Source organism: Xenorhabdus sp. SGI246, from assembly GCF_040838225.1.
GTDB lineage: Bacteria > Pseudomonadota > Gammaproteobacteria > Enterobacterales > Enterobacteriaceae > Xenorhabdus > Xenorhabdus indica.
Map to the genome: position 1 here is coordinate 1 of NZ_JBFPEZ010000015.1, position 46,530 is coordinate 46,530.

42 protein-coding genes and 1 other annotated feature are annotated in these 46,530 nt (G+C 41.4%); of the genes, 28 read left to right on the forward strand and 14 right to left on the reverse strand.

All coding sequences use genetic code 11. From position 1 onward, the window contains the following. Positions 1-528 precede the first annotated feature (528 nt). A complete protein-coding gene (locus ABLA85_RS03865) occupies positions 529-1,359 on the forward strand; it encodes a BPSS1780 family membrane protein (protein ID WP_367961543.1) in 831 nt (276 codons plus the stop codon). Between the two features lie 442 nt (positions 1,360-1,801). On the opposite strand, the gene serS is transcribed toward ABLA85_RS03865, so the two are convergent. The 5 genes from serS to lrp all read right to left on the reverse strand — a co-directional run bounded on the left by serS (position 1,802) and on the right by lrp (position 9,389). Then, on the reverse strand, positions 1,802-3,091 hold the full coding sequence (serS, locus tag ABLA85_RS03870; RefSeq protein ID WP_367961544.1) for a serine--tRNA ligase: 1,290 nt from the start codon (positions 3,089-3,091) through the stop codon (positions 1,802-1,804). 158 nt (positions 3,092-3,249) lie between these two features. Then, positions 3,250-4,593 (reverse strand): replication-associated recombination protein A, encoded by a 1,344-nt coding sequence (locus tag ABLA85_RS03875; RefSeq protein WP_367961546.1) that lies wholly within the window; start codon positions 4,591-4,593, stop codon positions 3,250-3,252. A 7-nt stretch (positions 4,594-4,600) separates the two neighbouring features. Next, complete coding sequence (lolA, locus tag ABLA85_RS03880) at positions 4,601-5,212, reverse strand: outer membrane lipoprotein chaperone LolA (RefSeq protein WP_367961549.1); 612 nt, start codon at positions 5,210-5,212, stop codon at positions 4,601-4,603. Positions 5,213-5,278: 66 nt separating this feature from the next. Beyond that, positions 5,279-8,755, reverse strand: coding sequence for a DNA translocase FtsK 4TM domain-containing protein (locus ABLA85_RS03885; protein ID WP_367961551.1), 3,477 nt, complete (start codon positions 8,753-8,755; stop codon positions 5,279-5,281). Between the two features lie 139 nt (positions 8,756-8,894). Next, positions 8,895-9,389 (reverse strand): leucine-responsive transcriptional regulator Lrp, encoded by a 495-nt coding sequence (gene lrp / locus ABLA85_RS03890; protein ID WP_004256338.1) that lies wholly within the window; start codon positions 9,387-9,389, stop codon positions 8,895-8,897. Positions 9,390-10,024: 635 nt separating this feature from the next. On the opposite strand from lrp, the gene trxB reads away from it, so the two are divergent. The 5 genes from trxB (at position 10,025) to infA (ending at position 15,721) form a co-directional block, all read left to right on the forward strand. Further along, positions 10,025-10,984 carry a thioredoxin-disulfide reductase gene (gene trxB, locus ABLA85_RS03895; protein WP_367961555.1) on the forward strand — a complete coding sequence of 320 codons (960 nt, stop codon included), beginning with the start codon at positions 10,025-10,027 and terminating at the stop codon, positions 10,982-10,984. A 151-nt stretch (positions 10,985-11,135) separates the two neighbouring features. Further along, entirely contained in the window at positions 11,136-12,905 is a 1,770-nt protein-coding gene (gene cydD, locus ABLA85_RS03900) for a cysteine/glutathione ABC transporter permease/ATP-binding protein CydD (protein WP_367961557.1), read from the forward strand. A 2-nt stretch (positions 12,906-12,907) separates the two neighbouring features. Then, complete coding sequence (gene cydC / locus ABLA85_RS03905) at positions 12,908-14,650, forward strand: cysteine/glutathione ABC transporter ATP-binding protein/permease CydC (RefSeq protein ID WP_367961560.1); 1,743 nt, start codon at positions 12,908-12,910, stop codon at positions 14,648-14,650. An 8-nt stretch (positions 14,651-14,658) separates the two neighbouring features. Then, complete coding sequence (gene aat, locus ABLA85_RS03910) at positions 14,659-15,348, forward strand: leucyl/phenylalanyl-tRNA--protein transferase (protein ID WP_367961562.1); 690 nt, start codon at positions 14,659-14,661, stop codon at positions 15,346-15,348. 154 nt (positions 15,349-15,502) lie between these two features. Further along, on the forward strand, positions 15,503-15,721 hold the full coding sequence (gene infA, locus ABLA85_RS03915) for a translation initiation factor IF-1 (protein WP_002211347.1): 219 nt from the start codon (positions 15,503-15,505) through the stop codon (positions 15,719-15,721). Between the two features lie 137 nt (positions 15,722-15,858). Here the strand turns inward: infA and clpA are convergent, their stop codons facing one another. Continuing rightward, positions 15,859-18,144 carry an ATP-dependent Clp protease ATP-binding subunit ClpA gene (clpA, locus tag ABLA85_RS03920; protein WP_367961566.1) on the reverse strand — a complete coding sequence of 762 codons (2,286 nt, stop codon included), beginning with the start codon at positions 18,142-18,144 and terminating at the stop codon, positions 15,859-15,861. A 31-nt stretch (positions 18,145-18,175) separates the two neighbouring features. Continuing rightward, the gene (clpS, locus tag ABLA85_RS03925; protein ID WP_367961568.1) at positions 18,176-18,496 is read right to left on the reverse strand and encodes an ATP-dependent Clp protease adapter ClpS; all 321 of its coding nucleotides are present in this window, start codon (positions 18,494-18,496) and stop codon (positions 18,176-18,178) included. A 324-nt stretch (positions 18,497-18,820) separates the two neighbouring features. On the opposite strand from clpS, the gene cspD reads away from it, so the two are divergent. The 6 genes from cspD to artM all read left to right on the forward strand — a co-directional run bounded on the left by cspD (position 18,821) and on the right by artM (position 23,742). After that, on the forward strand, positions 18,821-19,051 hold the full coding sequence (gene cspD, locus ABLA85_RS03930; protein ID WP_367961570.1) for a cold shock-like protein CspD: 231 nt from the start codon (positions 18,821-18,823) through the stop codon (positions 19,049-19,051). Positions 19,052-19,653: 602 nt separating this feature from the next. Then, complete coding sequence (locus tag ABLA85_RS03935; protein WP_367961571.1) at positions 19,654-20,556, forward strand: lysine exporter LysO family protein; 903 nt, start codon at positions 19,654-19,656, stop codon at positions 20,554-20,556. Between the two features lie 223 nt (positions 20,557-20,779). After that, on the forward strand, positions 20,780-21,508 hold the full coding sequence (artP, locus tag ABLA85_RS03940; RefSeq protein ID WP_367961573.1) for an arginine ABC transporter ATP-binding protein ArtP: 729 nt from the start codon (positions 20,780-20,782) through the stop codon (positions 21,506-21,508). Between the two features lie 98 nt (positions 21,509-21,606). After that, positions 21,607-22,344 (forward strand): arginine ABC transporter substrate-binding protein, encoded by a 738-nt coding sequence (artJ, locus tag ABLA85_RS03945; protein ID WP_367961576.1) that lies wholly within the window; start codon positions 21,607-21,609, stop codon positions 22,342-22,344. 14 nt (positions 22,345-22,358) lie between these two features. Further along, on the forward strand, positions 22,359-23,081 hold the full coding sequence (gene artQ, locus ABLA85_RS03950) for an arginine ABC transporter permease ArtQ (protein ID WP_367961578.1): 723 nt from the start codon (positions 22,359-22,361) through the stop codon (positions 23,079-23,081). Then, positions 23,074-23,742 carry an arginine ABC transporter permease ArtM gene (gene artM, locus ABLA85_RS03955; RefSeq protein WP_367961580.1) on the forward strand — a complete coding sequence of 223 codons (669 nt, stop codon included), beginning with the start codon at positions 23,074-23,076 and terminating at the stop codon, positions 23,740-23,742. The genes artQ and artM overlap by 8 nt, the downstream gene beginning before the upstream one ends. A 99-nt stretch (positions 23,743-23,841) precedes the next feature. On the opposite strand, the gene rlmC is transcribed toward artM, so the two are convergent. From rlmC to ABLA85_RS03970, 3 genes are all read right to left on the reverse strand, one after another. Beyond that, positions 23,842-24,975, reverse strand: coding sequence for a 23S rRNA (uracil(747)-C(5))-methyltransferase RlmC (rlmC, locus tag ABLA85_RS03960; protein WP_367961581.1), 1,134 nt, complete (start codon positions 24,973-24,975; stop codon positions 23,842-23,844). 24 nt (positions 24,976-24,999) lie between these two features. Beyond that, complete coding sequence (locus tag ABLA85_RS03965) at positions 25,000-25,515, reverse strand: YbjN domain-containing protein (protein ID WP_367961583.1); 516 nt, start codon at positions 25,513-25,515, stop codon at positions 25,000-25,002. Between the two features lie 80 nt (positions 25,516-25,595). Further along, positions 25,596-25,961, reverse strand: a complete 366-nt coding sequence (locus tag ABLA85_RS03970) for a YbjC family protein (protein ID WP_367961584.1) — start codon at positions 25,959-25,961, stop codon at positions 25,596-25,598. 212 nt (positions 25,962-26,173) lie between these two features. On the opposite strand from ABLA85_RS03970, the gene ABLA85_RS03975 reads away from it, so the two are divergent. The 3 genes from ABLA85_RS03975 to ABLA85_RS03985 all read left to right on the forward strand — a co-directional run bounded on the left by ABLA85_RS03975 (position 26,174) and on the right by ABLA85_RS03985 (position 29,606). Continuing rightward, on the forward strand, positions 26,174-26,437 hold the full coding sequence (locus tag ABLA85_RS03975) for a GrxA family glutaredoxin (protein WP_038259471.1): 264 nt from the start codon (positions 26,174-26,176) through the stop codon (positions 26,435-26,437). Positions 26,438-26,911: 474 nt separating this feature from the next. Beyond that, complete coding sequence (gene ybjG / locus ABLA85_RS03980) at positions 26,912-27,520, forward strand: undecaprenyl-diphosphate phosphatase (RefSeq protein ID WP_367961586.1); 609 nt, start codon at positions 26,912-26,914, stop codon at positions 27,518-27,520. A gap of 781 nt (positions 27,521-28,301) precedes the next feature. Continuing rightward, the gene (locus ABLA85_RS03985; RefSeq protein WP_367961588.1) at positions 28,302-29,606 is read left to right on the forward strand and encodes an HAAAP family serine/threonine permease; all 1,305 of its coding nucleotides are present in this window, start codon (positions 28,302-28,304) and stop codon (positions 29,604-29,606) included. A gap of 124 nt (positions 29,607-29,730) precedes the next feature. On the opposite strand, the gene ABLA85_RS03990 is transcribed toward ABLA85_RS03985, so the two are convergent. Continuing rightward, positions 29,731-30,939 (reverse strand): serine hydrolase, encoded by a 1,209-nt coding sequence (locus ABLA85_RS03990; RefSeq protein ID WP_367961590.1) that lies wholly within the window; start codon positions 30,937-30,939, stop codon positions 29,731-29,733. Between the two features lie 164 nt (positions 30,940-31,103). On the opposite strand from ABLA85_RS03990, the gene ABLA85_RS03995 reads away from it, so the two are divergent. After that, on the forward strand, positions 31,104-31,724 hold the full coding sequence (locus ABLA85_RS03995) for a glutathione S-transferase family protein (protein WP_367961614.1): 621 nt from the start codon (positions 31,104-31,106) through the stop codon (positions 31,722-31,724). On the opposite strand, the gene ABLA85_RS04000 is transcribed toward ABLA85_RS03995, so the two are convergent. Then, entirely contained in the window at positions 31,725-32,576 is an 852-nt protein-coding gene (locus ABLA85_RS04000) for an SDR family oxidoreductase (protein WP_367961592.1), read from the reverse strand. 383 nt (positions 32,577-32,959) lie between these two features. Between ABLA85_RS04000 and hisL the strand changes: the two genes are divergently transcribed. From hisL to hisIE, 9 genes are all read left to right on the forward strand, one after another. Then, positions 32,960-33,007, forward strand: a complete 48-nt coding sequence (gene hisL / locus ABLA85_RS04005) for a his operon leader peptide (protein WP_113967449.1) — start codon at positions 32,960-32,962, stop codon at positions 33,005-33,007. After that, positions 32,983-33,106: a sequence feature (His leader region), on the forward strand. It overlaps the preceding gene by 25 nt. Positions 33,107-33,168: 62 nt before the next feature. Continuing rightward, on the forward strand, positions 33,169-34,068 hold the full coding sequence (gene hisG, locus ABLA85_RS04010; RefSeq protein WP_367961593.1) for an ATP phosphoribosyltransferase: 900 nt from the start codon (positions 33,169-33,171) through the stop codon (positions 34,066-34,068). A gap of 5 nt (positions 34,069-34,073) precedes the next feature. After that, positions 34,074-35,447, forward strand: coding sequence for a histidinol dehydrogenase (hisD, locus tag ABLA85_RS04015; protein WP_367961595.1), 1,374 nt, complete (start codon positions 34,074-34,076; stop codon positions 35,445-35,447). A gap of 9 nt (positions 35,448-35,456) precedes the next feature. Next, positions 35,457-36,563, forward strand: a complete 1,107-nt coding sequence (hisC, locus tag ABLA85_RS04020; RefSeq protein ID WP_367961597.1) for a histidinol-phosphate transaminase — start codon at positions 35,457-35,459, stop codon at positions 36,561-36,563. Further along, complete coding sequence (hisB, locus tag ABLA85_RS04025; protein WP_367961599.1) at positions 36,560-37,627, forward strand: bifunctional histidinol-phosphatase/imidazoleglycerol-phosphate dehydratase HisB; 1,068 nt, start codon at positions 36,560-36,562, stop codon at positions 37,625-37,627. The genes hisC and hisB overlap by 4 nt, the downstream gene beginning before the upstream one ends. 12 nt (positions 37,628-37,639) lie before the next feature. Continuing rightward, entirely contained in the window at positions 37,640-38,230 is a 591-nt protein-coding gene (hisH, locus tag ABLA85_RS04030; RefSeq protein ID WP_367961615.1) for an imidazole glycerol phosphate synthase subunit HisH, read from the forward strand. A gap of 4 nt (positions 38,231-38,234) precedes the next feature. After that, positions 38,235-38,972, forward strand: coding sequence for a 1-(5-phosphoribosyl)-5-[(5-phosphoribosylamino)methylideneamino]imidazole-4-carboxamide isomerase (gene hisA / locus ABLA85_RS04035; protein WP_367961601.1), 738 nt, complete (start codon positions 38,235-38,237; stop codon positions 38,970-38,972). Then, positions 38,954-39,730 carry an imidazole glycerol phosphate synthase subunit HisF gene (gene hisF / locus ABLA85_RS04040; RefSeq protein WP_367961603.1) on the forward strand — a complete coding sequence of 259 codons (777 nt, stop codon included), beginning with the start codon at positions 38,954-38,956 and terminating at the stop codon, positions 39,728-39,730. The genes hisA and hisF overlap by 19 nt, the downstream gene beginning before the upstream one ends. After that, positions 39,724-40,359 carry a bifunctional phosphoribosyl-AMP cyclohydrolase/phosphoribosyl-ATP diphosphatase HisIE gene (hisIE, locus tag ABLA85_RS04045; RefSeq protein ID WP_367961604.1) on the forward strand — a complete coding sequence of 212 codons (636 nt, stop codon included), beginning with the start codon at positions 39,724-39,726 and terminating at the stop codon, positions 40,357-40,359. Before hisF ends, hisIE begins: the two co-directional genes overlap by 7 nt. 161 nt (positions 40,360-40,520) lie before the next feature. On the opposite strand, the gene yiaY is transcribed toward hisIE, so the two are convergent. Beyond that, complete coding sequence (gene yiaY / locus ABLA85_RS04050) at positions 40,521-41,672, reverse strand: L-threonine dehydrogenase (protein ID WP_367961607.1); 1,152 nt, start codon at positions 41,670-41,672, stop codon at positions 40,521-40,523. Positions 41,673-42,009: 337 nt separating this feature from the next. Between yiaY and ABLA85_RS04055 the strand changes: the two genes are divergently transcribed. Further along, entirely contained in the window at positions 42,010-42,135 is a 126-nt protein-coding gene (locus ABLA85_RS04055; protein WP_367961608.1) for a hypothetical protein, read from the forward strand. Between the two features lie 110 nt (positions 42,136-42,245). On the opposite strand, the gene gndA is transcribed toward ABLA85_RS04055, so the two are convergent. Beyond that, positions 42,246-43,652 (reverse strand): NADP-dependent phosphogluconate dehydrogenase, encoded by a 1,407-nt coding sequence (gndA, locus tag ABLA85_RS04060; RefSeq protein ID WP_367961609.1) that lies wholly within the window; start codon positions 43,650-43,652, stop codon positions 42,246-42,248. A gap of 279 nt (positions 43,653-43,931) precedes the next feature. Here gndA and ABLA85_RS04065 point away from each other — a divergent pair, with 279 nt between their 5' ends. Together ABLA85_RS04065 and ABLA85_RS04070 are read left to right on the forward strand one after the other, a co-directional pair. Next, positions 43,932-45,512, forward strand: coding sequence for a TerC family protein (locus ABLA85_RS04065; RefSeq protein ID WP_367961610.1), 1,581 nt, complete (start codon positions 43,932-43,934; stop codon positions 45,510-45,512). 312 nt (positions 45,513-45,824) lie between these two features. Beyond that, a partial coding sequence (locus ABLA85_RS04070) for a phage tail protein (RefSeq protein ID WP_367961613.1) occupies positions 45,825-46,530 on the forward strand: 706 nt, incomplete at its 3' end.

A 46,530-nucleotide genomic window follows, 5' to 3' on the forward strand; every position in this document is an offset into this window, starting at 1 on the left:
AAATAAACATGTTGCTCGCTTTTTTCTGCACCCCAAAATTAATTATGCTGCATGATGGGAGTATGGGCATTTGCACACCGGGTTAATAAGTTACTATATTATAAATTCAGGTGCACTTTTTACACAATTTGATTTCATTCAATAACTATTGGATTATTAATAAATTACATCCACATCATAAATACATTAACTAAAAAAGTATTAAAATAAACTCATTTAACAATATGATAAAAAATCATTTCTTGATGATATACCATTTAAAGTACAAGGTGATTTTATTGATTGCCTATAAAAGGAAAATTAATTTTAGTTAGTGCAAAAGAAAAGTTTTAAATATAAGCAAAATCATTTGGCGATATAAGAAAGAATTTGTGCATTAATCTCTTAATAAAATTAACAGTTAATCCTTGTTGATTAGAAATTTTCATGGAATAATCCCTTCTGCTTTACCCAAAAACTCTGTTCCGGGATGGATATAGATAAAGTTTAATTTGGCAATTACTATTCAACCAGATAAAGCGGAAAAAAATGAATAATCAAGATATTAATTTCAATTCCGGGGAAAAAAGCATATCCCTAACTAAAGAAAAAGAGGTATTCATTCGTGAAGGGCAGGCTGTTGGAGCAGGAGCAGCAACAGAATGGATCAGTAATGCCTGGCAAATATTCAAAGCAAACCCAATGCAATGGATATTATTGACATTAGTCTATATAGTTATCATGGTAGGCTTGAATTTTATTCCATTCCTAAATTTAGTATCTTTTCTATTTGGTTCAGTATTTGTTGCCGGTTTTATCGCTGCTGCTGAAAAACAGAGAACCACCGGTAATTTTGAAATAGAATTATTATTCTATGGATTTAAAGATAAATTAGGTACACTGGTTGCTGTTGGTGCACTTTACTTAGGCATCTATGCACTTGGGGTCATCGCGGCTGTCCTTGTGGCAGGCTTTGGTATAGTAGAACTGTTTTTGGCCTCTCAATATGGGGATCCAAATCCAGAATTATTAATGGATAGCATCTCTTCTTTCATAGGGGCAATCTTTGTCTTCTGTATTTTTAGCTTAGTCGCCCTTGCATTTATTTGGTTTGCTCCTGCATTGATTATCATTAATGATATGAAATTTGGGGAAGCCGTATCAATGAGCCTGAATGCTGTGAAGAAAAACTTACTCGGAGGTTTTCTGTTTTTCCTGCTAATGGGAATTCTGATAGTGACTTCCATGATACCCTTATTGTTGGGCCTGATTATAACTATCCCTATGAATTTTATTACTTATTATACAACATACCGCAGTATTTTTTATACATCAAAAGGCAACAGCAGCAAAGAACAAAAATCCAGTTTGATCATCTAATAAATACTTCATAAAAATAAATAAAAGTGCTGAATATCAAAGTCAGCACTTTGTTAATAACCTGCATTATCTGAATTATTACCTAATAAATAGAAACAGTAGATAATAAAAATATCATTCTTAATGCAAAAAAAATTTTTCTTCGCAGTCGCGGGAAAACAGAGAACCATAGGTGATTTTAAAATAAGCTTGCTGCTCACTGGATTTAATAAATCGGGTTCTATGTAAAGCAGAGCCTGTACTTCTGATTGGTAATTTTTCTTTTATACATCTTATCATTCTTATTTTCAGTATTTTCATTTTTACAATCAGTTCCATACCCAATGGATTTCAAGTTGCGGCGCGGCGGCAAGGAAACACGTCTTATAGGCAGAATAAAACATAAATTATTGTTGATAAAAAAAGCGCCTGATATGGCGCTTTTTATTAAAGATAAAAGGTATTAGCCAATATATTCCAGCCCTTTCATATAAGAACGCAATACTTCTGGAACTTCAATACGGCCATCTGCCTGCTGATAGTTTTCCATTACAGCAACCAGTGTACGCCCTACAGCCAGGCCAGAGCCATTCAGTGTATGCACTAACTGGTTTTTTTTGTCATCTTTACTGCGGAAACGGGCCTGCATACGACGAGCCTGAAAATCCCACATATTAGAACAAGATGAAATTTCACGATAAGTATTCTGCGCAGGTAACCAAACTTCCAAATCGTAGGTTTTTCTTGCACTCGCGCCCATATCTCCGGTACACAGCAACATCTTACGGTAAGGCAATTTCAGTAACTGCAATACTTTTTCTGCATGCCCCGTCAGCTCTTCCAACGCTTCCATAGATTTTTCAGGGTGAGCAATTTGAACCAGCTCAATTTTATCAAACTGGTGCATACGGATCAGACCACGAGTATCGCGGCCGTAAGAACCTGCTTCTGAGCGGAAACAAGGTGTATGTGCTGTCATTCTCAGTGGAAGATCATTCTCATCCAGAATTTCACCACGCACTAAGTTAGTCACAGGTACTTCCGCAGTTGGAATAAGTGCATAGTTACTACCAGAATCTTCTGCCAGTGCCTTGGTGTGGAACAAATCTTCACCAAATTTAGGCAACTGGCCTGTACCGTACAGCGTGTCATGGTTAACCAGATAAGGCACATAAGTTTCCAGATAGCCATGTTGTTCAGTATGCAGATCCAGCATAAACTGCGCCAATGCACGATGCAGGTGGGCAATTTGCCCTTTCATCACAACAAAACGCGCACCTGTTAATTTCACTGCGGCGGCAAAATCAAGGCCATCAGTTAACTCACCCAACGATACATGATCTTTTACTTCAAAATCATACTGACGTGGTTCACCCCAACGGCTGATTTCCACATTATCACTATCATCTTTTCCGTCAGGAGAAGAATCATCAGGAATATTCGGCATGCCTAATGCAAGATCACGGATCTCAGCCTGCAATGCTTCTAATTCAGCTTTTGCTGAATCTAACTTTTCTCCCAATTGATTTACTTCCTGGCGCAATGGTTCAATATCTTCACCACGGGCTTTAGCTGCACCAATAGCCTTCGATCGGGAATTACGTTCTGCTTGCAGGGTTTCAGTTTCAACTTGTAAAACTTTACGGCGCTCTTCTTGTTTACGCACCGTCTCCACATCAAGGGTATAACCCCTGCGAGCCAGTTTTTCGGCGACTGCGTCTAGCTCGTTACGCAGCATATTTGGATCGAGCATGCTATTCCTGTGCTTGTTGTTAATAAACTAGTTGTTAAGAAAATGGTTGTTAAAAAATAGTATTGAGAAAAAAGTTACTAAAACAGTAGGAAAATCAATCTTGATTAACCAACCTGATATAAATTCTTTACCATATGAACCTTACCGTATCAATGACATTAACGATAGCGTTTTATTGAGCTACTTTGGTCCTGTTCCATCAACCAGTTTAATTTCTCACTAATCTTACCTTCCAGCCCTCTGCTGGTCGGGTGGTAATAACGAGTATGTTGCATCTCAGGTGGAAAATAAACTTCTCCCGCCGCATACGCATTGGGCTCATCATGGGCATAACGATATTCTTCACCAAACCCCATTTCTTTCATCAATTTGGTCGGAGCATTACGCAGATGAGCAGGAACGTCATAATCCGATTTTTCTTGTGCATCTGCCATAGCCGCTTTAAATGCCGTGTAAACAGCATTACTTTTGGGAGCACAGGCAAGATAAACAATTGCCTGCGCAATTGCACGTTCTCCTTCTGCTGCACCAACACGGGTAAAACAATCCCATGCAGCAATTGCTACCTGCATTCCACGCGGATCAGCATTGCCTACATCTTCAGACGCTATTGCCAGTAAGCGGCGGGCAACATAAAGCGGATCTCCACCCGCGGTAATGATTCTGGCATACCAGTAAAGCGCAGCATCCGGTGAAGAACCCCGGATTGATTTATGCAAAGCCGATATTAAGTCGTAGTACCTATCACCTTGATTATCAAATCGTGCACTCCGCTCTCCGCTAACCTCTTTCAGTAACTCTGGGGTCAGGATACGTTGCCCTTGTACATTGGCTTCCGCCATATCTGACATCATTTCCAGCAAGTTTAATGAACGACGTGCATCCCCTGCGACCAACTCAGCTACCATTTGACGAGTACTGTCCGGCAACACGATATTTTGCCCACCGAGGCCATGCTCTTTATCATTTATGGCTTGAATAAGCACTTGTTCTATTTCTGCTGGCGAAAGAGATTTCAATAAATAGACTCGCGCTCGTGATAACAATGCTGAATTTAGTTCAAAAGAGGGGTTTTCAGTCGTGGCACCAATGAACGTGATGGTGCCATCTTCAATGTGTGGCAAAAAGGCATCTTGCTGACTTTTGTTAAATCGGTGAACTTCATCAACAAACAAAATTGTTCTGCGCCCTACATTGCGGTTCTGTCGTGCTTTTTCTATAGATTCACGTATCTCTTTGATACCGGATGTAACGGCAGAAATACGTTCAATATCTGCTTGTGCATAATAGCCGATAATTTCAGCCAGCGTCGTTTTCCCCGTGCCCGGCGGTCCCCACAAAATCATGGAGTGAAGATGACCTGCACGGATCGCCCTTGGCAAAGGTTTCCCCTTTGCCAATAGATGTTGCTGTCCAATATAACGATCCAGCGTAACCGGCCGCATTCTTGCAGCCAGTGGCTGAAACTCATTCTGTGAAAAATCGAGTGAAAGATTGTTCACTTAAACCTCACTGGCGCTGATCATCCAGCGTAACACCTTCTGGTAAAGTGAATTTGAATTTTGACGCATCTACGCTGGTATTCTGCTGCCCTTTCAACTGATATGCGCTTTTCTGACCGTCTTGTTCAACTGCTGTGAATTTCTGAATAGTGCCATCAGGTGTCACTGTGATTGAAAAATGTTTCAGATTTCCATTGGCATTATTCGGCGTCAACTCAAAGTTATTACCATTTTGTGTCACTCTGTATTGTTTCCAATCCGAGGGATCATTACGAGCAATCAACATAAACGGTGTATTGCCCGTAGCATCTTTCAGCCAATTAGCTGTTACTTGCTCAACAAAAGGATTGTAGAACCACAACGTTTTACCATCAGAAATCAAAGTACTTTCATCAGGCGATGTCATATGCCAATTAAACAAATTGGGACGTTTAACCCAGAGTTGCCCTTCACCATTTTGGATCGTTGAACCGTCACTGCTGGTAACAGTCTGAGTAAAGTTCGCGTGAAAACTATTTACCTTACTCAATCGACCTTGCAAACTTTGTGCAGCATCAGCCCATGCAGAACTCACGCTCATTCCCATCATCAGACAACCAATCAACATCAGTTTTTTCATGTGTGAGTACCTTCAATTCATATATTATCGGCATCACAATAACCGATGCCGAATTTAAAATGATGCTCAGTGTTCATGTGGCGGAGGTGCTAAAACCTCACGATTACCATTATGACCAGGCGCACTGACAATTTGCTGAGCTTCCATCTGTTCTACAATTCGAGCTGCTCGGTTATAACCAATACGGAATTGACGTTGTACCCCGGAGATAGATACCCGGCGTTTTTCAATCACAAATTCAACGGCCTGATCAAACAAAGGATCCAGCTCTTCATCACTATCTAATCCCAATCCTCCTTCGCCATCTTCCCCCCCTTTAATAATATTATCAATGTATTGAGGACGACCACGTGCTTTCCAGTCATTAACAACTTCATGGACTTCCTGATCACGCACGAAAGCGCCGTGGACACGTACAGGAATCGAAGAGTTTGGGGCCAAATAGAGCATATCCCCCATACCAAGCAATGATTCCGCTCCTCCCTGATCAAGAATGGTACGGGAATCAATTTTACTGGAAACAGTGAATGCAATTCGCGTAGGAATATTGGCTTTAATCAATCCCGTAATAATATCAACAGAAGGACGCTGTGTAGCCAGTACCAAGTGGATCCCCGCAGCACGCGCTTTCTGTGCCAAACGCGCAATTAACTCTTCCACTTTTTTGCCGACTGTCATCATTAAGTCGGCAAACTCATCGACCATAACAACAATATAAGGCTCTTTTTTCAGCACAGGATGTGCCACATCCATACTGTCACCGGGCTTCCAGAAGGGATCTGGGATTGGTCGGCCCATATTTTCAGCCTGTTTGATCTTATCGTTATAACCCGCGATATTGCGCACACCTAAAGCTGACATTAATTTATAACGGCGTTCCATTTCATTGACACACCAACGCAGTGCATTGGCTGCGTCTTTCATATCAGTAACTACTTCTGTCAACAAATGCGGAATGCCTTCGTAAACAGATAACTCAAGCATTTTCGGATCGATCATGATAAAACGAACATCTTCTGGTTTCGCTTTATACAAGATGCTAAGGATCATGGCATTAACGCCGACTGATTTTCCCGAACCTGTCGTCCCTGCTACTAACAAATGGGGCATTTTCCCTAAATCAGCGACAACAGGCTGACCAGCGATATCTTTTCCCAAGACGATAGTTAATGGTGACGGGTTATCACGGAATTTTTCACAATCCAGCACTTCCCGTAAATAAACGGTTTGGCGTTTTTTATTCGGCAATTCCAAACCCACATAAGGTTTTCCTGGGATCACTTCAACAATACGAACTGCCACAGCCGAAAGTGAACGTGCAAGATCGCGAGATAAATTGGAAATGCGGGAGGCTTTAACCCCAGGCGCTAAATCCAATTCAAAACGTGTGATTACAGGACCTGGAGAGAACCCAACAACATCCGCTTTGACACGATAATCATTCAGACGAGCTTCAATTAAACGCGAAGTTTGTTCCAGCGCAAACATATCAATCGGTTCTGCTGCTGCTGGAGGTTCTGCCAGAAGATCCAAAGAAGGCATCGGTGTAGTCGGCTTAGGCAATGGCTGATCATTACGTACCAAAAATGGATGAAACAGGCTTGGTTGCTGCGGTTGCTGCGGTTGCTGCGGTTGCTGCGGTTGCTGCGGTTGCTGCGGTTGCTGCGGTTGCTGCGGTTGCTGCGGTTGCTGCGGTTGCTGCGGTTGCTGCGGTTGCTGCGCAAAATTATGCGTAGTTTCCGGCTGATGAGAAGTTTTTAAAACAGAAGAATCTGTTGAAACAGGAACAATATTTTTTTCTTGTTCTGGTTGAATAGCTTCTTCCGGTGGTACAGATCCAGAAGGTATAAATAAGGGTTCTGCTGGCTCAGGAATTTCTACGCTATTATTTGGTGAAAAGTAATCAAACATAGGCTGTTCAGACTGCTGAGCAAGCTGGCTTTGATAACGTTGACGTTGCTGCTGTTCAAACTCTTTCCGCAACGTTTCTTCCTGCTCTGCTTGTTCATCAATACTGATTGGTGCTTTATCATCACGGTTATCAACAGATTGTTCTGTTGTTGTTTTACCATGTGTTGGTTGGTTATAAATAGAGGTGAAACTTTCAGCTTTTACTTGTGCTGTCTCTTTTTCCAAATCATAACCATAACGCTCACGCTGTTGCGCAATAAATTGCTCACGCAGCATGTCTTGCTGCTGCTCATCCATTCTCTGTTCTTCAACTTCAGCATTGGATTCGTCCTGTCTTTCTTTTCGCTGCAAATGCTCAGACAAACGGTGAGAAGGAACTTTAATACCATACAATTCACGGCGAGTCGGTATTCGTACCGGATTTGGCCTTGGCATTTCAGGGCCTATTCCCTGTTTCATCTGAGGATTTTTCACAACAGCAATAGAGCTAATTACCGAATCCCGCAAATCAGTACTATCTTTTGAAGGCGGTGACATTGGCATAGTACTCTGTGTTGCTATGCCATTCCCCGGCTGGTGCTCATCAGGCAGCTCAAATGTATACTGGGCAGGCTCTTGCTCCTGACTATTTTCAGTTTGTTCTGCTCCAATAATCTGTTCAGCTCCAGCCTGCCCTAATTCCGTTTGTACTGATACCGCTTCTGGAACTATGGATATTTGTGGCTTAATCAGGTGAGATTTATTGTTTTGTTCCAGAGTAGATTGCATCTGTTCAGGTGAAATTGTTCCCTCTGACTTTTCCATAACTGTCTGTTCTGAAATGGTATTCACCAACTCTGTCACTGTTGGAGCTGTCAGCAACACATCATCTTCATCATCGGCAATGGCGTTTTGAATAACATGAGTCGCCTTAACAGGGACTACTTTAGACTCCTCTTGTTTAGGATGGCTTGTATCATCAGAAATCTCTGGAAAAACTTCTTTCTCCAACTCATCATTATAATCAGTTTGTGTACGACCACGATTAACTACAAAACTGAGCGAACCCAGAGTGTACTCCCCAATTTTTTCTGCAATGGTAAGCCAGGACCAGCCCGTAAATAATGTGAACCCGATAGCCCATGTACCAAGCAAGGCCAAAGTTGCACCAAGGATGTTAAACCATGGCAGAATCGCGTTACTGAACAGGCTACCGATAACACCACCTGAAGCAAAATCATCGAAATCATCAATATTGAGTGCAGCCAAACCACATGAAGTCAAGATAAGAGTTAAGACACCAATAACGCGTAATGCCAGCGTGAAGAAATCCACATACTCTTGCCTATCTTTCTGACGGAAAGCATTCCAACAACCCGAAAGCATTAAGGGTGGGACTGCATAGGCAAGAATACCAAATGCTGAGAATAGTATGTCTGACAACCAGGCACCAATGCTGCCACCTAAATTATGAACAGGTTCATGCCAGGCAGTTTGTGACCAGCTAGGATCGGAAGGGTGAAAACTGACAAGTGCTACCATTAAATATACGGCACATATGGCAATAACCAACAGAACGGCTTCCAGAAGCCGACGGCCACTGCTTATTCTCTTTAATCTAACACGTTTGTCTTCTGTATATTCCTGGTTCAAGAAAGACTCTCCAGGTTTTCCTGTTGATTAAACGGAACAACGCTGAGGTTAGCTCAGCGTTGAAACTGTATGCATAAACAGGAGTGTACCTAAATTTTTCCTGTTTTGCATCTATACACTGTACATTGTAGACAAAAGCTTAACGAGTCTTAATTACCAAACGGTTACTCTGTTTCACTTCTTCCATGACTACATAAGTACGAGTATCGTTAACGCCCGGAAGACGTAATAAAGTCTCACCTAGCAATTTACGGTACGCAGACATGTCTGGCACACGTGTTTTCAGTAAGTAGTCAAAATCCCCTGAAACCAAATGGCACTCTTGAATTTCTTCCAGTTTTTGTACGGCAGTATTAAACTGCTCAAAAACATCTGCTGCTCCACGGTTTAGGGTAATTTCAACGAACACCAGTAATGATGCATCCAAATAATGGGGATTCAGCAAGGCAGTATAACCAGAAATAAAGCCTTGACGCTCTAAACGACGCACGCGTTCCAGACAAGGTGTAGGTGATAATCCTACCCGTTTGGATAATTCCACATTAGAAATACGGCCGTCTTTCTGTAATTCGTTAAGGATATTACGGTCTATGCGATCAAGATCTTTTCCTGGACGCTTCTTATTATCTATCATCTTATTGCTCTCTCTTTATATTCCTACACCCATAACATTTTCCCTATCTCTTTTAAGCAGTTGAGCTGGAAAAGATGTCTTCAAAGGCTAAAGCTCAATCTGTAACCAAGGTTTGGGGCCTGCACGTAATCTTCCAGAATACAATTTCCCAGAACTCGATTAACCAAACACGACTTACCAGAGCACCGTCTTCCGGAATGTTATCTCCCAAAACACTATGCCTCTCAGAAAGCAGCTTATCGGCAATTTTTAATATTCTATGAGAAAATCATCTACTCCAAATTGTCTATTCTATAGAAACAATCGATTAACGAGGCAGATAATTATCTCTTACATAGATGTTTTCGCAAATGCATAGCCGATTGTCAAAGTAAATGAACAAAAATCAGAACAACCTACCAAACAAATTTTCGGTAAATCGTTTCAATAGCTCGTTTCATGCCTAAAACGAATAAATGATGTTCAATTCAAAAAGTTAAGCACTCACTCCTTACATTCCCATTACATCACAGTTACTATCTATCGGTAAAATCGTTAATAACATGAATATTTTATCTGATAATCGCTTTTTTTAACTTATTATTTCTCCTACAATCCCTAAATCTGCAATATGCGATAATGGAAATGAGGTATTCATGAGTACAGCCAAACACAGTAAGCTCATTATTCTTGGCTCAGGTCCTGCTGGTTATACTGCTGCTGTTTATGCGGCCCGTGCTAATCTAAATCCCGTACTCATTACCGGGGTTGAGAAAGGCGGTCAATTGACCACCACGACTGAAGTTGAAAACTGGCCCGGAGATCCTGAAGGGCTAACAGGCCCTGTTTTGATGGAGCGTATGTTCCAGCACGCTGAAAAATTTCAGACAGAAATTATAACTGATCACATTAAGAAAGTTGATTTCTCAAAAAAAATATTCCATCTATATGGTGATGATCAGGAATATACCTGTGATGCCTTAATCATCGCAACAGGTGCCTCTGCTCGTTATTTGGGGCTGCCTTCCGAAGAAGCATTCAAAGGACGTGGTGTTTCTGCCTGTGCAACTTGTGATGGTTTCTTCTACCGTAAACAAAAAGTTGCTGTCGTAGGTGGCGGTAATACTGCCGTTGAAGAAGCATTATACTTGGCGAATATTGCGTCCGAAGTTCACCTGATCCACCGCCGTGACACTTTCCGTTCAGAAAAGATCTTGATTGACCGTTTGATGGATAAGGTTAAAAACGGCAATATTATTTTGCATACTGATCGCACTCTAGACGAAGTTTTGGGTGATGAAATGGGTGTAACAGGTATCCGTATTCGCGATACGAAAAGTGACAACACTGAAGAGCTGGATGTTGCAGGTGTTTTCATCGCTATCGGCCATAGTCCTAATACCGACATTTTTGCCGGACAGCTTGAGCTGGAAAACGGGTACATCAAAGTTCAGTCCGGTCTGCATGGAAATGCCACCCAAACTTCCATTCCCGGCATATTTGCCGCAGGTGATGTCATGGATCATGTTTATCGACAAGCTATCACTTCAGCCGGCACGGGCTGTATGGCTGCGCTGGACGCCGAACGTTTTCTGGACGGACTGGCAACTAAATAAGATGATCTTTCCCTAAAAGCGCTGTTTCGATAGCGCTTTTTAACAGGTAACTTTTTACAGGCAACACAGTGCTAATGTGCGGAAGCTGGCAATACAATTACCAGCTTTTCTGATACGCCGTATCATCATCTGCTAATCTGAAATTTTTCTTATGGACAAAACAAGACAATCTGAACTTGTTCGATGGCTGAAACAGCAAAGTGCTCCAGCCCGTCGATGGCTTCGTCTATCCATGCTGCTAGGGCTAATTGGTGGTTTACTGATTATCACTCAAGCCTGGCTGCTCGCTTCTATTCTTCAGGCGCTTATTATGGATAATGTCCCCCGTGAAAATCTCATCAACCAATTCTTGATGTTGATGGCTTCTTTCACTCTGAGGGCCATTGTCAGTGCTGTCCGGGAACGTATCGGGTTTATCTGCGGTAAAGTCGTGCGTCAACAAATCCGCGGTATGGTATTAGATAAGCTGATCCAATTGGGGCCTGTTTGGGTAAAAGGCAAACCGGCGGGTAGCTGGGCGACCATTATTCTGGAACAAATTGAAGACATGCAGGATTTTTATTCCCGCTATTTACCTCAAATGACCCTTGCGGCTACTATTCCTGTCTTAATCCTGATCACTATCTTTCCCATCAATTGGGCCGCTGGTGTTATTCTGTTTGTAACTGCGCCATTAATCCCTATTTTCATGGCTTTGGTCGGATTAGGGGCTGCTGATGCTAACCGACGCAATTTTGTTGCACTTGGTCGTTTAAGTGGTCATTTTCTGGATCGTTTACGTGGTCTCGAAGCATTGCGTTTGTTCCATGGGGGAAAAGCCGAAATTAAACAAATTACCGAATCAACAGAAGATTTCCGACGCAGGACAATGGAAGTACTACGTATGGCATTTTTATCTTCTGCGGTATTGGAGTTTTTTGCCGCTGTTTCCATTGCTGTTGTCGCTGTTTATTTTGGTTTTTCTTATCTGGGCGAGTTACATTTTGGCAGTTATGGTCTTGGCGTGACATTATTTGCCGGTTTCCTCACACTTATCCTTGCTCCTGAATTCTTCCAACCGCTGCGTGATTTAGGCACTTTTTATCATGCTAAAGCTCAGGCTGTGGGCGCTGCGGAATCACTTTTCACCTTGTTAAGCAGCAATGGGGAACACACCACATACGGCGGCAGAAAAACCTTACCAGATGAAGAATCGGTGACCATTGAAGCAACTGAATTGGAAGTTCTGTCACATGATGGGCACCGTCTTGCTGGCCCTTTAAATTTTACAATTGATAAGCATCAACGCATTGCATTAGTGGGAAAAAGTGGCGCAGGAAAAAGTTCACTAATAAACGTGTTACTCGGTTTCCTTCCTTACCGGGGTTCATTGAAAATCAATGGAAACGAATTGCGTGAGCTTGATCTCGATAAATGGCGTGAACAAGTCAGTTGGGTTGGACAAAACCCTCATCTGCCGGAACAAACGGTACTCGATAATATTCGTCTGGGTCAATTTGATGCGACATCAGAACAGATCCACGATGTCATGAAACGCGCTTATGTCGATGAGTTTGTCTGTGATCTCCCTGATGGCATAAACACCGTTATTGGTGATAATGCGGCTCGTCTATCTGTCGGGCAAGCTCAGCGTATCGCTGTAGCGCGGGCATTATTAAATCCGTGCCAGCTCTTGTTACTGGATGAACCCGCAGCCAGCCTTGATGCTAATAGTGAACAACGCGTGATGACGGCATTGAATCAGGCATCCAGTCAGCAAACAACATTATTGGTTACACACTTACTGGAAGAAACGCTGAAATACGATCAAATCTGGGTTATGGAGAGCGGGTTAATTATCGAAAAAGATAACTATCAAAATTTGAGCCAATCTCAAGGTGCCTTTTCCCGTCTGTTGTCTCATCGCAGTGTGGAGCTTTAATCATGCGTGTATTATTCCCTTTTCTTGCACTCTATCGCCGCCATTGGTTTCTTATTAGTTTAGGTATGATTTTGGCAGTTGTAACTCTGCTAGCCAGTATTGGCTTACTTACGCTGTCCGGTTGGTTTCTTGCCGGCACTGCTGTAGCAGGATTTGCCGGAAAATATACCTTCAATTACATGCTTCCTGCGGCAGGTGTCCGTGGGGCAGCTATTTTTCGCACTGCCGGGCGTTATGGTGAACGATTAGTCAGCCATGATGCTACGTTCCGGGTATTGGCACATCTTCGGGTTTTTACCTTTCAGAAGATCCTGCCACTTTCTCCGGGAGGTATCGCTCGTTTTCGTCAGGGAGAGTTATTGAATAGGATTGTGGCTGATGTCGAAACGTTAGATCATCTCTACCTGCGTGTCATGTCTCCAGTTCTTGCTGCACTTGCCGTCATTGTTGTACTGACATTTGGCTTGGGGTTCCTTGATAAGACGCTTGCCTATACCCTTGGCGGTATTCTGTTAGGTCTGCTGCTAACATTACCTTTTGTGTTTTATCATGCGGGTAAACCTTACGGCAGGAATATCACTTTATTACGCGGCCAATATCGAACATTGCTTACCAGTGCATTACAAGGTCAGGCAGAGTTGACCGTATTCGGTGCTCTCCTGCGCTTCCGCCACTCAATGTCTGAGATTGAATCCAAGTGGTTAAAGTGTCAGCAGCAACAAGCTAATCTGGCGGGGCTTTCTCAAGCCATTATGATTTTTGCCACTGGCATCACAGTGACACTGATATTGTGGCTGGCAGCGGCAGGTATAGGCGGAAATAATCAACCCGGAGCGTTGATCGCTCTGTTTACATTCTGTGCTCTCGCTGCTTTTGAGTCTCTTGGGCCAGTCACTGTAGCTTTCCAGCACATGGGGCAAGTTATCTCCTCAGCTACACGTGTCTCTCAGTTAATGCACCAGAAAGCCGAAGTTACCTTCCCTGCACACGGGCCAGAAAGTACAGATAATCTCAGTCTTGAGATAAAAGACATTGATTTCACTTATCCTAATCAACCCTTGCCAGTATTACAGAATATTTCGCTGTCTCTGCAAGCTGGTGAACATATTGCTTTGTTGGGAAAAACAGGCTGCGGTAAATCGACTCTTTTACAATTATTGACCCGAGCATGGGATGTTAACCACGGAGAGATTTTAATCAACCAACAGCCTATCTCCTGTTATGATGAAGCAACACTGAGATCGATAATGTCTATCGTTCCTCAGCGGATACATGTATTCAGCCATACTCTGCGTGAAAATTTGTTATTGGCAAAACCAGATGCTACTGATGAAGAATTAACAACAGTGTTAAAGCAGGTCGGATTGGGAAACTTGCTAGACAATAATGAAAAGCTAAACTGTTGGATGGGCGAAGGTGGACGCCAACTTTCTGGTGGAGAACAACGCCGCCTGGGTATTGCCAGGGCATTGCTGCATAATTCTCCACTTATGCTTCTGGATGAGCCGACAGAAGGGCTTGATGCAGATACTGAACAACAAATTCTGTCACTATTACGCGATAGTTGCCAAAATAAAACGCTTATTGTGATTACCCATCGGTTAACTGGCTTACAATACATGGATCGTATCTGCGTAATGGATGGGGGGCGTATCATTGAGCAAGGGCAACACGATATGCTACTGTCCCAGCAAGGACGTTATTACCAATTCTATCAACGGCAATATTATCCTGAGCAGGAGTGATAACTTTTATGTTGATAGCTCAATTGGATAACTCATGTGAATTTCCTCATCCAACCAATGCATTAACAGAGCCGAATGGTCTGTTGGCATTCGGAGGGGATTTGAGTGCAGAACGCTTAAAAACAGCATATAGTAAGGGAATTTTCCCATGGTTTTCGCCTGATGAGCCCCCTTTATGGTGGTCTCCGGATCCCAGAGCAGTTCTGATCCCTGGAGAATTACATACTGGGCGTACTCTGCGACGTTTTATTCGCAAACATCCTTATCAAATTACGGTAAACTATGCTTTCGATCAGGTGATATACGGTTGTGGACAGCGACAGGAAGGTACGTGGATCGGGGCTGGCATTCAGCATGCTTACCAAACCTTGCATCAGGAAGGTATGGCTCATTCGGTTGAAGTCTGGCACAAACACCAGCTTGTTGGTGGATTATACGGTGTTAATGTAGGGACGCTATTTTGTGGTGAATCGATGTTCAGCAAAATGGAGAATGCATCCAAGTGCGCTTTTGTGGCATTCTATCACCATTTTTTACATCATCGCGGTCAGCTATTTGATTGTCAGGTGCTAAATCACCATACAGAGTCACTGGGCGCGAAAAATATTCCAAGGGGAGAATTTCTCCAGTATCTTGAGCAATGTAAAAAACAATCATTGCAGGCAGGCTGTTGGGATACACAAGTGCTGGAATTATAATCAACACTTGGTGATTTATGCTGTTTACGGTGGGAGTGTCAATTCCATTATGAGGAAAATGATGGTTTAAAATACGACATTCCTTTACATAATGAGGGTTTTTCGGCATTATCTTGCCGGTTAAAAACTATGGTTGTTACATTTAGAGGATTAGATGGCCAAAGAAGACAATATTGAAATGCAAGGCACTGTGTTAGATACACTGCCAAACACCATGTTCCGTGTCGAACTAGAAAACGGACACGTCGTTACTGCTCATATTTCAGGCAAAATGCGTAAGAACTATATTCGCATCCTGACTGGAGACAAGGTTACAGTTGAGCTAACTCCATATGACCTGAGCAAAGGCCGTATCGTCTTCCGTAGCCGCTGATTCACATACCTTCTTAACACCACAGGTAAATGTGTTTTTTCAACATTTTCCTGTGGTGTCACTCTTAATCATACGGCCAGTGTTTTCTGTACTTATTTTTTTCCAGACTTATTTTATCTTTTTCATACCATGCATATTTATAGCACGGCATCTTCTGATTTTTTCTTATTTGACTTTTGCATGCCTTTGAAATCGTATTTTAGTGCCTGCTTATCTTTATCAAGAGTAATCCTGACAGATCCGCCATGTACTAAGGAACCAAACAGCAATTCATTGGCTAAAGGTTTTTTCAGGCTATCCTGGATCACGCGGGCCATAGGACGAGCCCCCATCGCTTTATCGTACCCTTTATCACATAACCACTGACGGGCATCTGTACTGATTTCCAGAGAAACGCCTTTTTCATCCAACTGAGCTTGCAGTTCAACAATAAATTTATCAACTACTTGCTGAATAACTTCCGCAGAAAGTGCATCAAACCAAATGATGCTATCAAGTCGATTACGGAATTCGGGGGTAAAGGTTCGCTTAATTTCTTCCATACCATCAATGCTGTTATCCTGCTCGCTGAAACCGATGGATTTACGCTGGGTCTCACGCACCCCGGCATTGGTTGTCATGACTAAAATAACATTACGGAAATCAGCCTTCCGGCCATTGTTATCAGTCAATGTTCCATTATCCATAACTTGCAGCAGTATGTTGAATACATCAGGATGAGCTTTCTCTATTTCGTCAAGCAGCAATACAGAATGAGGATGTTTGATAATCGCATCTGTCAATAAACCACCCTGATCATAGCCAACATAACCTGGTGGTGCGCCAATCAAGCGGCTCACAGTATGACGTTCCATATATTCAGACATATCAAACCGCAGTAGCTTGATATTAAGTACTTTGGCTAACTGAACTGTCACTTCAGTTTTACCAACCCCTGTAGGCCCCGCAAATAGAAAAGAACCAACTGGTTTATACTCCTGCCTCAAACCAGCACGACTCATTTTAATGGCTTCTGTTAATGCTCCAATTGCTTTGCCCTGACCAAAAACCAACATTTTCAAACGATCATCCAGTGTTCTCAATACATCTTTATCACTGGCTGAAACTGTTTTCTCAGGAATACGGGCAATACGCGCCACAACAGATTCAATGTCTGAAACATTGATTGTCTTTCTGCGGCGACTGACTGGGACTAACCTTGTTCGAGCTCCTGCTTCATCAATGACATCAATAGCTTTGTCCGGTAAATGGCGGTCAGTAATGTATTTCACGGATAACTCAACAGCCGCCCGAATAGCTTTCGATGTATAGCGGACATCATGATGTGCCTCATATTTAGCTCGTAAGCCATGAATAATCTGTATCGTTTCTTCAGAAGAAGGCTCAAGAATATCAATCTTCTGGAACCGCCGAGCCAAAGCGCGGTCTTTCTCAAAGATATTGCTGAATTCTTGATAAGTTGTTGAACCAATTACCCGAATACGACCACTGGATAAAAGTGGTTTTATCAGATTAGCGGCATCCACCTGCCCACCCGAAGCAGCACCAGCTCCGATAATGGTATGAATTTCGTCGATAAAGAGAATACTTTTACTATCTTGTTCTAATATTTTTAACAAGGTTTTGAAGCGCTTCTCAAAATCGCCACGATATTTTGTTCCTGCCAGTAACGAACCAATATCCAATGAATAAATCGTACAATCTTTCATCACGCCAGGGACATCTTTTTGCACAATACGCCATGCAAGCCCTTCCGCAATCGCTGTTTTACCAACCCCGGATTCACCCACAAACAGAGGATTGTTCTTACGCCGACGACATAGCACCTGGATTGTCCTTTCCAATTCATGCTGACGTCCGACAAGTGGATCAATCTGCCCTTTCTGCGCTAACAGATTCAGGTTTGTAGTGAAATTCTCCAATCGATCTTCACCTATCACTTGTTCTTCCTGAACTGGATTAACGTTGTGATGAGGCTCACTATCGAGTTCATCTTTACGTGTGCCGTGAGATATAAAATTCACAACATCCAGCCGGCTAACATCATGCTTACGCAGTAAATAAGCCGCCTGAGATTCCTGTTCACTAAAAATCGCAACTAACACATTTGCCCCAGAAACTTCTGAGCGCCCTGAAGATTGAACATGAAATACCGCACGTTGCAAAACACGCTGAAAACTCAACGTTGGTTGTGTATCTCGATCATCATTCTCAGATAGTAAAGGGGTTGTTTGAGTGATAAAATTTTCTAATTCTTGGCGTAATATTGCCAAGTCGACCTTACAAGCCTCCAGTGCTTCTCGCGCTGATGTGTTACTTAACAACGCCAGCAACAGGTGCTCTACAGTCATAAATTCATGTCTGTTATCCCTTGCTTTGGCAAAAGCAATGTTGAGACTAAGCTCCAATTCTTGATTGAGCATAAGCACCTCCTCCCAAAATCAATAAGCCAGATCAGACCTTTTCTAGCGTGCAAAGTAACGGATGCTCGTGCTCCTTCGCATACATGTTCACTTGCGCAGCCTTAGTTTCTGCGACTTCTGCTGTATAAATACCGCAAATAGCCTTCCCTTGGTAATGGACATCCAGCATTAGTTGCGTTGCTCGTTCAACATCATAAGAAAAGAACTTTTGCAATACGTCAACCACAAACTCCATAGGGGTATAATCATCATTGTTAAGAATAATCTTATACATTGATGGAGGCTGTAACGCTTGCTTTTCTTTATCTTCAACAAATTCTTCAAAATTCAAGCTGTTATAAAACTGACTCATTGTCTTTCCACTGAGTATTATCTTTCTACCGGATTTTAGTATGAACTAATTCGTTCTACCTCTATATATTTTATCACTGCATAAAGCACTCTGCTTATTCCCGTAGACGATCAGAGCAAGTCTTCCACCTGAAAATCTGATACCGTTATCTATATCAAACTTTAACAATTTGAGACAACCTGACGCTATTTCTATGCTTGACGATGAAATGAATTTCACTACAGTGTATTTTATGAACACCATTCCTAGCTGAACGACTGTTCATGATCCTGAAATTTTTAGTGATTCCTGAATCCGAAATCATAATACGAGGGATAGAGAAGTATGGAAACAGGTACAGTTAAATGGTTCAATAATGCAAAGGGCTTTGGGTTTATTTGTCCGGCTGACGGTGGCGATGACATATTCGCTCACTATTCAACTATTCAGATGGATGGTTATAGGACGCTGAAAGCGGGGCAAAAAGTGAATTTCAGTGTTAATCAAGGCCCTAAAGGCACTCATGCCAGTCTTATTGTTCCTTTGGAAGATGGCTTAAAATCAAGAAAAGAGTAATCAATGCTTACTTAATTTCCACGCCACAGGTAAACAAACGTTATTTGTGGCGTGTTATTATCCAATAACCATATCATTTTTCTCTGGCTAAGGATCTCGAATCAGCGATAAGCCTGGCACAACATCTCACGTTTTCTATTCTTACAACTCTAATATGCCAATTGTCTATCCACGATAGATATAAATGAGTTAAATGTAAATAAATTAGATGTAAATGAAATAGATGTAAGAATCAAGAGAGTTTTTTCATTAAATATCAATAACAACTGATTGTTATCTCTAAGGTCAGAAATTCCTATACAATTCAGGAAAATATTCCTCTATTTAGTATCAAATTAGTATCAAAATCACTTCATTTTATTTAATGATTTCAACCTTACCATATAGTAAAAAACGCGTTGATTTTCAGCAGGTTTCCCTTTATCCTATTTGTTATTCCAGTGTAAATTTATTGTTATTTTTTGGTTTTTATGACCAGCTAAAGGTATACCCGATAGACTAACTGCTGCGGCCATAAGTATGAATGTAGCTAATAATAAAACTCGTAAGATAAAGAGTATAAAAACAGATAAAAAGACATCTATTATAATAAGGATTGTAACATGTATTCAGGATTACTCATTATCCTCCTTCCATTGAGCCTGGGTTATTTGATCCGCCTAAATAATAAAATGATCCTTACCAGAGTTCACCAACTGCTCAATGTCATGGTTTACCTCATCCTCGTTTTCATGGGCATCAGCCTTGCTATGCTGGAAAATCTGGGCAGTAACCTACTCTCTATCTTGCTATATGCAATGACATTTTTTCTGTGCATCTTTACAACTAATTTACTGGCACTTTTCTTGTTGGATAAAAGAAAACCGTGGATTATTGCAGAGTATAAGCAAGAAAGCCCCCCTTCCCGTCTGCATATGGCGTTTGATTCCATTAAATTATGCGGTGCTTTAATATTGGGCTTTTTATTTGGTTTGACGGAATGGTCATGGTTTCATTTTGCCGGCAAAGCCAGTGAAATCACTTTAATTTTTTTACTTTTTCTTGTTGGGATTCAGCTACGTAATAACGGCATGACCCTGAAACAGACCCTGGTTAATCGCCGTGGAACCATTGTTGCTATCGTTGTTGCAGCCAGTTCTCTTTTAGGTGGTATGCTGGCTGCCTTTCTGCTAGGGCTACCGACCAAAACAGGCCTTGCCGTTGCATCTGGCTATGGTTGGTATTCTCTTTCTGGTATTTTACTCTCTGATGCCTATGGGCCAGTATTAGGTAGTACTGCTTTTTTCAATGATTTGGCTCGTGAACTGGCATCAATCATGCTCATCCCCATGTTAATCAATCGATACCGTTCTACAGCATTGGGTTTAACCGGAGCTACATCAATAGATTTCACATTACCCATACTACAGCGCTGTGGTGGTTTAAGTATCGTACCTGCTGCTATCGTTCATGGTTTCATTTTAAGCTTAATGACGCCTATATTTATTGCATTTTTTACCCAGTAGATTTAGCGCATGTTTTTGGTATAAAAAATTTGTAACATCATTTAACAGCATAATATTTAATCAGAAAAACCATATTAGAAAACAAAAAACTAAAAAAATATCAACAACATGATTAGTTAACCTATTAAATTGACTAAAATAACAACCTTGTACATATATTATTGCATAGTTATTCTTTTGAGATTAATATCCCATCAATCAGTTAACTATTCACATTTTTCGCATGAAAATTCAATTAAAAAATATCGATTACTTCTATGGAACTCAGCAGGCTCTGTTTGATATCAATTTCGAATGTACATCAGGAGAAACCGTCGTATTACTAGGGCCTAGTGGAGCGGGCAAAAGTTCCTTACTACGAGTTCTGAATTTACTGGAGATGCCACGTTCTGGTCAGTTAAGTGTGGCACAGCATCAATTTGACTTTAAACATCCCCCTGGTGAAAAAGAAATCCGTGCCCTGCGGCAGAAAGTAGGTATGGTTTTCCAACAATACAATTTGTGGCCACATCTGACCGTAATGGATAACCTGACTGAAGCTCCCCGTCGGGTATTAGGACTACCTGGGCAACAAGCGCAGGAAAAAGCGGTAAAACTACTCTCCCGTCTTCGCCTGGAAGAGTTTTCCAATCGTTTTCCATTACATTTGTCAGGCGGACAACAGCAACGTGTCGCTATTGCACGAGCGTTGATGATGGAACCTCAAGTTCTGCTGTTTGATGAACCCACTGCGGCACTTGATCCAGAAATCACATCTCAAGTCGTTAACATAATAAAAGAGTTGGCAGAAACCGGGATCACACAAATTATCGTGACACATGAAATAGAACTTGCCCGTAAAACAGCAAGTCAGTTCATCTACATGGAGAAAGGGCGAATTATAGAACAAGGTGATGCAAGACATTTTTTGAAGCCTCATACAGAAGCTTTTGCTAATTATTTAGCACACTAAACCTACTATATTATTAATTCAGCCAAGCAGATAACTCGTTAACAAAAAATACCAATAACATTCATCAACCACATGCTCATGAATTACAGGACATGGCAATGAAAAAATTATTATTTGCAGCCTTACTAAGTTCAGTAACACTATCCGCGACCGCAGCAGAAAAACAAACACTCCATTTTGCTACTGAAGCAACCTATCCTCCTTTTGAGTTTATTGATGAAAATAATAAAATACAGGGATTCGATGTAGATTTAGCAAACGCTATATGTAAAAAAATCCATGTCGAATGCACCTTCACTAACCAAGCATTCGATAGTCTCATCCCTAGCCTGAAATTCCGCCGCGTTGATGTATTGATGGCAGGTATCGATATTACGCCTGACAGACAAAAACAAGTTGATTTCACTGATACTTATTATGACAACTCGGCCATATTTGTCACCATCAAAGGGAAATATTCTCAACTTACTGAACTTAAAGGAAAACAAGTAGGTACTCAAAACGGCACAACACATCAAAAATATCTCATGGAACAGCATAAGGCGCTAAAAAGTGTTCCTTATGACAGCTATCAAAATGCGATCCTTGATCTGAAAAATGGGCGTATTGATGCATTATTCGGTGATACTGCCGTTGTTAATGTGTGGCTAAAAAAGAATAAAGAACTGGGCACTATTGGCGAAAAAGTTACTGACAAAAATTACTTTGGTACAGGCTTAGGTATAGCTGTTCGTAAAGGTAATACCGTCTTATTGAACAAACTAAACCAAGCCCTGGCTGAAATTAAGCAGGATGGCACCTATGACACTATCTACAAGAAATGGTTTGAACAATAATTAGCTGAATCTCTATGAATGAACTTCAATCTTTAATCAGTGCCGCCGGTATAACCGTCGGCCTTGCTGTTGTGTCTCTTGTGACTGGTCTGATTCTGGCAATGCTTTTTGCTGCTTGGGAATCTTCCCGTTGGAAACTCTTTGCATTTCTAGGATCCTGCTGGGTTACTTTGATCCGTGGACTACCTGAAATTTTGGTGGTTCTTTTTATCTACTTTGGAAGTTCACAACTTCTGATCACCCTGTCAGAAGGAATTGATATCAATCTTGTGGTGTGGCAATTCAGGATACAAATGGAAATTGACAGTTTTGATGTCAGCCCTTTCCTTTGTGGTGTTATTGCCCTCTCCCTACTTTATTCTGCATATGCCTCACAAACACTAAGGGGAGCATTGAAAGCAATCCCGATGGGGCAACGAGAAGCCGGGCAAGCATTAGGGTTAAGCCAAAGCCGTACCTTTTTTCGTTTAATTATGCCGCAAATGTGGCGCCATGCTTTGCCGGGGCTTGGTAATCAATGGTTAGTCTTATTGAAAGACACAGCGTTGGTTTCACTCATAAGTGTTAATGATTTGATGTTACAAACAAAAAGTATTGCCACCCGCACACAAGAACCATTCACCTGGTATATGGTTGCCGCTGCTATCTACCTACTTATTACATTGGTGAGCCAATTTATCCTCAAACGACTTGAAGTGCGCGCTACTCATTTTGAACGGAGTACTTCTGATGCTTGAGTATATAAAGGATATTTTACCGGGTTTACAAACCAGCCTGAGTCTGACTGTTACCGCATTGCTGGTAGCATTTATGATGTCTGTCACCCTGACTGCTATTCTGACGATGAAACTGCCGGTATTATCGCAATTAGTGAAAGGCTACATCACACTGTTTACCGGAACGCCCTTGCTCGTACAGTTCTTTTTGATTTACTACGGCCCAGGGCAATTTCCATCACTGAAAGCATATCCGTGGTTATGGCAACTCATGTCCGAACCATGGCTTTGTGCTATGGTGACATTAGCATTAAATAGTGCAGCATATTCGACTCAACTTTTTTATGGTGCAGTTAAAGCAATTCCCGCCGGGCAATGGCAATCCTGCTACGCTCTTGGAATGTCAAAGGCACATTCTCTGTGTATTCTGTTACCTTATGCCTTAAAAAGAGCACTTTCTTCCTATTCGAATGAGGTTGTATTAATTTTCAAAAGCACTTCACTGGCCAGTACAATAACGCTGCTGGATATAATGGGATACAGTCAACTCCAGTTTGGCCGCAGCTATGATGCAACAGTATTTGTTGCCGCAGGTATTATCTATCTTTGTATAAATGGCCTTTTAACATTATTCATGCGTTTGATTGAACGACACGCCTTATTATTTGAGCGACATAATTAAGATTAATTGTTATTTTCACTTCCATTGTTGATTGCTATTTGTCATCAGTAACCTATTACCAACAAGCTGTTATCAACAATGGAAATATTCCTCTTCCGGTTAATTGCCAACAATAACTAATAATGCCAGCGTTTCATAATGCTCTGTATGGGGGAACATATCGAATAATTGTATTTTCTCTATTCGGTATCGTTCGAGCATAGTGATATCTTTTGCCATAGTTTCAGCGTTACAACTTGAATAAAGAATAAATTTAGGCGCCATTCGATTAAGATATTGGCAAAGCGCCTTACCAATTCCTCTGCGTGGAGGATTAACCAACACCAACTCAGGGATCTGAGATTTATCAAGAGCAAAACGTGTAGAATCCAGCGCCTGAAATTCAACATGCTTAAGTCCAAGTCTATTAGCCGAATTCTTCGCACAAGCAATAGCTTCCTCACTGATTTCAATACCAGTCAGCCTTGTCTCTTCATCTGCACAATGCAGGCCAAAACCACCTGCTCCACAAAATAGATCCCACATACTGGTTATATTCAACTCTCTGACCCACTGACCGGCAGTTGCATAGAGTCGTGAAGCAATATCGGGATTAGTCTGGAAGAAGCTACGGGGACGAATATACAACGGAATATTATTAAAATTTTCCTGTAACATTTTCTTTTCAGTGAAAATGATCTCTTTTTCACCTTCCAGAATCGCCATATGAACAGGTTGAATATTTGCGGAAATCACCACTAATTGTGGTAATTGTTCTTGTAACCACGGTAATGCACGTTTTAACTGTTCCAACTTGGTTTCTGAACGCAGCACAAACCGCAGCATAATTTCTTTGTTAGCACGACTTTCGGTCAATAAAATATATTTGAGCTCACCTTTTTTGCGTGCAACGTTGTACGGAACTAATCCCGCTTTAGCAATAAATACCTTTACTACTTCGAGTATTGACTGGAAATGTTGTGGATATAAAGGACAATCGCAAAGATCGACTGCCCTGCCATCCCGGTGCAACATTCCAAGTAACGGACGCTCAACACTGCCACTTACTACCATTTTGGCTTTATTACGAAATTCAGTAAGTTGACTGGCAACAGGAGGTTGCCAGCACATTATTGATGATTGTTGTAAAAGATGTTGTAAATGTTCTTGTTTATCAGACAATTGTTTTAAATAGGACTTATCAAGCCACTGGCAGGAGTGACAATGCCCCGCGGTATACTGCGCACACTGCATTGTAAAAAACCACATTAAAAAATATTAGTGCAAAGTAAACGTTGATGTTTTTATCGAAGTTTGTGATTCTTCATCTTCTACTTCCATTTCCATCTCGCTTTCCATGTCACCATTAACATAAAGGAAATTATTACTGTGAACTTCAAAGATCACATTAGCAATTTGTTCCTCACTCTGCTTCATAAAATGAGAAAATTGCTGGAAAGTCATACCCGCAGCGATAGGAAATGCCTGGCAAACAATCAGCTTGGGTAAACTTTCGTCCTGAACATCAAGAAATGCCTTAACAGTAAGAGAACTGGCATTAATCTGGCTCAAATTTGCCACTAATGGAATAATCGCAGTTGGCCTGACTTCCGCCAAAGCGGAGAAAAAGACAACATCCCCTAACAGATCAAGCTTGGCATCAAACAAGCCATCAATGTTCTGCATATGAGGCAAATGTAATACTGGACTTGCTTCATTCTCAAAATAAGAAATTTTGAGTTTATCAAGCCAATTACGTAATGTTACTAAATTTGGGATAACCATAGAATCCATTGAATCAACCTCATATGACTAAAAGTGACATATGCTACCTTCAGAAAACACGACTAGGATAGCAACATGAAATCGTTAACCTATTTTGTTTTTTCTTCATCAGAGCCAATCTGATGATTTCTACTTGCTTTCTTATGATCAATTCCTAAGAAAGAAAGATTATAGATCGCACGCCAGATAATATGGATAGCTGCGGGTATCAAACAGCCAATACCCAATAAGATCATAGCAATGTGTGCTTCTGTCGTCATTAATAAAGGTGATAGAATTATACTACCCGTTATCGACAAATAAGCTAAAGCCAACAACCCAATTCCCAATATTTCTAATAAAATAACCAGCTTTGGCATATCAGCCAACGAACGCATCTCTTTCGATGTACTTTTCTTCATTTGTTGACTACCTTCCAAATCTGATAGATGAGATGTTTTTTTAACCGCGCTCATCAGATTACCATACATAAATATCTGCTATGTCTTTCATCCTTCAAGTTACCTCTTTTGTTGGCTAAATCTTGAAATCCATGAGGTCTAATTGATGATGCTGATTAAAGCGAAAGGAAATTCCTGCTTTTTTTTACCCGCTCTTACAGGCATAGTAACCCAAGATGACATACCTATGTAGCCTATGGCTATTACCAATAAGGAGTTTATTTTATATGTACACAGTTATTTTTGGTCGTCCCGGTTGCCCATACTGCGTCCGCGCTAAAGAGCTGGCTGAAAAATTAAAAACAGAGCGCGAAGATTTTGACTACCGTTATATTGATATCTGGGCAGAAGGCATCACCAAAGACGACTTATCAAAAACAGTAGGTAAACCTGTTGAGACTGTTCCTCAAATTTTCATTGATGAAAAACACATTGGCGGTTGTACAGATTTTGAAGCCTACGCCAAAGAAAACCTGGAACTATACAAATAATCATAGCATCCGCTATTTAGGTGAGAGAAAAATTCTCTTTCTGGATAGCGGCATGCGCCTAAATATTCAACAAAACTCTGCCCTATCCTTCTCAATCTACCGCCGCACTGAAAAAATTCTGTAATTTTTTTTCGATCTTGAGAACTTTCATATTTTCACACAGTCTCAGTTAGTGCCACTGCTTTTCTTTGATGTCCCCATATTGAGGAGCCCGATAGTCATCCCCTTTGGTTAAAGACTATCGGGTTTTTTGTTTATATTGGAATTTTTTGTTTTTACAGGAAAAGAACAGTTATAAGGAACATGCGCTCATCAATACATTATTTACTCACTTCAATTCTAATCAGTATTAAACAACATGACGAATTTAGGCGATATCTCTTTACTAAACCACATGATAAAATTATTGTTTTGCACAGTATTTGATAAAGCACGTTATCATATTCTTACTTCAATGCACGTGTGAGGCTCATTTTGCTAGAACAACTGAACCACGATTTGTTTACTCTTATCAATGCTACACCAGATTCATCACCAGGCATGATCATGTTTTCAATCTTTGTTGCAAAATATCTGGTGTATGTATACCCCATCACCTTGGCAGTTTGCTGGCTTTGGGGGGAAAAAGAAGCTATCTCACACCAGCGCATTGTTGTCAGTAAATCTTGTATTGCTTTTGCCTTTGCAATAACGGTTTCAGCAATTCTTGGAATGCTGGTTCCACATGCACGCCCTTTTGTTGAAGGTGTTGGTCATAATTTTCTCGCTCATGCGCCAACAGTTTCTTTCCCCAGTAACCACGGTACAGCCGTGTTTACTTTTGCATTAGCATTTATCTTCTGGCACCGCATCTGGTCAGGTTTTTGTCTGATGGTTATTGCCTGCGCTATTGTCTGGGCCAGAGTCTATGTCGGAGTTCACTGGCCAATTGATATGCTTGGCGCATTTTTGGTCAGCTTAATGGGATGTGCATTTTCCCAAATATTCTGGCACCTCTATGGAGCACGCTTGCAAAGCAAACTAACCTGCCTTTACCAATTCTGCTGTGCCTCTTTGATCAGAAGAGGTTGGGTACAAAGTTAAATCAAGCTCTCAACATAGCAACAGAAAATAGATCCCCCAGAGAATTAAGATCCTGTCGCTGGGGGAACTATGATTAAGAAAGTTTGATTTTTTTCATCCAACATCTTTTAAACATCAAAAAGATTATTAATTCATAATATTAATGAAACCAAAATCCCAATCATACAGCACACATTTCAAACCAAAATAAAAGTCACTATTATTTTACTGTTATTTCATACTGATACAGTAAAATACAGAGACAAGAATTTATAGCTAAAGAGATAAGGATTATATTAAGCCGGGACTGAAATCCCTCATAAAAAATAATATATTAATATTTTAATGAAAAATCAGGAATAGTAAACGAACATAGAATGTTGAAATCTAATTAATGATATTTATTATCCATTTTTTTATTCATACATCTTATTTAATATTTAATTAACATCATCATAAGAACTCATAACATATTAACTTTACGATATAAATCTTACAATTGCGAGAGCGATCACGGTACATTTTACTAAAAATAATTATATTCCCCCTACCAAAAGTCTGTGATTAAGTTTTTTTGATTTAAACATCAAAAATTAGAACTAAACTGGATCTCGAATCCTCTGCTTAAAATGACCATATTTTAGGCAATATTATTAATGTAGAAATAAAAGTGTTTAAATAAACATCAGAACAATATCTGACAATTTATTATTCATATAACGAATCCAACTCGCGCATTTTATTAATGTGCGGGTTTAGCAATTTTTAAATTTTACTTTACCGCGTTATTTCGGAGATATTTATGGACACATCTCAAACAGGTTCAATCGAATCCTCTGCTTTCAGCAAAAGCGATCACTCTACCTGGCGTAAATCAGACACTGTATGGATGTTAGGATTATATGGTACAGCCATTGGCGCTGGCGTTCTGTTTCTTCCCATAAACGCCGGTATTGGTGGGTTAATACCACTTATCATCATGGCACTGCTTGCACTTCCGATGACATTCTTTGCCCACCGTGGCATGTGTCGCTTTGTCCTGTCCGGCAAAAATAGCGGCGAAGATATCACTGGCGTGGTAGAAGAACATTTCGGTAAAGTTGCAGGTTTTTTAATCACCATTCTGTACTTCTTTGCAATTTACCCTATCCTGTTGGTTTATAGTGTTGCGCTAACCAATACGGTAGAAAGTTTTATTACCCACCAGCTACATATGGATGCTCCACCTCGTGCACTGCTGGCGCTGTTATTGATCCTGGGCGTTATGAGCATTATTCGTTTCGGCGAACAAATGATTGTCAAGGCAATGAGTGTCCTGGTATTCCCATTTGTCACCGTTTTGATGCTTCTGGCTCTGTATCTGATCCCCCACTGGAACACGGCTATCTTTGATACTTTATCACTGGAAAATGCCGCATCTTCAACCAATAGTCATGGCTTACTGTTCACCCTGTGGTTAGCGATTCCAGTAATGATTTTCTCTTTCAATCATTCCCCCATCATCTCTGCATTTGCTGTAGCAAAACGTGAAGAGTACGGTGAAAATGCGGAGAAAAAATGTTCACGCATTCTGGGCTATGCTCACATCATGATGGTACTGACGGTCATGTTCTTCGTCTTTAGTTGCGTACTAAGCCTGTCACCTGAAAATCTGGCAGAAGCCAAAGCACAAAACATTACTATTCTGTCTTATCTGGCTAACCATTTTAATGCACCAGTCATTGAATACATTGCACCATTCATTGCCTTTATCGCAATTACCAAGTCATTCCTGGGTCACTATCTGGGTGCCCGTGAAGGTTTTAATGGCATCATTAACAAGGCATTAAGCACGCAAGGAAAAACTATTCAGCACAAGACGCTGAATCGTATCACCAGTTTGTTCATGCTAATCAGTGCCTGGATTATTGCAACACTTAACCCAAGTATTCTGAACATCATTGAATCTCTGGGTGGGCCAATCATTGCCATGATCCTGTTCATCATGCCAATGTATGCTATTCATAAGGTTCCGGCTATGCGCAAATATGCAGGTAAGCCAAGCAATATCTTTGTGGTTGTTACAGGTTTAATCGCTATTTCAGCAGCCGTTTATTCTGTAATGTAATGAACCTATCAGGCAACTTTCTACGATCGTTACCCTGAAATAAATGCCAGCCACTTTTATCGTGGCTGGCATTTTTTTAACTTCTAACTATTTTCAAATTATTATATTTTTACTTAATCATTCATTAACTGAAAATTGAGTTAAACCAACCGCTGACGGTCAGTACAATAAAATCCCAAATGCGGCCAAAGAACCCCGTCTCCTCAACGGCTTCTTTTACTACCAGCGGGCGTTGTTCAATGACCTTGCCATCCAGCATAAAATTAACCGTTCCTACAACCTGGTTTTTTGTCAGTGGCGCTTCCAATGGCGTCTGATTCAGTGTAAAACTTGCTTTCAAATTACCCGACTGCCCACGTAAAACCGTAACTGCCGCATCTTTTTCTACCCCTAAAGTAACTTCCGGGCGAGTTCCATACCACACTCTTTCTGTTACTAGTACATCATTGGCTTTAAGTGGGATACTAGTTTCATAAAAACGGAAACCCCATGCCAGGAGCTTTTCACTGTCCACAAAACGCATTCGATCACTTGGAGCACCCAGAACAACTGAAATTAAACGCATTGGGCCTTCTGTTGCAGAGGCGACAAGATTATATCCTGCTCCGCTGGTATGGCCTGTCTTTATACCATCCACACTCATGTTTTGATTCCACAACAAACGGTTGCGGTTAGGCTGACGGATTTTGTTGAAAGTGAATTCTTTTTCTTTATTCAGTGCATATTCTTCTGGAACATCACGGATCATTGCCTGACCCAAAAGTGCCATATCACGAGCAGTACTATACTGACCGGCGGCATCTAAACCATGAACAGTCTTAAAATGAGTATTTGTTAGACCTAGCAATCGGGAGTATTTATTCATTAAATCAACAAAAGCATCCTGGCTACCTGCAACATAATCGGCAAGAGCAATGCTGGCATCATTACCAGACTGGATCACAATACCACGATTTAAATCAATGACTTTAACTCTATCTCCGGGTTTTAAAAACATCAGGGAAGACCCTTTAAGTACCGGATTACCTGTCGCCCAGGCATCTTTTCCGACAGTGACCAAATCCTCTTGGGAAATTTTGCCAGCCTTCATCGCCTGCCCAATCACATAGCTGGTCATCATCTTTGTCAGACTCGCAGGATCCAAACGCTCATCAGGGTTATTTGACGCCAGAATTTTTCCACTGGCATAGTCCATTAAAATATAAGCTTTAGCATCAATCTCTGGCGCAGTCGGTTCATTTATCGCGTATACGTTGGTACTTGCCAGCCAAAAAACACTTAGCCCCACTGTAAAAAACTTTATTATCTTTATCTGACCTCTTTTTTTCATCATCGATCGCCTTTTTTCTCTGACAGACAAAATATAAAACCCCTATTAATATAGGTTGTTATGGGATAAGACTCCAACCCAATAACGTAAAGATTTTCCTGTCATTCACATAAATTTATTGTCATATTATCAATAACTCAGAACGACATGATATTAAGGAGAAAATGATGCTGACAGTCTGGGGCCGTAAGAATTCATCAAATGTAAAAAAGGTTCTTTGGTGTCTGGAAGAATTAAAGATCCCATATCAGCAAATTGATGTTGGTGGAAAATTTGGCAAACTTGATGATCCAAAATATTTACACATGAATCCTAATGGCGTTATTCCATGTTTACAGGACGATGATTTTATCCTGTGGGAATCAAATGTGATTGTCCGTTATATTGCGGAAAAATTTGGCAAAGATATTCTTTACCCATCTGATATTAAAGAAAAATATAATGTTGAAAAATGGATGGATTGGATAGGCTGTAATCTCTTTCCTCCTATCAAACAACTCATGATAAACCTTGTCAGAACTCCAGAAGCACAACGCGATCAAAAAATCATTTCTCAAACATTTGCAGAGATAAAAAAACTACTGAAAATTACTGAAGAAACATTGGGCAAACAAACCTATCTTTCTGGTAATACATTTGGTATGGCCGATATCGCCCTTGCCCCCTTTGTCTACCTATGGATTAATATCGTGACAGAACGACCATCGCTGCCAAACTTAGAACGCTGGTATCAATTAATGACTGAAAGACCAGCGTTCCAAAAAATTGTTATGATTGAAATAAACTAATTACAAGCTCATCGGCATTCTACCGGGGTCTGGATATTGGTACTCGAACCCCAGCTCCCGGCAAATGCGACTTCCATCAACCGTTTTACATTTTCCAGTGTGATTTTCCACTTCCTCACCTTCCGATTGTAAAAATTCTGGCGGGGTCAAATTAAGCTGACGGCAGGCTTGTGAGTAAAACTCCGATCTTTTGGGATGTTCCGGAGCACACAAATTATAGATATTGCCTCCTTCAGAACGCTGAATAAGGAGTTTAATAGCAGAAATAGCATCATCCTGATGAACTAAATTAACTGCGTTTTCTCCCCCTGCAATCGCTTTCTGCCCTGACAAAAAACGTCCTGCATGGCGACCACTGCCTACCAATCCCGCCAGACGCAGGATATCAACAGATGTATTGGGTAATTGATGCAACCAGTTTTCCAACTCAACTAATGCCCTGGCAGATTGAGTTTCAGGAAACAATGGAGCATCTTCATTGAGATGGCCAATAGAAGAACCATAAACGGAAGTTGAGCTGGTAAAAATAATATGAGGGACAGAATACGAGAGCGCAGTATCAACAAGTAACTGTACTGCTCTGACATACTCTGCCCCACCTCCTGCAACTCTGCTGACAGGCAATGTCAGAACCAATACATCAACTGACATAATTTGCTCAAGTTTATCAGGTGTACAGATGATTTCAGGAGCCAAATTCAATAAATGGCAGTCAACTCCACACATACAAGCTGCTTCAACACCATCCGGGGTTGTTTTGCTACCGACTACCTGTATACTGCTCCGCTGCAAGGCTTGTGCCAGTGGCATTCCTAACCATCCCAGCCCAATAATTGAAACCTTTTTCACCATGATTCTCCCCAGCCCATATGATTTTGATTATTGAAGCAAATTACGCCTGTAAAGGATATCACCCGCTCACTTTCCTAAAGTGGATAAAAATAATTTTTATACAAAACAAAAGATTAATAGCAAAAAATAACTTTTTTTAAAAAAAGGTTGCTTTCCATATACAGGATCAGATAGGTTAAATAGCAGACAGCTAATTTCTTATATCTGTTAACATCTAACATATAGCAAGTATGTATATAAAGTTAAGCATAAAGTTTTCCTGAAGTCACAAAGTAGACCAAACATAAGTAACGCTAAACCCTGCCATTACTTACAAAACCGTGACTTGGAAGACAATAAATATACGCTTTATTAATCACGTATTCGACAGAGAGCACACTATTATGAATCGTATTCAATTTAACCATCACCACCATCATCATCCTGATTAGTCTTTCAGGCTGTTGTGTGCTGGAAGACGTTTAATAACTCTTCCGGTGGTGTGAATACGATAAAAAAACCCTCGGAAGATTTTCCGGGGGTTTTTTTATGCCCAACAGATTCCGAGTTACCTAAGTTTTAAATTTATATATTGATATAGGGTAGACATAACATGTTAGATAAAACTCGATTACGGATAGCTATGCAGAAATCAGGGCGCTTGAGTGATGACTCCCAGGCATTACTGGCGCGCTGTGGCATCAAAATCAATTTACAACAACAACGCCTGATCGCATTCGCAGAAAATATGCCCATTGATATCTTACGTGTCCGTGATGATGATATTCCTGGTCTTGTAATGGATGGTGTTGTCGATTTAGGTATTGTTGGTGAAAATGTACTCGAAGAAGAATTACTTAGTCGTCTCGCACAGGGAGATAGTCCGCAATATACCACACTGCGCCGCCTTGATTTTGGCAGTTGCCGCCTTTCTCTCGCCGCCCCTCTTGATTATGACTATACTGGCGTAGAATGTTTGCAAGACTCTCGTATCGCTACCTCTTACCCACACCTATTAAAACGCTATCTGGATCAAAAAGGCATTCAATTCAAACCCTGTCTTCTCAATGGCTCTGTTGAAGTCGCTCCCCGGGCAGGATTGGCCGATGCCATCTGTGATTTGGTATCAACTGGTGCAACATTGGAAGCAAACGGCCTGCGGGAAGTTGAAGTTATCTATCGTTCAAAAGCTTGTTTGATCCAACGTGATGGTGAAATGCCAGAAACAAAACAACAACTCATTAACAAGTTAATGATACGCATTCAAGGTGTCATTCAGGCTCGTGAATCCAAATACATCATGCTACATGCTCCAAGTGACAAGTTAGAAGAAATTATCTCATTACTGCCGGGCGCAGAACGCCCAACTATCTTGCCTCTGGCTGGAGCTCAAAACCGTGTCGCCATGCACATGGTCAGCAGTGAAACTCTGTTTTGGGAAACGATGGAAAAACTCAAGACACTGGGTGCCAGTTCCATTCTTGTTTTACCCATTGAAAAGATGATGGAGTAATCCTGATGAGTGCTAATCTTAATATAACCTTGAGCAATGCCGCTGATTTTAACACCATCATTCGCTGGCAAGAGTGTACACCGGAACAACAACAAATGCTGCTAACCCGCCCTGCTGTTGCCGCATCTAAAAATGTTGCCAGTACGGTAAAACAGATCCTGGAAACCGTCAAAGAGCACGGAGATAAAGTATTACGGGAACTTAGTCAACATTTCGATAATATCGCAGTTAATACCATCCAAATTTCTGTAGACGAAATTAACGCTGCAACCAAACGCCTGGCACCAGAAATCAAACAAGCTATGCAACAGGCCATGAACAATATCCACCTGTTCCATGAAGCACAAAAACCAACAGTAATTGAAGTAGAAACTATACCCGGTGTGTACTGCCAACAAATTACACGACCAATTGATTCAGTAGGGCTATACATCCCCGGAGGTTCCGCGCCATTACCTTCCACTGTGCTAATGCTCGGCACTCCCGCCCGTATCGCAGGATGCCGTAAAGTAATTTTATGTTCTCCACCACCGATTGCTGATGAAATACTCTACGCTGCCCAATTATGCGGTATCAGCGAAATATTTCAGATTGGTGGTGCTCAAGCCATTGGAGCAATGGCATTTGGTACAGAATCCATCCCTAAAGTGGATAAAATTTTTGGTCCAGGTAGTGCATGGGTCACCGAAGCCAAACGACAAGTAAGCCAACACCTTGATGGTGCAGCCATTGATATGCCCGCTGGCCCCTCAGAGGTACTGGTAATTGCAGACAATAGTGCTAATCCCACATTTACCGCAGCAGACCTACTTTCACAAGCAGAACATGGCCCAGATTCCCAAGTCATATTGGTCACACCTGACGAAAATTATGCCAAACAGGTCATTCGTGAAATCGAGAAACAACTCCTCACGCTGCCACGTCAACAAATCGCTATTCAGGCCTTACAATCCAGCCGTATCATTGTCACTGCTAATATTGACCAATGTGTGACAATCAGTAACCAATATGGCCCAGAGCATTTGCTCATCCAAACGCAGCAACCAGAACAGCTTGTAGACAAAATAACCAATGCTGGCTCCATTTTCCTTGGCAACTGGTCGCCTGAATCTGCGGGAGATTATGCTTCTGGTACAAATCACGTATTACCAACTTATGGTTATACCTCAACCTACTCAAGCCTCGGTTTGGCTGATTTCCTGAAAAGAATGACAGTTCAGAAACTCACACCACAAGGTTTAAAAAAACTTGCACCAACTATAGAAACACTGGCACAGGCAGAACAACTCACTGCGCACAAGAATGCGGTCACATTACGTATAACTGCCCTGAACAGTACAGATAATGCAGACAACGCCGACACTCAACCCAAAGCTTAAGGAGCAATAATGAGCACTGTTTTTGATGTCAATTTACTGGCAAGAGAAAATATCCGCAAATTAGTCCCTTATATGTCAGCCCGTCGTCTGGGTGGCAATGGTGATATTTGGTTAAATGCCAACGAATATCACACCGCCCCTGATTTCCAATTCTCGGAAAAAACGCTCAACCGCTATCCTGAGTGCCAACCTGTAACGGTTATTCGGCGTTATGCAGATTACACAAACCTGCAACCAGAACAAGTGCTTGTCAGCCGTGGAGCAGATGAATCGATAGAGCTGCTGATCCGCGTTTTCTGCGAACCGGGTAAAGATGCCGTTCTGTTTTGCCCCCCAACATACGGTATGTACAGTGTCAGCGCTGAAACCTTCGGTGTTGAGCAGAAAAAGATCCTCAGCAGTACTGACTGGCAGCCAAATATTACAGCAATCCAAAATAATCTGGATCGCGTCAAATTGATCTATATCTGCAACCCGAATAATCCAACAGGTAATCTGATTGATCCCGCTGCATTACTCCAGATCCTCGAACTTGCCCGCAATCGTGCCATTGTTGCCATTGATGAAGCCTATATCGAATTCAGCCCGCAAAATACTACCATTCACTGGCTAAAAAAGTATCCACACTTGGTGATTTTGCGAACCCTCTCGAAAGCTTTTGCTTTAGCAGGGCTACGTTGTGGATTTACTCTGGCTTCTGCCGATATTATCGCGCTAATGTTGAAAGTGATTGCTCCTTATCCACTTGCTACGCCTGTTGCAGATATCGCAGCACAGGCACTAACTGCAACAGGTATTCGCGCAATGCAAAACCGGGTGGAAGAAATTATTGCTAATCGTGCTTATCTACAAACAGCACTTGATGAACTGATATTGGTGGAAAAGGTATTTCCCAGTGAAGCCAACTATATCCTGGTGAGATTCACCAATGCTGAATTAGTATTCAGAGCATTATGGGATCAGGGCATTATCCTGCGCGATCAACAAAAACAACCGGGATTAGGAAATTGCTTACGTATTACTGTTGGCGACCGTAGTGAATGTGAGCGGCTTGTCAATGCCATTGCTACTCTTTGCAAACAAACTCAACAAGTACAGGAAACAGAAAATCCATGAGCCAGAAATTGCTTTTCATTGACCGCGATGGAACATTGATTACTGAACCACCAACTGACTATCAAGTCGATCGCTTTGATAAATTAGCATTTGAAGCTGGAGTGATCCCTGCTCTACTAACCCTGCAAAAATCCGGTTACAAACTAGTTATGGTCACTAACCAAGATGGATTAGGTACAAACCGTTTTCCACTAGCTGCTTTTGATCCCCCCCATGCTCTGATGATGCAAATTCTTACTTCACAAGGTATTCAGTTTGAAGAGGTATTAATCTGTCCTCACAAACCGGAAGATAACTGTGATTGCCGCAAACCAAGACTCGGTTTGGTCGAGAAATATCTGGCAAATGGTGTTATGGATACCAAAAACAGTTACGTGATTGGTGATCGGGAAACTGACCTGCAATTAGCCCGCAATATGGGCATACAAGGTATTCGTTACCAAGCTGATTCACTGGGCTGGTCAGCTATTTGTGAACAGTTGACTCGTAAAGATCGTTATTCCAGCGTAAACCGTAAAACGAAAGAAACTGCGATCAATATTGAAATTTGGCTGGATCGAGAAGGAGAGAGTCGCATTAATACAGGCGTCGGTTTCTTTGATCATATGCTGGATCAGATCGCCACTCATGGTGGTTTTCGCATGAACATTCAAGTTGATGGTGATCTTTATATTGATGATCATCACACTGTTGAAGACACCGGTCTGGCGTTAGGGGAAGCTCTAAAACAAGCATTAAGTGATAAACGTGGTATTGCCCGTTTCGGATTTACGCTTCCAATGGACGAATGTCTTGCCCGTTGCGCCCTGGATATCTCCGGCCGACCGCACCTTGAATATAAAGCTGAATTTAAACATCAACGTGTTGGGGATTTAAGTACAGAAATGATCGAACATTTTTTCCGTTCTCTCTCTTATACAATGGGATGTACCTTACACCTGAAAACTAAAGGTAATAACGATCACCATCGTGCCGAAAGCCTGTTTAAAGTTTTTGGCCGCGCCCTAAGACAAGCTATCCGTATAGAAGGTGATACTTTGCCCAGCTCTAAGGGTGTCTTATAAGAGAAAATGATGATGAAAGTGGTTATTTTGGATACAGGCTGTGCCAACCTTGCTTCGGTTGCCTATGCTGTTCGTCGGTTAGGCTATGCACCTGTAATTAGCCGTGATGCAGATATTGTTAAATCAGCCGAGAAACTGCTCTTACCGGGTGTAGGCACAGCAACTGCCGCAATGGATCAACTTCAACAACGGGAATTGATCTCCCTGATCACTTCTCTCACTCAGCCAGTATTAGGGATCTGTCTGGGTATGCAACTTCTGGCTGAAACCAGCGAAGAAGGCGGTAATATCTCATTACTCAAGTTAATCCATTCTTCTGTCAAAAAAATGGCAACTTCTGGTTTGCCATTACCACACATGGGATGGAATCAAGTTAATGCTCTCGCCGGGCATCCCTTATTCCACAATATTAAAAATAATACTTATTTCTATTTCGTACACAGTTATGCCCTGCCTGTTGGCGAACACACTATTGCTCAAACGAATTATGGCAATCCATTCAGTAGTGTAATTGCAAAAAACAATTTCTTGGGTGTGCAATTTCACCCTGAGCGATCCGGCGCGGCAGGAGCACAGCTATTGAAAAACTTTCTGGAGATGTAATCGCATGATTATACCTGCATTAGATCTAATCGATGGCAACGTTGTGCGTTTGCATCAAGGTGATTATGACCAACGCCGGGATTATGGAAATTCTCCCTTATCCCGTTTACAGGAATATGAACAAGCAGGTGCCAAGCTATTGCATCTGGTGGATTTGACCGGAGCAAAAAATCCCGCAAAACGCCAAATTACATTGCTGCGTAAGCTACTGGCAGGTATTTCCATTCCTGTACAAGTCGGTGGCGGTATCCGCTCAGAAAACGATGTCAAAGCGCTCTTTGAAGCCGGAGCAAGTCGGGTAGTTATTGGCTCAACTGCGGTCACTCAACCAGAATTAGTTAAGCAATGGTTTCAAGATTACGGAGCAGAAACCATAGTGCTGGCACTGGATATCCGCATCAATACAGAGGGTGCTAAGCAAATTGCTATCAGCGGTTGGCAGGAAAACAGTAAGGCCACACTTGAACAAATTGTTGAGCAATATCTTCCCGTTGGCCTAAAGCATGTGCTATGTACCGATATTTCCCGTGATGGCACACTGAATGGTTCTAATATTTCGCTATATCAGGAAATCAGCCAGTGCTATCCACAAATCGCATTTCAAGCATCCGGAGGAATCGGTAGCCTTGCCGATATTTCTCCCCTGCCTGCATCTGGTGTTGCAGGTGTGATCGTTGGTCGTGCGTTACTTGAAGGGAAATTTACACTGAGGGAGGCTATTCAATGTTGGCAAAACGCATAATCCCTTGCCTTGATGTACGCGATGGACAAGTGGTTAAAGGAGTACAATTTCGCAATCATGAGATTATTGGAGACATCGTTCCCCTTGCACAACGCTACGCCCAAGAAGGTGCAGACGAGCTGGTATTTTACGATATTACCGCCTCTTCTGATGGCCGTATAGTCGATAAAAGCTGGGTGGCGAAAGTAGCTGAAGTGATTGATATCCCTTTTTGCGTTGCTGGTGGGATCAAAACCGTCGAAGATGCAGGAAAAATCTTATCATTCGGTGCAGATAAAATATCTATTAATTCCCCTGCCTTGGCAAATCCTTTTTTGATTAACCGTCTGGCTGATCGCTATGGAGTTCAGTGTGTCGTGATCGGTATCGATACATGGTTTGATGAAAAAAACAATAGCTATCAAGTGTACCAATTTACCGGAGATGAAAAACGCATTATCGCAACTTCATGGCAAACATTAGATTGGGTCAAAGAAGTACAACAACGTGGGGCCGGTGAAATTGTCCTAAACATGATGAATCAGGACGGGGTTCGTAATGGTTATGATCTCACTCAGCTTAAACTGGTTCGGGAAGCCTGCTCTGTCCCCTTGATTGCTTCCGGTGGTGCAGGTGCCCCAATACATTTTCTAGACGCCTTCAAAATAGCGAATGTTGATGGTGCCTTAGCCGCTTCCGTTTTTCACAAACAGGTCATCAACATTGGTGAACTGAAACAGTATCTGGCAGCACAAGGGGTTGAAATAAGAACATGTTAACGATACCACCATTAACACAACAAGAAATCGAAAAATTAGATTGGGAAAAAGTCGATAACCTCATGCCCGTTATCGTACAACATGCAGTGTCTGGTACAGTGTTGATGATGGGTTACATGGATCAGGAAGCACTGAATGTGACGTTAAGTTCAGGCAAAGTTACCTTTTTCTCACGCACTAAACAACGGTTATGGGCTAAAGGTGAAAGCTCCGGCAATTTTCTGGAATTAGTTGAAATTCACTCTGACTGTGATAAAGATACTCTCCTTATCCTTGCCAGTCCTATCGGTCCAACCTGCCATAAAGGCACTGAAAGCTGTTTTGCTTCCGCACAAACAGAATGGGGTTTTCTTTACCAACTGGAACAGTTAATAGCAAGTCGAAAAAATTCGTCCCCGGATAGCTCCTATACTGCCCGCCTGTACGCTAGTGGGACAAAACGCATTGCGCAAAAAGTGGGAGAAGAAGGTATAGAAACAGCATTAGCAGCAACCGTTAATGATAAAGAAGAACTCACCAATGAAGCTGCGGATTTGATTTATCATCTGTTGGTATTACTACAAGATCAAGATTTGGATCTCAGTTGTGTCATCCGCCAATTGCAAAAAAGGCATTCAATTAAGGAATAGTTTTTAAGAAATAACTTTTAAAGAATCGTTTTCTAAACAGGAATCAAGGTTCGAAAATACTGCCACTTCGTTAATTTACCTGAATAAAACGAAGTGGCTTTTTACTAAATCTTACCCTTACTAGGTAAGATAGCAGAGTTTATGAAAAATGTTATGAATCACTACATTGCTTCTTCGAAAATAGCAACAATCTCTTCATGTGATGCCTGAATCGGATTGGTGAAACCACAAGCATCTTTTAAGGCATTAGCTGACAATGTTGGGATATCTTCTGATTTAACATTCAGTTCAGCTAATCCCGCCGGGATATTGACATCTTTTGCCAGTCGGCTGATCTCTTGAATACATACTTCCGCACCCTCTTGGTCATCGACATTCGCAACATTGGCTCCCATCGCAGCAGCAATATCTTTCAAGCGAGATGCTGCGGCCTTGGCATTAAAACGCTGTACATGAGGTAATAACACCGCATTACAGACACCATGTGGCAGATCATAGAAACCACCTAATTGATGCGCCATCGCGTGAACATAACCCAAAGAAGCATTGTTGAATGCCATACCCGCTAAGAACTGGGCATAAGCCATATTTTCACGCGCTTCTACATCACTGCCATTTTCAACAGCACGACGCAAATAGCGGCTGATCATTGTTACCGCTTTTAACGCACAAGCATCAGTGATCGGATTAGCCGCTATAGATACATAGGCTTCAATCGCATGAGTCAATGCATCCATACCCGTCGCAGCCGTCAGTCCTTTTGGCATTCCAATCATCAATGCAGGATCATTAACTGATAAGATCGGGGTCACATTTTTGTCCACAATTGCCATTTTAATATGGCGATCTATATCTGTGATAATACAAAAACGTGTCATTTCGGAAGCTGTCCCTGCCGTGGTATTAATCGCTATCAGCGGCAATTGAGGTTTTGCAGAGCGATCAACACCTTCATAATCACGAATATCACCACCATTTGCAGCCACTAACGCGATACCTTTCGCACAATCGTGCGGTGAACCACCCCCCAGAGAAATGACAAAATCACAATCATGCTGACGCAGAATAGCCAGACCTTGTTCGACATTAATCGTAGTTGGGTTCGGATTCGTTCTATCATAAACTGCACTTTTTATTCCTACATCAGTCAATAACCTCTGAACTTTCCCAACAACACCAATCTCGTTCAGTACACAGTCAGTAACGATTAAAGCCTGTTTGTAGCCATAAGTTTTCACTAACTCAACGGCTTCATTCAAGCATCCCATACCGATTTTATTCACCGGCGGGATAAAGAAAGTTGATATTGCCATTAGGAACTCCTTAAATTTTTCTGAGGTATCTCAAATCCTGATGTAAGAGAGGTGGTTTACAATCTGTCATTTATCTGCATCAGTAATTTTGACTCATATCAATAACCTCTAGTGTAGGATTAAAAAATAAACTGAAATTCACTAAAGCTAAAAAAATAAAAATTTATTTTAAGATGAGCCAAATACAGGATTAAACATTCAAAGCGCCACCGGATAGCACTCAGGTATCGCCATGCCGGAATTAGTCACATTTTAAATGCCTCTAGTTAACCAGAAACTCATTAAATAAAATTTATATTTTGCTATAATTTAACCAGACAAAATAGGTGATTATTCTATGAATAATATTTTTATTCTGGTAATAATTGGGCTGGTAGTTATCTGCATTATTGTGATGCATCACGTTTTTGATGCAAATATGGCTCACTGGCTGGTGCAATTTGCTGAATGGTTGGTGAGATAGAGATCATTTTCTTAATATATTGTTTATTAAAAAAATTCTTCTACAAAAAAGGGGCTGAAAACTCAGCACCCCATCATTTTTAAAGTTAAGTTTTTATAGATACCTAACTATTATGATAACCATTCAGTATGAAACACACCTTCTTTATCGATACGCTTATAGGTATGCGCTCCGAAATAGTCACGCTGTGCCTGAATCAGGTTGGCAGGCAAAACGGCCGAGCGATAGCTGTCGTAATAAGAAATAGCCGCAGAGAAAGTGGGTGTTGGAATACCATTTTGCACACCATAAGAAACAACATCACGTAGAGCTTGCTGATATTCATCAGCGACTTGTTTAAAGTAAGGTGCCAGCAACAGGTTAGCAATATCTTGGTTTTCGTTGTAAGCATCCGTGATTTTTTGCAAGAATTGCGCACGAATAATACAGCCAGCACGGAAGATCTTGGCAATCTCACCGTAGTTCAAATCCCAGTTGTATTCATCAGAAGATGCTTTCAACTGTTGGAAGCCTTGCGCATAAGAAACGATTTTACCTAAATACAAAGCACGACGAACTTTCTCAATAAATTCTGATTTATCACCTTTAAATGGCTCGGCTTCTGGCCCTGACAGAACTTTAGATGCAGCTACTCGCTGATCTTTTATAGAAGAGATATAACGCGCGAAGACAGATTCAGTAATCAACGTGACTGGAACGCCCAGATCCAGAGAACTCTGACTCGTCCATTTACCAGTCCCTTTATTAGCTGCTTCATCCAGGATCACATCTACCAGATATTTACCTTCTTCATCTTTCTTATTGAAGATATCAGAAGTAATTTCAATTAGATAACTACTCAGTTCACCCTGATTCCAATCATTGAATACATCCGCCAGTTCCTGATTGCTCAGATTCAGTGAATGTTTCAACAGAGAATAAGCTTCAGCAATTAGCTGCATATCACCATACTCAATGCCATTGTGAACCATCTTCACGTAGTGACCTGCTCCATCTGGGCCAATATAAGTCACACAAGGCTCACCATCTGCTTGAGCAGCAATCTCTTTCAAAATCGGTGCAACCAGTTCATAAGCTTCTTTCTGACCACCCGGCATAATTGAAGGACCTTTTAATGCACCTTCTTCACCACCGGAAACCCCTGTACCAATAAAGTTAAAACCTTGAGCGGATAATTCACGATTACGGCGGATAGTATCCTGAAAATAGGTGTTGCCACCATCGATCAGAATGTCACCCTTATCCAAATGCGGCGTCAGAGATGCAATGGTTTTATCCGTAGCTTCACCTGCCTTAACCATTAACAGAATACGACGTGGCCTTTCCAGCGAATCGACAAACTCTTCAATGGAATAACTTGGAACTAATTTTTTCCCTGGATTTTCAGCGATAACTTCATCAGTTTTATCGCTGGAGCGGTTAAAAATTGATACAGAGTAACCACGGCTTTCAATATTCAACGCCAGATTGCGTCCCATAACCGCCATACCGACAACACCGATCTGTTGCTTGGACATGAATAACTCCCGTCTGATAATGACTTGCTGCCTGCCAAAACGTTGTACATGTAACAATATCGCGTACAACAAAATATAGTAGACAATTTGTTAATGAGATCACATGTTAACTCAGGAATGGGTATCGGGGATAGTTATTGATGCAACCGATATTGTGATACTGTTTTTTTGCTGAAAAAATTTCCAACTGCAATAAATCGCCTATTGATATTTTGACAATCAATCCTCATTATTCAGAGGTCGGCACAAGCCGTCACAGTAAAAGGTAAAATAAACTATATGGAATGGATCGCTGATCCAACGATATGGGCAGGTCTGGCCACACTTATCGTTTTAGAAATTGTTCTCGGAATTGACAACTTAATCTTTATTGCCATTCTGGCAGATAAACTCCCTGAAAAACAGAGAGATAAAGCCCGTCTCACTGGTTTGTCCTGTGCTCTGCTGATGAGGTTGCTCTTATTATTCAGCCTTTCCTGGCTTATTTCTCTGACAACACCATTGCTGACCTTGTGGGATCATCCATTCAGTGCCCGTGATTTAATTATGCTGGTTGGGGGAATGTTCCTACTATTTAAAGCCACAATGGAGTTGAATGAACGGCTGGAAGGAAAAATCCTGCATACCAATCAACAGCGTAAAGGAACAAGTTTTTGGGCGGTTGTAGTACAGATTATTGTCTTAGATGCTGTTTTCTCACTGGATTCCGTTATTACTGCTGTGGGTATGGTTAATCATATTGGTATCATGGTTACTGCGGTTATCATCGCCATGATCCTGATGATATGGGCCAGTAAGCCTCTGACAAAGTTTGTTAATGCTCATCCTACCATCGTAATACTGTGCCTCAGTTTTCTATTGATGATTGGGTTCAGCCTGCTCGCCGAAGGATTTGGCTACAAAATACCCAAAGGCTATCTTTATGCTGCCATTGGCTTCTCTATTATGATCGAAGCACTAAATCAATTCGCCCACTTCAATCGTCGCAAATTTCTGAGTGCTTCACGCTCACTGCGCGAGAGAACCGCAGAAGCTGTCCTCCATATTTTAAATGGCAGACGTGAAAGTGCGGATTTGGATAACCATACTTCCAGTTTGATCGCGGATCATGAAGAGCATAAAGAAGTTTTTGAACCACAAGAACGGCAAATGATTGCCCGCGTTTTTAGTCTCGCACAACGTACAGTCAGCAGCATCATGACCTCACGCCACGACGTGGTTTACCTTGATGTTCACTCACCGACTGACAAACTGGCTGTATTACTGGAGCAAAAACCACACACTCGGATTGTCGTCACGGATGAAAAAACCAGTGATGAACCGCTGGGTGTAGTTCATGTGATTGATATCCTTAATCAACAACTCACTCATAAGACATTTAATTTGCGGCAATTAGTACAACAGCCTTTGATTTTCCCTGAATCTCTCTCTTTACTTCAGGCGTTAGAACAATTTCGTCAAGCACAAACTCATTTTGCTTTTGTTGTTGATGAATTTGGCTCCGTTGAAGGTATTGTCACAGTCACAGATGTAATGGAAACCATCACAGGAAACTTGCCTGTAGGTAGTGGAGAGATTGATGCTCGCCATGATATTCAGGTCACAGAAGAAGGGCATTGGATTGCTAATGGATTTATGCCGCTGGATGATCTGATACTTTATATTCCACTACCACTGGATGAAAAACGCGAATACCAAACACTGGCGGGCCTGTTAATGGAACATCTACAACATATTCCACAACAAGGGGAACAACTACAGATTGGCGATTATCTTTTTGAACCACTGGAAATCACTAGTCATCGCATTAACAAAGTGAAAATCACCTTGCTCAAAGTAGAAGAAGAGGTGAAAGAATAATTTACTCAGTGAGACACATCATTTACTGACAAAAACCGACACTATGTCGGTTTTTTCATTTCTGACAAATTTCATTATTTTGATTTAATTTGAATTTCCAGATAATTAATCCGCTTAATCTTGCAGATGCAATGTATGTCTCATATAGGCAGGACCTGCCTACATTTCTCCACGAACACATGTTTACCAAAACAATGAGCTTATTAAACAGTCAACTGTTATAGCTCAGGCAAATGCTACAGGGACTTGTGTTGTAACAGGCGGGTTTGTGAATTATTCCATTGACTTGTCATTGATAAATAAGGGGATTACATGAGTACGAAATATTTTTCATTGTTGACAGATTCAGGTGCCAATAAGCTGGAAAACGCTGCAACCTCAGGTAACAAGCTTGAAATTACACACATGGCAGTTGGCGACGGAAATTTGCCAACACCTAATACTAATCAAACTCAATTGATTAACGAAAGATATCGTGCAGAAATTGACAGATTATTCATTGATCCTAAGAACCCTAACCAAATTGTTGTTGAACAGGTACTCCCAGAAGATGAGGGTAGTTGGTGGATCCGTGAAATAGGTCTGTTTGATAAAAGTGGTACGCTAGTTGCTATCGGAAACTGTGCTGAACTGTACAAATCACAGATGCATGAACAAACAATTCGTATGCTATTACCTATTGATAACATAAATTTGGTAGGTTCGTTTGAAGAATTATTTTCTGGCTTAGCAACTCGCAGATATGTAAGGGACAGAATCAGAGACCATGCAGAAAGCCGTAACCATCCAGATGCCACATTGAAAAACAAAGGATTTGTTATTTTAAGTAATGCTGTAAACAGTGACAGTGAAGCCCATGCAGCAACATCAAAAGCCGTGAAATCAGCTAATGAGTTAGCCCAAAAAGCCTATGATTTAGCTAATCCAGAAAATACTAAGAAGAAATGGGTGCCATTAACCCGCCGTGTCAACGACAAAGCGCTGGACAATGACATCACCCTGACTGCCACCGATGTCG

Bases quoted from the DNA above. Each gene is read 5' to 3' on its own strand.
- cydC (WP_367961560.1), top strand. From the start codon at position 12,908: ATGCGTGTATTATTCCCTTTTCTTGCACTCTATCGCCGCCATTGGTTT.
- rlmC (WP_367961581.1), bottom strand. From the start codon at position 24,975: ATGCAGTGTGCGCAGTATACCGCGGGGCATTGTCACTCCTGCCAGTGG.
- infA (WP_002211347.1), top strand. From the start codon at position 15,503: ATGGCCAAAGAAGACAATATTGAAATGCAAGGCACTGTGTTAGATACA.
- ABLA85_RS03970 (WP_367961584.1), bottom strand. From the start codon at position 25,961: ATGAGCGCGGTTAAAAAAACATCTCATCTATCAGATTTGGAAGGTAGT.
- hisA (WP_367961601.1), top strand. From the start codon at position 38,235: ATGATTATACCTGCATTAGATCTAATCGATGGCAACGTTGTGCGTTTG.
- cydD (WP_367961557.1), top strand. From the start codon at position 11,136: ATGGACAAAACAAGACAATCTGAACTTGTTCGATGGCTGAAACAGCAA.
- ABLA85_RS03935 (WP_367961571.1), top strand. From the start codon at position 19,654: ATGTATTCAGGATTACTCATTATCCTCCTTCCATTGAGCCTGGGTTAT.
- ABLA85_RS03985 (WP_367961588.1), top strand. From the start codon at position 28,302: ATGGACACATCTCAAACAGGTTCAATCGAATCCTCTGCTTTCAGCAAA.
- yiaY (WP_367961607.1), bottom strand. From the start codon at position 41,672: ATGGCAATATCAACTTTCTTTATCCCGCCGGTGAATAAAATCGGTATG.
- ABLA85_RS03865 (WP_367961543.1), top strand. From the start codon at position 529: ATGAATAATCAAGATATTAATTTCAATTCCGGGGAAAAAAGCATATCC.
- hisH (WP_367961615.1), top strand. From the start codon at position 37,640: ATGAAAGTGGTTATTTTGGATACAGGCTGTGCCAACCTTGCTTCGGTT.
- serS (WP_367961544.1), bottom strand. From the start codon at position 3,091: ATGCTCGATCCAAATATGCTGCGTAACGAGCTAGACGCAGTCGCCGAA.
- artJ (WP_367961576.1), top strand. From the start codon at position 21,607: ATGAAAAAATTATTATTTGCAGCCTTACTAAGTTCAGTAACACTATCC.
- lolA (WP_367961549.1), bottom strand. From the start codon at position 5,212: ATGAAAAAACTGATGTTGATTGGTTGTCTGATGATGGGAATGAGCGTG.
- clpS (WP_367961568.1), bottom strand. From the start codon at position 18,496: ATGAGTCAGTTTTATAACAGCTTGAATTTTGAAGAATTTGTTGAAGAT.
- artP (WP_367961573.1), top strand. From the start codon at position 20,780: ATGAAAATTCAATTAAAAAATATCGATTACTTCTATGGAACTCAGCAG.
- hisG (WP_367961593.1), top strand. From the start codon at position 33,169: ATGTTAGATAAAACTCGATTACGGATAGCTATGCAGAAATCAGGGCGC.
- artQ (WP_367961578.1), top strand. From the start codon at position 22,359: ATGAATGAACTTCAATCTTTAATCAGTGCCGCCGGTATAACCGTCGGC.
- trxB (WP_367961555.1), top strand. From the start codon at position 10,025: ATGAGTACAGCCAAACACAGTAAGCTCATTATTCTTGGCTCAGGTCCT.
- gndA (WP_367961609.1), bottom strand. From the start codon at position 43,652: ATGTCCAAGCAACAGATCGGTGTTGTCGGTATGGCGGTTATGGGACGC.
- cspD (WP_367961570.1), top strand. From the start codon at position 18,821: ATGGAAACAGGTACAGTTAAATGGTTCAATAATGCAAAGGGCTTTGGG.
- lrp (WP_004256338.1), bottom strand. From the start codon at position 9,389: ATGATAGATAATAAGAAGCGTCCAGGAAAAGATCTTGATCGCATAGAC.
- ABLA85_RS04065 (WP_367961610.1), top strand. From the start codon at position 43,932: ATGGAATGGATCGCTGATCCAACGATATGGGCAGGTCTGGCCACACTT.
- ABLA85_RS03975 (WP_038259471.1), top strand. From the start codon at position 26,174: ATGTACACAGTTATTTTTGGTCGTCCCGGTTGCCCATACTGCGTCCGC.
- aat (WP_367961562.1), top strand. From the start codon at position 14,659: ATGTTGATAGCTCAATTGGATAACTCATGTGAATTTCCTCATCCAACC.
- ABLA85_RS03990 (WP_367961590.1), bottom strand. From the start codon at position 30,939: ATGATGAAAAAAAGAGGTCAGATAAAGATAATAAAGTTTTTTACAGTG.
- ABLA85_RS03965 (WP_367961583.1), bottom strand. From the start codon at position 25,515: ATGGATTCTATGGTTATCCCAAATTTAGTAACATTACGTAATTGGCTT.
- ABLA85_RS04000 (WP_367961592.1), bottom strand. From the start codon at position 32,576: ATGGTGAAAAAGGTTTCAATTATTGGGCTGGGATGGTTAGGAATGCCA.
- hisB (WP_367961599.1), top strand. From the start codon at position 36,560: ATGAGCCAGAAATTGCTTTTCATTGACCGCGATGGAACATTGATTACT.
- ABLA85_RS04055 (WP_367961608.1), top strand. From the start codon at position 42,010: ATGAATAATATTTTTATTCTGGTAATAATTGGGCTGGTAGTTATCTGC.
- hisC (WP_367961597.1), top strand. From the start codon at position 35,457: ATGAGCACTGTTTTTGATGTCAATTTACTGGCAAGAGAAAATATCCGC.
- hisF (WP_367961603.1), top strand. From the start codon at position 38,954: ATGTTGGCAAAACGCATAATCCCTTGCCTTGATGTACGCGATGGACAA.
- hisIE (WP_367961604.1), top strand. From the start codon at position 39,724: ATGTTAACGATACCACCATTAACACAACAAGAAATCGAAAAATTAGAT.
- hisD (WP_367961595.1), top strand. From the start codon at position 34,074: ATGAGTGCTAATCTTAATATAACCTTGAGCAATGCCGCTGATTTTAAC.
- ABLA85_RS03995 (WP_367961614.1), top strand. From the start codon at position 31,104: ATGCTGACAGTCTGGGGCCGTAAGAATTCATCAAATGTAAAAAAGGTT.
- artM (WP_367961580.1), top strand. From the start codon at position 23,074: ATGCTTGAGTATATAAAGGATATTTTACCGGGTTTACAAACCAGCCTG.
- clpA (WP_367961566.1), bottom strand. From the start codon at position 18,144: ATGCTCAATCAAGAATTGGAGCTTAGTCTCAACATTGCTTTTGCCAAA.